At 62.5% G+C, this 57671-nt stretch carries 49 protein-coding genes (2 of these 49 cut by a window edge); 30 read left to right on the top strand and 19 right to left on the bottom strand.

Features of this window, described 5'->3' with window-relative positions; translation table 11 throughout:
- Together mfd and AC1D10_RS27050 are read left to right on the top strand one after the other, a co-directional pair.
- Positions 1–2182 carry the 3' portion of a transcription-repair coupling factor gene (gene mfd / locus AC1D10_RS27055; protein ID WP_477277305.1) on the top strand. Its footprint begins 1310 nt before the window's first position, so the window shows 2182 of its 3492 coding nt (coding positions 1311–3492); its start codon lies off the left edge, out of view; its stop codon occupies positions 2180–2182.
- A gap of 216 nt (positions 2183–2398) precedes the next feature.
- Positions 2399–3772 carry a class II 3-deoxy-7-phosphoheptulonate synthase gene (locus AC1D10_RS27050; RefSeq protein WP_477277304.1) on the top strand — a complete coding sequence of 458 codons (1374 nt, stop codon included), beginning with the start codon at positions 2399–2401 and terminating at the stop codon, positions 3770–3772.
- Between the two features lie 188 nt (positions 3773–3960).
- Here the strand turns inward: AC1D10_RS27050 and AC1D10_RS27045 are convergent, their stop codons facing one another.
- Complete coding sequence (locus AC1D10_RS27045; RefSeq protein ID WP_477277302.1) at positions 3961–5031, bottom strand: GGDEF domain-containing protein; 1071 nt, start codon at positions 5029–5031, stop codon at positions 3961–3963.
- A 443-nt stretch (positions 5032–5474) separates the two neighbouring features.
- Here AC1D10_RS27045 and AC1D10_RS27040 point away from each other — a divergent pair, with 443 nt between their 5' ends.
- The 3 genes from AC1D10_RS27040 (at position 5475) to AC1D10_RS27030 (ending at position 6988) form a co-directional block, all read left to right on the top strand.
- Positions 5475–5891 (top strand): GFA family protein, encoded by a 417-nt coding sequence (locus tag AC1D10_RS27040; RefSeq protein ID WP_477277300.1) that lies wholly within the window; start codon positions 5475–5477, stop codon positions 5889–5891.
- 81 nt (positions 5892–5972) lie between these two features.
- A complete protein-coding gene (locus tag AC1D10_RS27035; protein ID WP_095085124.1) occupies positions 5973–6332 on the top strand; it encodes a diacylglycerol kinase in 360 nt (119 codons plus the stop codon).
- A gap of 68 nt (positions 6333–6400) precedes the next feature.
- The gene (locus AC1D10_RS27030; RefSeq protein WP_477277298.1) at positions 6401–6988 is read left to right on the top strand and encodes a hemerythrin domain-containing protein; all 588 of its coding nucleotides are present in this window, start codon (positions 6401–6403) and stop codon (positions 6986–6988) included.
- A gap of 60 nt (positions 6989–7048) precedes the next feature.
- On the opposite strand, the gene AC1D10_RS27025 is transcribed toward AC1D10_RS27030, so the two are convergent.
- The gene (locus AC1D10_RS27025) at positions 7049–7636 is read right to left on the bottom strand and encodes a DedA family protein (RefSeq protein WP_477277296.1); all 588 of its coding nucleotides are present in this window, start codon (positions 7634–7636) and stop codon (positions 7049–7051) included.
- Positions 7636–8196, bottom strand: coding sequence for a DUF1003 domain-containing protein (locus AC1D10_RS27020; protein ID WP_477277294.1), 561 nt, complete (start codon positions 8194–8196; stop codon positions 7636–7638). The genes AC1D10_RS27025 and AC1D10_RS27020 overlap by 1 nt, the downstream gene beginning before the upstream one ends.
- Positions 8197–8291: 95 nt before the next feature.
- Here AC1D10_RS27020 and AC1D10_RS27015 point away from each other — a divergent pair, with 95 nt between their 5' ends.
- The 4 genes from AC1D10_RS27015 to gltX all read left to right on the top strand — a co-directional run bounded on the left by AC1D10_RS27015 (position 8292) and on the right by gltX (position 14648).
- Positions 8292–9008, top strand: a complete 717-nt coding sequence (locus AC1D10_RS27015; RefSeq protein WP_477277292.1) for a DNA-3-methyladenine glycosylase I — start codon at positions 8292–8294, stop codon at positions 9006–9008.
- Between the two features lie 116 nt (positions 9009–9124).
- Positions 9125–10801, top strand: coding sequence for an NAD+ synthase (locus AC1D10_RS27010; protein WP_477277290.1), 1677 nt, complete (start codon positions 9125–9127; stop codon positions 10799–10801).
- A 504-nt stretch (positions 10802–11305) separates the two neighbouring features.
- Positions 11306–13111: an ABC transporter ATP-binding protein gene (locus AC1D10_RS27005; RefSeq protein ID WP_477277288.1), complete on the top strand. Its 1806-nt coding sequence runs from the start codon at positions 11306–11308 to the stop codon at positions 13109–13111.
- Positions 13112–13274: 163 nt separating this feature from the next.
- Complete coding sequence (gene gltX, locus AC1D10_RS27000; protein WP_477277286.1) at positions 13275–14648, top strand: glutamate--tRNA ligase; 1374 nt, start codon at positions 13275–13277, stop codon at positions 14646–14648.
- Here gltX and AC1D10_RS26995 read toward each other — a convergent pair.
- Positions 14566–15777, bottom strand: coding sequence for a DUF2865 domain-containing protein (locus AC1D10_RS26995; protein WP_477277284.1), 1212 nt, complete (start codon positions 15775–15777; stop codon positions 14566–14568). The two genes, gltX and AC1D10_RS26995, sit on opposite strands and share 83 nt — an antisense overlap.
- 209 nt (positions 15778–15986) lie before the next feature.
- Here AC1D10_RS26995 and AC1D10_RS26990 point away from each other — a divergent pair, with 209 nt between their 5' ends.
- Complete coding sequence (locus AC1D10_RS26990; RefSeq protein WP_477277282.1) at positions 15987–16607, top strand: DUF1287 domain-containing protein; 621 nt, start codon at positions 15987–15989, stop codon at positions 16605–16607.
- Positions 16608–16613: 6 nt separating this feature from the next.
- Here AC1D10_RS26990 and AC1D10_RS26985 read toward each other — a convergent pair whose 3' ends face one another.
- Together AC1D10_RS26985 and AC1D10_RS26980 are read right to left on the bottom strand one after the other, a co-directional pair.
- Positions 16614–18938 carry an NADP-dependent malic enzyme gene (locus AC1D10_RS26985; protein ID WP_477277280.1) on the bottom strand — a complete coding sequence of 775 codons (2325 nt, stop codon included), beginning with the start codon at positions 18936–18938 and terminating at the stop codon, positions 16614–16616.
- Between the two features lie 175 nt (positions 18939–19113).
- Positions 19114–19893: an SDR family oxidoreductase gene (locus tag AC1D10_RS26980; RefSeq protein ID WP_477277278.1), complete on the bottom strand. Its 780-nt coding sequence runs from the start codon at positions 19891–19893 to the stop codon at positions 19114–19116.
- 152 nt (positions 19894–20045) lie between these two features.
- On the opposite strand from AC1D10_RS26980, the gene AC1D10_RS26975 reads away from it, so the two are divergent.
- Positions 20046–20828 (top strand): UDP-2,3-diacylglucosamine diphosphatase, encoded by a 783-nt coding sequence (locus tag AC1D10_RS26975; RefSeq protein ID WP_477277394.1) that lies wholly within the window; start codon positions 20046–20048, stop codon positions 20826–20828.
- 123 nt (positions 20829–20951) lie between these two features.
- A complete protein-coding gene (locus tag AC1D10_RS26970) occupies positions 20952–22166 on the top strand; it encodes an MFS transporter (RefSeq protein WP_477277276.1) in 1215 nt (404 codons plus the stop codon).
- On the opposite strand, the gene dgcA is transcribed toward AC1D10_RS26970, so the two are convergent.
- Positions 22137–23120, bottom strand: coding sequence for an N-acetyl-D-Glu racemase DgcA (dgcA, locus tag AC1D10_RS26965; RefSeq protein ID WP_477277274.1), 984 nt, complete (start codon positions 23118–23120; stop codon positions 22137–22139). The two genes, AC1D10_RS26970 and dgcA, sit on opposite strands and share 30 nt — an antisense overlap.
- A 78-nt stretch (positions 23121–23198) precedes the next feature.
- On the opposite strand from dgcA, the gene AC1D10_RS26960 reads away from it, so the two are divergent.
- From AC1D10_RS26960 to AC1D10_RS26945, 4 genes are read left to right on the top strand one after another with little or no spacing between them, the layout of a single operon-like run.
- Positions 23199–24386 (top strand): MlaE family ABC transporter permease, encoded by a 1188-nt coding sequence (locus AC1D10_RS26960; protein ID WP_477277273.1) that lies wholly within the window; start codon positions 23199–23201, stop codon positions 24384–24386.
- A gap of 1 nt (position 24387) precedes the next feature.
- Positions 24388–25209 carry an ABC transporter ATP-binding protein gene (locus AC1D10_RS26955; protein WP_477277272.1) on the top strand — a complete coding sequence of 274 codons (822 nt, stop codon included), beginning with the start codon at positions 24388–24390 and terminating at the stop codon, positions 25207–25209.
- A 14-nt stretch (positions 25210–25223) separates the two neighbouring features.
- Positions 25224–26597: an MlaD family protein gene (locus tag AC1D10_RS26950; protein WP_477277270.1), complete on the top strand. Its 1374-nt coding sequence runs from the start codon at positions 25224–25226 to the stop codon at positions 26595–26597.
- A 37-nt stretch (positions 26598–26634) separates the two neighbouring features.
- The gene (locus AC1D10_RS26945; RefSeq protein ID WP_477277268.1) at positions 26635–27273 is read left to right on the top strand and encodes an ABC-type transport auxiliary lipoprotein family protein; all 639 of its coding nucleotides are present in this window, start codon (positions 26635–26637) and stop codon (positions 27271–27273) included.
- Positions 27274–27424: 151 nt separating this feature from the next.
- Here AC1D10_RS26945 and AC1D10_RS26940 read toward each other — a convergent pair whose 3' ends face one another.
- Positions 27425–33889, bottom strand: a complete 6465-nt coding sequence (locus AC1D10_RS26940; RefSeq protein ID WP_477277266.1) for a kinesin — start codon at positions 33887–33889, stop codon at positions 27425–27427.
- A gap of 270 nt (positions 33890–34159) precedes the next feature.
- On the opposite strand from AC1D10_RS26940, the gene AC1D10_RS26935 reads away from it, so the two are divergent.
- The 3 genes from AC1D10_RS26935 (at position 34160) to AC1D10_RS26925 (ending at position 36167) form a co-directional block, all read left to right on the top strand.
- Positions 34160–34528, top strand: coding sequence for an Hpt domain-containing protein (locus AC1D10_RS26935; RefSeq protein ID WP_477277264.1), 369 nt, complete (start codon positions 34160–34162; stop codon positions 34526–34528).
- Between the two features lie 100 nt (positions 34529–34628).
- The gene (locus AC1D10_RS26930; RefSeq protein WP_477277262.1) at positions 34629–34949 is read left to right on the top strand and encodes a 2Fe-2S iron-sulfur cluster-binding protein; all 321 of its coding nucleotides are present in this window, start codon (positions 34629–34631) and stop codon (positions 34947–34949) included.
- A gap of 189 nt (positions 34950–35138) precedes the next feature.
- Complete coding sequence (locus AC1D10_RS26925; RefSeq protein WP_477277260.1) at positions 35139–36167, top strand: NAD(P)/FAD-dependent oxidoreductase; 1029 nt, start codon at positions 35139–35141, stop codon at positions 36165–36167.
- Positions 36168–36198: 31 nt separating this feature from the next.
- Here AC1D10_RS26925 and AC1D10_RS26920 read toward each other — a convergent pair whose 3' ends face one another.
- Together AC1D10_RS26920 and AC1D10_RS26915 are read right to left on the bottom strand one after the other, a co-directional pair.
- Positions 36199–37677 (bottom strand): MDR family MFS transporter, encoded by a 1479-nt coding sequence (locus AC1D10_RS26920; RefSeq protein WP_477277259.1) that lies wholly within the window; start codon positions 37675–37677, stop codon positions 36199–36201.
- 214 nt (positions 37678–37891) lie between these two features.
- Complete coding sequence (locus AC1D10_RS26915) at positions 37892–38533, bottom strand: DUF922 domain-containing Zn-dependent protease (protein ID WP_477277257.1); 642 nt, start codon at positions 38531–38533, stop codon at positions 37892–37894.
- A gap of 116 nt (positions 38534–38649) precedes the next feature.
- Between AC1D10_RS26915 and folP the strand changes: the two genes are divergently transcribed.
- From folP to folK, 3 genes are read left to right on the top strand one after another with little or no spacing between them, the layout of a single operon-like run.
- Positions 38650–39501, top strand: a complete 852-nt coding sequence (gene folP / locus AC1D10_RS26910) for a dihydropteroate synthase (protein ID WP_477277255.1) — start codon at positions 38650–38652, stop codon at positions 39499–39501.
- Positions 39502–39504: 3 nt separating this feature from the next.
- Positions 39505–39864: a dihydroneopterin aldolase gene (gene folB / locus AC1D10_RS26905; protein ID WP_056582260.1), complete on the top strand. Its 360-nt coding sequence runs from the start codon at positions 39505–39507 to the stop codon at positions 39862–39864.
- Entirely contained in the window at positions 39848–40360 is a 513-nt protein-coding gene (folK, locus tag AC1D10_RS26900; RefSeq protein ID WP_477277253.1) for a 2-amino-4-hydroxy-6-hydroxymethyldihydropteridine diphosphokinase, read from the top strand. The genes folB and folK overlap by 17 nt, the downstream gene beginning before the upstream one ends.
- 74 nt (positions 40361–40434) lie before the next feature.
- Here folK and AC1D10_RS26895 read toward each other — a convergent pair whose 3' ends face one another.
- Together AC1D10_RS26895 and AC1D10_RS26890 are read right to left on the bottom strand one after the other, a co-directional pair.
- Positions 40435–40980: a DUF924 family protein gene (locus AC1D10_RS26895; RefSeq protein WP_477277251.1), complete on the bottom strand. Its 546-nt coding sequence runs from the start codon at positions 40978–40980 to the stop codon at positions 40435–40437.
- Between the two features lie 15 nt (positions 40981–40995).
- Positions 40996–42831, bottom strand: coding sequence for a monovalent cation:proton antiporter-2 (CPA2) family protein (locus AC1D10_RS26890; RefSeq protein WP_477277249.1), 1836 nt, complete (start codon positions 42829–42831; stop codon positions 40996–40998).
- A gap of 245 nt (positions 42832–43076) precedes the next feature.
- Here AC1D10_RS26890 and AC1D10_RS26885 point away from each other — a divergent pair, with 245 nt between their 5' ends.
- Positions 43077–43343 carry a hypothetical protein gene (locus AC1D10_RS26885; protein WP_379104174.1) on the top strand — a complete coding sequence of 89 codons (267 nt, stop codon included), beginning with the start codon at positions 43077–43079 and terminating at the stop codon, positions 43341–43343.
- Between the two features lie 180 nt (positions 43344–43523).
- Here AC1D10_RS26885 and AC1D10_RS26880 read toward each other — a convergent pair whose 3' ends face one another.
- The 4 genes from AC1D10_RS26880 to AC1D10_RS26865 all read right to left on the bottom strand — a co-directional run bounded on the left by AC1D10_RS26880 (position 43524) and on the right by AC1D10_RS26865 (position 47365).
- Positions 43524–44078, bottom strand: coding sequence for a hypothetical protein (locus AC1D10_RS26880; RefSeq protein WP_477277247.1), 555 nt, complete (start codon positions 44076–44078; stop codon positions 43524–43526).
- A gap of 135 nt (positions 44079–44213) precedes the next feature.
- Positions 44214–45323, bottom strand: coding sequence for a YcjF family protein (locus tag AC1D10_RS26875; protein ID WP_477277245.1), 1110 nt, complete (start codon positions 45321–45323; stop codon positions 44214–44216).
- Positions 45320–46798, bottom strand: coding sequence for a YcjX family GTP-binding protein (locus AC1D10_RS26870; protein WP_477277243.1), 1479 nt, complete (start codon positions 46796–46798; stop codon positions 45320–45322). The genes AC1D10_RS26875 and AC1D10_RS26870 overlap by 4 nt, the downstream gene beginning before the upstream one ends.
- 63 nt (positions 46799–46861) lie before the next feature.
- Complete coding sequence (locus AC1D10_RS26865) at positions 46862–47365, bottom strand: SixA phosphatase family protein (protein WP_477277241.1); 504 nt, start codon at positions 47363–47365, stop codon at positions 46862–46864.
- Positions 47366–47707: 342 nt separating this feature from the next.
- On the opposite strand from AC1D10_RS26865, the gene dksA reads away from it, so the two are divergent.
- Complete coding sequence (gene dksA / locus AC1D10_RS26860) at positions 47708–48124, top strand: RNA polymerase-binding protein DksA (RefSeq protein ID WP_006202025.1); 417 nt, start codon at positions 47708–47710, stop codon at positions 48122–48124.
- 172 nt (positions 48125–48296) lie between these two features.
- Here dksA and AC1D10_RS26855 read toward each other — a convergent pair whose 3' ends face one another.
- Entirely contained in the window at positions 48297–49040 is a 744-nt protein-coding gene (locus AC1D10_RS26855; protein WP_477277239.1) for a hypothetical protein, read from the bottom strand.
- 223 nt (positions 49041–49263) lie between these two features.
- Between AC1D10_RS26855 and cckA the strand changes: the two genes are divergently transcribed.
- Both cckA and AC1D10_RS26845 read left to right on the top strand, forming a co-directional pair.
- Positions 49264–51837: a cell cycle histidine kinase CckA gene (cckA, locus tag AC1D10_RS26850; RefSeq protein ID WP_477277237.1), complete on the top strand. Its 2574-nt coding sequence runs from the start codon at positions 49264–49266 to the stop codon at positions 51835–51837.
- An 86-nt stretch (positions 51838–51923) separates the two neighbouring features.
- Positions 51924–52637, top strand: a complete 714-nt coding sequence (locus AC1D10_RS26845) for a purine-nucleoside phosphorylase (RefSeq protein WP_477277235.1) — start codon at positions 51924–51926, stop codon at positions 52635–52637.
- 120 nt (positions 52638–52757) lie between these two features.
- On the opposite strand, the gene AC1D10_RS26840 is transcribed toward AC1D10_RS26845, so the two are convergent.
- Complete coding sequence (locus AC1D10_RS26840) at positions 52758–53063, bottom strand: ribbon-helix-helix domain-containing protein (protein WP_477277233.1); 306 nt, start codon at positions 53061–53063, stop codon at positions 52758–52760.
- Between the two features lie 226 nt (positions 53064–53289).
- Here AC1D10_RS26840 and AC1D10_RS26835 point away from each other — a divergent pair, with 226 nt between their 5' ends.
- The 3 genes from AC1D10_RS26835 (at position 53290) to AC1D10_RS26825 (ending at position 55984) form a co-directional block, all read left to right on the top strand.
- Positions 53290–53685 (top strand): VOC family protein, encoded by a 396-nt coding sequence (locus tag AC1D10_RS26835; protein ID WP_379104191.1) that lies wholly within the window; start codon positions 53290–53292, stop codon positions 53683–53685.
- Positions 53686–53834: 149 nt separating this feature from the next.
- A complete protein-coding gene (locus tag AC1D10_RS26830; protein WP_477277231.1) occupies positions 53835–54365 on the top strand; it encodes a gluconate 2-dehydrogenase subunit 3 family protein in 531 nt (176 codons plus the stop codon).
- 47 nt (positions 54366–54412) lie between these two features.
- Positions 54413–55984 (top strand): GMC family oxidoreductase, encoded by a 1572-nt coding sequence (locus AC1D10_RS26825; RefSeq protein WP_477277229.1) that lies wholly within the window; start codon positions 54413–54415, stop codon positions 55982–55984.
- A 202-nt stretch (positions 55985–56186) separates the two neighbouring features.
- Here AC1D10_RS26825 and AC1D10_RS26820 read toward each other — a convergent pair whose 3' ends face one another.
- Positions 56187–56594, bottom strand: coding sequence for a hypothetical protein (locus tag AC1D10_RS26820; protein WP_477277227.1), 408 nt, complete (start codon positions 56592–56594; stop codon positions 56187–56189).
- Between the two features lie 354 nt (positions 56595–56948).
- On the opposite strand from AC1D10_RS26820, the gene urtA reads away from it, so the two are divergent.
- Positions 56949–57671 carry the 5' portion of an urea ABC transporter substrate-binding protein gene (gene urtA / locus AC1D10_RS26815; protein ID WP_477277392.1) on the top strand. It continues 558 nt past the right edge of the window, so the window shows 723 of its 1281 coding nt (coding positions 1–723); its start codon is at positions 56949–56951; its stop codon lies off the right edge, out of view.

The following is a 57671-nucleotide window of genomic DNA, read 5'->3' as shown; positions in this document are numbered from 1 at the left end:
GGAAGCCGAACAGCTCGAGCCGGGGCAGGCGGCTCTTGCCGTGCTGCCGCTGGAATCCGGTTTCGAGACCGAAGGACTGGTCGTCGTCGCCGAACAGGACATTCTCGGTGACCGGCTGATCCGGCGTTCGAAGCGCAAGAAACGGGCTTCCGACTTCATTGCCGAAGCTTCCGCACTGTCGGCCGGCGACATTGTCGTCCACGCCGACCACGGCATCGGCCGATTCATTGGCCTGCGCACCATCGAAGCGGTTGGCGCACCGCATGACTGCCTCGAAATCCACTATGCCGGCGATGACCGACTGTTCCTGCCGGTCGAGAACATCGAGCTCCTGTCGCGCTACGGCTCGGATTCGGCAGAGGCGACGCTGGACAAGCTTGGCGGCGGCGCCTGGCAGTCGCGCAAGGCGCGGCTGAAGAAACGCCTGCTCGACATGGCCGGGCAATTGATCCGCATCGCCGCCGAACGGCAGATGCGCGCCGCACCGGCGCTGGTGCCGGCGGAAGGTCTCTATGGCGAGTTCGCGGCCCGCTTCCCCTATGAGGAGACCGACGACCAGCAGACGGCGATCGACTCGGTTCGGGACGACCTTGCCGCCGGCAAGCCGATGGACCGGCTGATCTGCGGCGATGTCGGCTTCGGCAAGACCGAAGTGGCGCTGCGGGCGGCCTTCATCGCGGCTATGGAAGGCTTTCAGGTGGCGGTGGTGGTGCCGACAACATTGTTGTCGCGCCAGCATTTTAAGACCTTTTCGCAACGCTTTTCCGGCCTGCCGATCCGGGTTGCCCAGGCGTCGCGGCTGGTCGGTGCCAAGGAACTGGCCGAGACCAAGAAAGGCATCGCCGCGGGGCATGTCGATATCGTCGTCGGCACCCATGCGCTGCTTGGTGCCTCGATCTCGTTCAAGAGCCTTGGTCTTTTGATCATCGACGAGGAACAGCACTTTGGCGTCAAGCACAAGGAGCGGCTGAAGGATCTGAAGACCGATGTGCACGTGCTGACGCTGTCGGCGACGCCGATCCCGCGCACGCTGCAACTGGCGCTGACCGGGGTGCGCGAGCTGTCGCTGATTGCCACGCCGCCGGTCGACCGCATGGCGGTGCGCACCTTTATCTCGCCCTTCGATCCGCTGGTGATTCGTGAAACGCTGCTCAGGGAACGCTATCGCGGCGGTCACTCCTTCTACGTCGTTCCGCGTATCAGCGATCTGGCGGAAATCCAGGATTTCCTGAGAGAATCCGTGCCGGAGCTGAAAGTAGCCGTGGCCCATGGCCAGATGCCGCCGGGCGAACTCGATGACATCATGAATGCGTTCTACGACGGCCAGTACGATGTGCTTCTGTCGACAACCATCGTCGAATCCGGCCTCGACATCCCGACCGCCAACACGCTGATCATCCATCGCGCCGACATGTTCGGCCTGTCGCAACTCTACCAGCTGCGCGGCCGCGTCGGCCGCTCGAAGGTGCGCGCCTACGCGCTGTTCACGCTTCCGGCCAACCGCAAGCTGACCGACACAGCCGAGCGCCGGCTGAAGGTGCTGCAGTCGCTCGACACGCTGGGCGCCGGCTTCCAGCTGGCCAGCCACGACCTCGATATCAGAGGCGCCGGCAATCTTCTCGGTGAAGAGCAGTCCGGCCACATCAAGGAGGTCGGTTTCGAGCTTTACCAGCAGATGCTGGAAGAGGCCGTCGCCGAGGTGAAGGATTCCGGCGACGTGCAGGATGGCGGCTGGTCGCCGCAGATCGCCGTCGGCACGGCGGTGATGATCCCGGAAAGCTATGTTCCGGACCTGCAGCTCAGGCTGGCGCTCTATCGCCGCCTCGGCGACCTCGAAAACACCGAGGAAATCGACGCTTTCGGAGCCGAGCTGATCGACCGCTTCGGCCCGCTGCCGGACGAGGTGAAGCATCTCTTGAAGATCGTCTTCATCAAAGCGCTCTGCCGCAGGGCCAATGTGGAGAAACTCGACGCCGGGCCGAAGGGCGTCGTCATCCATTTCCGCAAACGCGAATTCTCCAACCCGGTCGGCCTGGTCCAGTTCATCGGCGAGCAGGGTTCGCTGGCCAAGATCCGACCCGACCACAGCGTCGTGTTCGTGCGCGACTGGCCGACGGCCGAGAAGCGGCTGGCGGGTTCGGCGGTCGTCATGACGCAGTTGGCGCGGCTGGTGGCGGCTTAGGGCGGGGATAGGGACACCGGCTGGCCCGGCTCCGCCATTCGCCACGCGGACAAATCCGGTCTAGAATAGGAAATCGGCTTCGTGTATGGAGCCGCGATCCCCATTTGGGGCGGATTGGCGGGCGATGGCGCGCGCCTGATTTATTGACGCGATTCCGGACGGAAAACCGTTTCACACTTTTCCTGGGATTGCTCGGAAAGAGCGTTGGGTGCAGCGATGACAAAATGGTCGCCGAATTCGTGGAGAGCAAAGCCGATCAAGCAGGTTCCTGCATATCCGGACCTTGCCGCGCTGAAGAACACGGAAGCCCAGCTCGCAACCTTTCCGCCGCTGGTTTTTGCAGGTGAGGCGCGCAAGCTGAAGAAGCAGCTTGCAGCGGTCGCTGCCGGTGACGCATTCCTTCTGCAGGGCGGCGATTGCGCAGAAAGTTTTGCCGAACATGGCGCGGACAACATCCGCGACTTCTTCCGCGTCTTCCTTCAGATGTCGGTGGTGCTGACCTTCGCCGGCGCGCAGCCGGTGGTGAAGGTCGGCCGCGTTGCTGGCCAGTTCGCCAAGCCGCGCTCGTCCGACAACGAGACCAAGGGCGATGTGACGCTGCCCAGCTATCGCGGCGACATCATCAACGGCATCGAGTTCGATGCCAAGTCGCGCATTCCGGATCCTGCCCGCCAGGAAATGGCGTACCGCCAGTCGGCGGCGACGCTCAACCTGCTGCGCGCCTTCGCACAGGGCGGCTATGCCAGTCTGGAGAATGTGCATAGCTGGATGCTCGGCTTCGTGTCCGACAGCCCGCAAGGCGAGAAGTACGGTGAGCTCGCCAACCGCATCACCGAGACGATGGACTTCATGAAGGCCGTCGGCATCACCTCGGAAACCAATTACGCGCTGCGCGAGACCGATTTCTACACCAGCCACGAGGCGCTGCTGCTCGGCTACGAGGAGGCGTTGACCCGCGTCGATTCGACCTCTGGCGACTGGTACGCCACGTCAGGTCATATGATCTGGATCGGCGACCGCACCCGCCAACCCGACCATGCGCATGTCGAATATTGCCGCGGCATCAAGAACCCGCTTGGCCTGAAATGCGGCCCGTCGCTGACGCCGGATGGGTTGCTGGAACTGATCGACCTGCTCAACCCCGAAAACGAACCCGGCCGGCTGACGCTGATCGCACGCTTCGGCTCCGACAAGGTCGCCGACCATCTGCCGAAGCTGGTGCGCGCGGTGCAGAAGGAAGGCCGCAGCGTGGTGTGGTCGTCCGACCCGATGCACGGCAACACGATCGAAGCCGCCGGCTACAAGACTCGGCCGTTCGACCGCATCCTGAAGGAAGTGCAGACCTTCTTCGAGGTGCACCGTGCCGAAGGCACGCATCCGGGCGGCATCCATGTCGAGATGACCGGCAAGAACGTGACAGAATGCACCGGTGGCGCGCGCGCCATCACCGCCGAGGAGTTGCAGGACCGCTACCACACCCATTGCGACCCACGCCTCAACGCCGACCAGGCGATCGAACTGGCCTTCCTGGTCTCGGACCTGTTGAAGAAGAGCCACCCGGTGCAGCACAAGCAGGCCGTTAACGGCTGAGCTTGATTTCGGCCTGACGTCGACAGAAAAAGCGCTGGAGAGATCCGGCGCTTTTTTTCAGCCTGTTGAGTGACCGCGTTCCCGGCGCAGGCCAACGAGACGGGGATCGGCAAACGCCGTCCTCGAAAGCTCGATGCGCTTTTCCGTGGGTGCAAAACAATCCGTGGCGGAGATGGACGAGGGGACGCTCAGTCCTTCTTGTAGAGCAGCCAGCTCTTGCCGGCGCGGCCGGCCATCGTCGAATGCTTGGTCACCCGGTTGCGCCCGCTGACCTTGGAGCGATAGAGCGCCCGGTCGGCCTTGGTGTAGAGGTCCTCGGGGCCCTCCGCCTCGGATGCCATGCAGATGCCCATCGAGACGGTGACTGTGCCGTAGTTCGCGCCGGTCTGGCTGCTGGTGAACGGCGTCTGCTCGATCAGGGCGCGAATACGCTCGGCAATCTCGTAGGTTGCGTCCTCGCTGGCGCCCTCGATGATCAGTGCGAACTCTTCGCCGCCGGTGCGGGCGACAAACATGTCGCCGCGAATGCTGGTCTGGAAAATGTCGGCAATGATCTGGATGATCTTGTCGCCGACCGGGTGACCGTAGCGATCGTTGATGTCCTTGAAGCGATCGATGTCAGCAAGGATCAGGGCGTTGAACAGGATGCCCTTGTTGCTGTTGTAGATCCGGGTGATTTCCTTGTCGAAAGCGCGGCGATTCCAGATATGGGTCAACGGATCGGTGTCGGCCAGCCGCTTGTATTCCTCGAGCTTCGACTTGACGCTCTCGAGCTCGGCCGTCTTGTCGCTCAGCGTCGAGGCCACCTGCCGGCCGTGATCGATCGTCGAATTGGTGGCAGTCGCCATGGCGTTGGCGATCTTCTGCAAAAGATCCTGCGAGAGCAGGCTGCGGTTGCTGAGGCCATTCGATGTCTCATCGAGGATCCTGCCGTATTTTTCGATGTGGCTGCGCTCACTCCTCAACAGCGAAGCGACCTCTTCGAGCTCCCTGGCAATGACGTCTCTGGCATGCTCGACGATGCCGGGACCGTGGTTATGGGCAAAGAAGGCGCGGCCGATCTGGTCCAGTTCATCCTGTGTCGGCCGGTTGCTCAGCGAAACGACGGCGAGGCTGAGTTCGCGATTGGTGCCGCTCAGTGCCTCGTAGAAAATCTCGTAGTTGCGCGGCAGGCCGAGCAGGCCCAACTGGCGCATTGTGGCGACAACAGTGGCAGCTATATCGGCGCTTCGTTCGGTCGGGACGGCTGCGGGCTGCATGTCGTGATCACTCTTCCCCTCGGATCCCCGCAGCAGAACTTGCAGGTTCCATTTGTCGCCGGCCGGGGGAAGGCAACCCGATGATCCAGAACATCTTGCGAACAGACGTGTCCCCACCTGCGACGTTCGCTCGCCATGACCATAAATGCGGGAGCGCTAAAGTTTCCTTAATTCCCTGAGGTCCCACAGTTTTTTCTCTCTCTGAGGCTGTAGAAGCATCAATCTACGCACCAACAATCCGGGATGAACGCCAGTTCAACCGAGATGACGCCGGTTTGGTGGCTTTGAATGCGGAACTCGCGCATCATGCTGCTAACAATGAAACTGAATTTCGGTTTCGCCACACCAGCAAATGTCGCATTTGCTTGCGTGCGGCCGTTGCAAAGCTGGAATCCTGACAAAGATGCTCGATGCCAGGCAGAGTTTCTTCAAGGAGGGCCGAAGTGAGTGACAGTCACCTGGGATCGTGTCTGTGCGGAGCGGTCCGCTTCAGAACACGAGGAGCGCTGCGCGGCGTCGTCTATTGTCATTGCTCGCAATGCAGGAAGCAGAGCGGACATTTCTACGCCGCGACCAATGTTGCAAACGCCGACATCGCGATCGAGGGCGGGGAAAGCATTACCTGGTACGAAGCGTCTTCCTTCGCGAGGCGCGGTTTTTGCAAGGCATGCGGGTCGGTGCTGTTCTGGAAGCCACGAGACCAGGACTACATTTCGGTCATGGCCGGATCGTTCGACAGTCCGACGGGCCTTGAGGGCGAATGCCATATCTTCGTCATTGACAAGGGCGATTATTATTCGATCGACGACGGGCTGCCGCAGTTTGAAAAGTCGACACCGTCCATACCTGTCGCTGAATGAATCTTGGACAAGTCACCTTATTTCATTGATCTGGCCAGCCATTGCATTATCCCGTCCCGGTGATTCGGAAAGGGGTTTGGCATGCAGCGGCTGATCGACGCTTTTTTCAATTCGGTGCGGGCTTTTCGCAAGCTGGCCGTCAGCGAGAAGGCTTTCCAGCAGGAGCTGATGCTGCTCGCGCTCGCCTTGCCGCTCGGCTGGTTCGTTTCGATCTCGTGGCGCGGCTATGCCTTGCTGATCGGCGCGGTGCTGCTGCTGATCATGGTCGAGGTGCTGAATACCGGCATCGAGGCGGCCTGCGATGCCTTCAGCCGTGAGTTCAATGTCGATATCCAGCTGGCCAAGGACTGCGGTTCGCTGGCGGTGCTGATTTCGGTGATCATCGTCGCCGGCGTCTGGGGTATCGCCATCATCGAGCGGATCACTGGACTACCTATCTAGAATCCGAGCACCTACATGACGGTCACCACGACCTGATCCCGATGGGATCATGGGCTGAGGAGAATTTCATGTCGGATGCCGCCGATTTTCCCCTGCTTGAGCGAGCCGGCCTGCCAGACGATCTGCGCTGGCTGGCCGAGAAATACCCGCGTGAAAACTGGCAGGGCCACGCCAACATCCATGGCGTTGCCAACATGTGGCTGCAGCGGCACGACATGTTTCGAGAACTCGGCGGCATGCTGACCAACGGCATTGGCAACTACCGCGAGGGCAGGCTGACGGCGCCCGACTTCGCGCGCTGGTTCGCGCCGCGTCTCAACCATCTTCTCGGCAATCTCGATGGCCACCACAATGTCGAGGATTACCAATATTTCCCGGTCTTCGCCGAAGCCGAGCCCCGGCTGAAGCGCGGGTTCGAGATTCTCGATGCCGACCATCACACCATTCATGAAGGACTGGAGCGCAATGCCGAGGCTGCCAACGCCTTCATCAAGACGCTCCAGAAGAGCGAGGACAGACAGCGCTTCGCCGCCGACGCCTATGCCGACGAAAACAGCCGGCTGATCGCCATGCTGACCCGGCATCTTGCCGACGAGGAAGACCTGATCATCCCGCTGATCCTCGATCGGGGTGATCAGGCGCTCGGCATCGACTGATGCATGTCGCCCAAAAGTGCGTGGCAGTTTGGGGCAACGACATGCATGAAACTAAAGACCTCAGCTTTCCCTAGCCCGTTCTTTTTTCGCGACATGCCGGGCGACGAACCAGGCAAGGATTGCCACCGTCAAGCCAATGGCAAGCGCGATCAGGAACCGCTCATGGTGAGCCAGTGCCTGTCCGATGATGTGTTCGGCGCCCAACCCGAAGACGTAACCGATGGTGCCGAACAGCACCGCCCAGATCACCGATGAAATGGCGTTGAGGATGACGAAACGCTGCACCGTGATGCGCGAGAGGCCGGCCGCGATGCCTCCGACGAGGCGCATGCCGTAGACGTAGCGGTTGGACAGCACAAAAATGTTGGGATGGGTGTTGAGCAGGCGATAGGCGCGGCGAAAACCGGGCCGCTTGCGCAACCTGACGACGTAGGGATGGTCGGCAAAGCTTCGTCCAAGAATGAAGAAGAAGGTGTCACCGACGAAGGCGCCAAGCGCGGCCGCGAGGAAGGCATGCCACAGCACGAAGACTTGCTGGTGCGCGAAGAAGCCACCGAGGATGGCGGCACTTTCGCCCTCGGCGACACAGCCGAGAAAGACGGCAAGCAGGCCGTATTGTTCGATGAGGTGATGGATCGCATTCGTCATCAGGGCGCGGTCTGCGAAGCGAGCCGTTCATCGATCCGCTTCAGCTGTTCGGCCAACTGCGCGATCTCATCGCGCATGCCAATGATCTGGCTGTGGCGCAGTTCGTCCAGTTTTTCATGCAAGGCCATGATCTCGATCTCGGCCTTGAGGTTGACCTCGTAGTCGTGCGTAGCGTCGATGCGGTCGCGCGCGGCCTGGCGATTCTGAGACATCATGATCACCGGCGCCTGCAGGGCGGCGATCATCGACAGCACGAGGTTGAGGAAGATGAAGGGGTAGGGATCGAACGACTCTTGCCCCAGCAGCCACCAGTTGGCGCCGATCCAGAGGATCAGGAAAGCGATGAAGGACAGGATGAACGTCCACGAACCGCCGACGCGCGCAATGGCATCGGCGATACGATCGCCCGCGCCCTGAAGGCCGGCAAGTCTCTCATTGATGTTCTGCGATACCGGCTTGCGATCGACAGCGCTTTGCAGCACCCGCCTTTCGAGTTCGGTCAGATTGTCCGGCGTTCGCCTTAGCCAGCGGTTGGCCAGTTCCGGCACTGTCTTGTTCATGGATGTCTCCATACCAAAAGCCTCGGCTTGGCAGCCTCGTCTCCATATAGGAAGATGCCGTTCCGTCAAAAGCGCGGCACGGAGATGAAAGCAAAATGCCAAGCTTCGCGAAAATCCGCGCCCGAGCCGCCAAACGCAAGGGCGGCGAGGCGGAGCTTTCGTCGCTTTTGGGGCCGGCGCCAGACAATGCCGCCGTGGCTGACATCGCCGACGATCGTATTCTGTCTGTCATGGCCGAGCGCGTCTTTGCCGCCGGTTTCGTCTGGCGCGTCATCGAACAGAAATGGCCAGGCTTCGAGGAAGCTTTCCTCCACTTCGAGCCGAAGCGGCTGCTGTTCCAACCCGACGATTTCTGGCACGATCTGACGGCCGACAAGCGCATCGTGCGCAATCCGCAGAAGATCAAATCGGTGCGCGACAATGCTGCCTTCGTCGACCGCGTGTCGAAGGAACACAGCAGCTTCGGCAAATTTCTTGCGGGCTGGCCGGCGGACGACCAAGTCGGCCTGATGGCCTATCTCGGCAAGCACGGCAGCCGGCTCGGCGGCAACACCGGCCAGTATTTCCTGCGCTGGCTGGGCTGGGATGCTTTCGTCATTTCGGGTGATATGGCGGCCGCACTGCGCGAGGCCGGCCTCGACATCGCCGAAAGCCCGATCTCGAAGAAGGATCTCGACAAGATCCAGAAGCAGATCAATCAATGGGCGGCGGAGACCGGCCTGCCGCGCCGGCATATCTCGCGCATCCTGGCGATGTCGATTGGCGAGAACAACTCGCCGGAAGCGTTGCGCCAATATATGGGCGACGACTGATCGTCGGTCGCCCAGCCACGATCTGATATCTTCACGAATGAGGTATGTCATTCGGTCTGGATTGGTCCAAACGAACGCCATTGCCCGGCGAATTTTGCCGCGCTAAACCCGCAGGCATGACCAAGAAACTCGATATCCTGCGCATCGCCGTCGCCCAGCTCAATCCGACTGTCGGCGACATTGCCGGCAACCTCGCCAAGGCGCGCGAGGCGAGGGCGGATGCCACCCGCCAGGGCGCCGATCTCGTGCTCTACACCGAGCTTTTCCTCGCCGGCTATCCGCCGGAAGATCTGGTCCTGAAGCCGGCGTTCCTGAAGGCCTGCGAAAAGGCGGCGCAGGATTTTGCCGCCGACACCGCCGATGGCGGCCCGGGCGTCATCATCGGCACGCCGCTGAAGCGCAAGAGCGGCACGCATAATTCGATCATCTTCGCCGATGGCGGCAAGATCATCGCCGAGCGCTACAAGCTCGATTTGCCGAATTACGGCGAGTTCGACGAGAAGCGCGTCTTCCAGGCCGGACCAGAGATCCAGGGGCCGGTTAATTTCCGCGGCGTGCGGATTGGGATTCCGATCTGCGAGGACATCTGGGGCGATGTCGGCGTCTGCGAGACGCTGGCGGAAAGCGGAGCGGAAATCCTGCTGGTGCCGAACGGCTCGCCCTATTATCGCGCCAAGATCGATGTCCGCCACCAGGTCGTCATCCGCCAGGTCATCGAATGCGGACTGCCGATGATCTATGCCAACCAACTCGGCGGCCAGGACGAGCTGATCTTCGACGGCGCGTCGTTTGCCATAGGTTACGACAAGACGCTGGCCTTCCAGATGAGCCAGTTCGAGGACGCGGTCGACGTCACCACCTGGAAGCGAACGGATGGCGGCTGGATCTGCTCGGAAGGGCCGATGTCGAAGATCCCGGACAGGGAGGAGGCCGACTACCGCGCCTGCATGCTTGGCTTGCGCGACTACGTCAACAAGAACGGTTTCAAGAACGTCGTGCTTGGCCTTTCCGGTGGCATCGACTCGGCGATCTGCGCGGCGCTTGCCGTCGATGCGCTTGGCGAGGAACGCCTGCGCGCGGTGATGATGCCCTACCGCTACACCTCGAAGGACTCGCTGAAGGATGCTGAGGACTGCGCCCGTGCGCTCGGCTGCCGCTATGACATCGTGCCGATCTTCGAGCCTGTCGAAGGTTTTCTGCACACGCTGACGCAGCTTTTCGAGGGCACCAAGGAAGGCATTACCGAAGAGAATTTGCAGAGCCGAGCGCGCGGCACCATCCTGATGGCGATCTCGAACAAATTTGGCTCGATGGTCGTCACGACGGGCAACAAGAGCGAGATGTCGGTCGGCTACGCCACGCTCTACGGTGACATGAACGGCGGCTTCAATCCGATCAAAGACCTCTACAAGATGCAGGTCTACGCGCTGTCGCGTTGGCGCAACAGCCATGTGCCATCGGGCGCGCTCGGGCCCTCGGGCGAGGTGATCCCGAAGAACATCATCGACAAGGCGCCGTCGGCGGAGTTGCGTGAGAACCAGACCGACCAGGATTCGCTGCCGCCCTATCCGGTGCTGGACGACATCCTCGAATGCCTGGTCGAGAACGAGATGGGGGTCGACGACATCGTCGCTCGTGGTCACGACCGGGCGACGGTGACACGCATCGAGCACCTGCTCTACATAGCCGAATACAAGCGCCGGCAGGCTGCACCCGGGGTGAAGATCACCAAAAAGAACTTCGGTCGCGACCGTCGCTATCCCATCACCAACCGTTTCAGGGATCGCGGTTAACGGGCTGATTTTATTTATGAATCTTGGGGCGTGGAGGTTTGTCAGCCATTTCAAGGGAACGTCAAGTTCAAGTCCGCACCGACGTGACGATCGTGATTGCCGACCAGACGGCCTCTCTCGTGGCGCGGCTCCTGGAGCCCGTTGTTGCAAAATAACCTCAGTTCCTAGACCAGATAGACTTTTGGCGAGAGCTCGCCTTGGCGATGCGCCGAGGCGTCTCTATAACAACCGTTCCGCGATTCATTTGCGGGAGGTCCGAATGGCAGTATTTCAAATGGTAATGCGAGGCCGCGAAGCCTAGGTCTCATCTTGTGTCCTGCGAGGGGTTTGTCCTCGCACTGACGCCGGATTGAGCACAGGCTTACGCCGATGCCGGTCGCCGCCCGATTACGGGCGAGACGCCAAATATGCCACCTCCGCATTCTGGGCAATCATTGGCCCTTACGCGGCTTCTTCAATCTTCGACCTTACTGGGATCGGGCTCGTTTGCGCCCGAATGACATCATGGCTCGTTTTCGAATCGATTTGCGCGCGAGCGCCTTTCGCAGCGTTCTTGGCTTCACGCTCACCCATTGGCGGCGCCAGCCGTGGCGGCTTTCCCTCATCATGGGCGGCTTCCTGCTGTCGACGCTGGCCGACGTTTTGACGCCGCTCTATTCCGGCCGGCTGGTCGATGCCGTCGCCAGCAGCGCCGGCGCCGACGCGATTGCCTGGAATGCCGCAATGACGGCGTTTTCGATACTGATGGCCCTGGCGCTGACCGGCGTCGTGCTGCGCAATCTTGCCTTCATGGCGATCGTCGAGCTGACGCTGAAGATGATGGCTGATATCGCCGCCGACGCCTTCCATCGCGTCCAGCGTTTTTCCACCGACTGGCATGCCAACAGCTTTGCCGGCTCGACGGTGCGCAAGGTGACGCGCGGCATGTGGGCGCTCGACCTGCTCAACGACACGATCCTCATCGCGCTGCTGCCGTCCGTCGTCATGCTGGTCGGCTCGACCCTGCTGCTTGGCTGGTTCTGGCCGCTCATGGGCGCGGTCGTTGCCGTCGGTTCGGTGCTTTTCATCACGGTGACGGCGATGCTGTCGCTTGGCTATGTCGCGCCGGCGGCACGGCTCGCCAACACCTGGGACACGCGCCTGGGTGGCTCGCTGGCCGACGCGGTGAGCTGCAATGCCGTGGTCAAAGGCTTTGGCGCCGAGGAGCGCGAGGAGCGCCGCCTCGCCAGGGTCGTGGCCAAATGGCGTGCGCGCACGCGGCGCACCTGGGTGCGCGGCACCATCAACGGCACCACGCAAGGGGCGCTGCTGCTGGTCATGAGAGCTGCTGTGATCGGTCTGGCGCTGATGCTGTGGTCTTGGGGGCAAGCAAGCGCCGGCGACGTCGCCTTCGTGCTGACCTCGTTTTTCGTGCTGCAGGGTTATCTCAGGGATATCGGCACGCATATCCGCAACCTGCAGCGCTCGATCAACGACATGGAGGAACTGGTCGATTTCCAGTCCGAACCGCTTGGCATAGAGGACAGTCCTGGCGCGAAGCCGATCCGGATCACGCAGGGGGCTATCCGCTTCGACAACGTCACTTTCCACTACGGCAACCACCGATCGCCGCTCTACCGCGACTTTTCGGTCGATATCGCGCCCGGTGAACGCGTCGGGCTCGTCGGCCATTCGGGTTCGGGAAAGACGACCTTCGTCAAGCTGATCCAGCGGCTTTATGACGTGAATGCGGGAAAAATCCTGGTCGACCGCCAGGACATCTCGAAGGTGGCGCAAGCGTCGCTGCGTGGGCAGATCGCGATCGTCCAGCAGGAGCCGATCCTGTTCCACCGGTCGCTGGCCGAGAACATTGCCTACGCCCGGCCAACAGCGACGCAAGATGAGATCGAGCACGCGGCGCGGCTGGCGAGCGCGCACGACTTCATCGCCAACCTGCCGAAGGGTTACGGCACACTGGTCGGCGAACGCGGCGTAAAGCTGTCGGGCGGCGAACGTCAGCGGGTGGCGATCGCGCGCGCTTTCCTTGCCGATGCGCGCATCCTGATCCTCGACGAGGCGACGTCGAGCCTCGATTCGGAATCGGAGGTGCTGATCCAGCAGGCGATGGAACGGCTGATGGTCGGCCGCACGACGCTGATCATCGCACACCGGCTTTCGACGGTACGGGCGCTTGACCGGCTGCTGGTCTTCGATCGTGGCAAAATCGTCGAGGAAGGCTCGCATGACGAACTGATCCGGCTGAAGGGCGGTATCTACCGCCGCCTGTTCGAACGCCAGGCACTGGAACTGACCAAGGGCCCGGTGATCTGACCGAACTCCATTGCCGGGCCGCGTCCATTTGGGCGCGGCCCGGCATGCCCCGAATGAAGGGGCGCCGCCCCGGTCTTTTCATTGCGCGCATCCTGTTCTATGTCTGCCGCACAGCGCGGGGGCGCGTCTTGTCAATCACAAAAGCATCCGGTACGCCCCGTTCATGACAGTTACCGTTCGTTTCGCCCCGTCGCCAACCGGCCGCATACATATCGGCAATGCGCGCACCGCTTTGTTCAACTGGCTGTTCGCCATGAACAACAAGGGCCGCTTCATCCAGCGTTTCGACGACACCGACATTGCCCGCTCGAAGCAGGAATTCTCCGACGCCATCCTCTACGACCTGCATTGGCTCGGCATCTTTCCGGACGCCACCGAGTACCAGTCGAGGCGCTTCGAGATTTATGACGCGGCGGTCGAGAGGCTGAAGGCGGCCGGCGTTGTCTACGCCTGTTACGAAACGCCGGAGGAACTCGATCTCAGGCGCAAGGTGCGCCGCACGCGCGGCCTGCCGCCGGTCTATGGCCGCGAGGCGCTGGCGCTTTCGCCGGAGCAGATCGCCGAATACCAGGCCGATGGCCGCCGGCCGCACTGGCGCTTCCTGTTACCCAATTTCTCCAGTGATCCGCTGCAGCCCGAACGCACCGAGATCCACTGGAACGATCTGGTGCGCGGCGAGGAAACCGTCGATCTTGCCTCGCTTTCCGACCCGGTTCTGGTGCGCGAGGACGGCACCTATCTCTATACGCTGCCTTCGGTGGTCGACGACATCGAGATGGGCGTCAGCCATGTCATCCGCGGCGACGACCATGTCACCAACACCGGTGTGCAGATCGCCCTGTTCCAGGCGCTGGCTGCCGAGCCGCCAGTGTTCGGCCACCACAATCTGTTGACCACGGCATCGGGCGAGGGGCTGTCGAAGCGCACCGGCGCGCTCTCCATCGAAAGCCTGCGCGAGGACGGCATCGAGCCGATGGCGGTCGCTTCGCTTGCCGTGCTGGTCGGCACCTCGGAGAATGTAGCGGCGGTGCCGACAATGGGCGAACTCGCCGAACGGTTCGATCCGGCGGCGACCTCGAAATCCGCGGCCAAGTTCGATCCAGACGAACTGTTCGTGCTTAACCGGACGCTGCTGCACCATATGCCCTTCACCGAGGCGCAGGACCGGCTGATCGTGCTTGGTGTCTCGGGTGAGCAGGCCGAACCGTTCTGGCTGGCGGTGCGTGGCAATCTCGACAGGCTGGCCGATGCGGTGAACTGGTGGCGTATCCTGCGCGAAGGTCCGCAGGAGAAGGCGGAATTTTCCGATGGCGATCGCGATTTCCTTGGTCAGGCCTTCGACCTGCTGCCGGATGAACCCTGGAGCGGGACAATCTGGAAGGACTGGACTGGTAAGGTCAGGGAAGCGACGGGCCGCAAGGGCAAGGCGTTGTTCATGCCGCTCAGGCTCGCCCTTACCGGACTGCCTTCGGGGCCGGAGCTTGCAGATCTATTGCCGCTGATGGGTCGGGAAGGAACGATGGCCCGACGACCCTGACCTTGCGCTGCTCCGGCGGCAAGGCGGAGACCGGCGACGTCACCGGCTTGATGGAAAGCCGTTTGATCGCCTCGCGGTTGAGACCGCCTTCCATATTGGCCAGGGTTTCCGGATCGGTACCCGGATCGGGCTTCGAAACCGGCACCGGAATGAGCGGTGCCGCATCCGTTTCGGGCTGCGACTGCTCGGGATTTGGCGGGTTGCCGGCAATGACCTGGAAATTCTGCGCTGCGTTGCAGCCGCAAGCCGGCGGCCGCGACATGTTGGACTGCTTGTAGAGATAGGCGGTCGGCAATTCACTGTAGGGCCTGCCGGTGACCGACGATGTCATGGCGGCCGAATCGTCGTCCATGCCGCGTGAGTAGAAAACCTGCATCTCGGTGCCGGGGCAGCTCGATTCGCAATTCTTCTGATCGCGTTCGAAATCGCTCGTGGAAGCCGAGTTCGACATCGGGAAGAAGTAGCCGTCGCAGGTGCGCACGCATGTGGTGTGGAACTCACCGCCGACGCTCGGAAAATCCGGCACGCCGGGCTGGTTGAGCACCCGGCTGACGTTGCGCTCCTCGCCGGAATCATCGGGCTGGTCCAGCGTGTCGACCGTATCAGGCTGCCGGCTGTTGCCGCCGAAAAGCTGGTCGAACAGGTTCGTGTTGCCTTCTTCGCGGTTCGCTTCCTGCAGAGGCGCGCGGCGTGGAGCAACCGCATTGTCACGGCAGCCCTTGGCGTCGAGCGCCGCCAGGATGCGGCCACGGTCGCGTCGTGATCCGCCCTCGGCCAGCCGCTCGCGTTTCCTTTGCAAGGCGTCGAGGTTGGCATTCATTCGATCGATGGTGGCATTGAGCCCAGCGCATTCCCTGACCTTGCGGCTGAACAATGAAAAGCCGCAACCGGCACTGCTGGACTGGCTACGGGCCTTCGAGATTTGCCCTCGCTGTCTTTCGATCGCGGCGTCGTATTTCCGGATCAATGCCGGGCCACCGCCGCCCCCATTGGACGCAGCCGCAAGATCGGCTTCCAATTGCCGGCAGACACGCGAAGCGGCTTGTGGCTCGGTAACGGCGATGGCTGAAAGCACGAGCGCGCCAAGTAGGCCAGCCAGGTGCGTCAGCTTCGACCTTCCGCCCGTCATTGCCCGAAACCCCGCTTGCGTGCCTGCCGCGATGCTATCGGATTCGCGGTTAACCGTCCCTCAATCTACAACCAAAGATGGTCTTCGCCCAAAGATGCGTCGGTGCGGCTGTTCACAGATCCCGCGGCCGCGGGATCCTGACGCTGCATGAAAAAGGCGTATTCGCTCGGAAAAAGTGCCTGGAATCCAGCAATGCCCGGAGGCTTGGCATGACCGCGATGACTCGTCGAACCGCATTGCAATTTGGTCTCTCGTGCCTGGCGATGCAGGTTGCCATGGCGCAGGAGAAGCCCATCGCACTGGATTGGCGTACCGGATTGGTCGGGGCCGCCCTGGAGCAGATCGGCGTCACCACCCACTACGATCCGGCCTATACACGCCTGGCCTATCCAGGTGGCGATGTCGCGCCGGAGCGGGGGGTGTGCACGGATGTCGTGGTCCGCGCCTATCGCCGGGCCTTCGATCTCGACCTGCAAAGGCTGGTGCATGAGGATATGCTGGCCAATTTCGGAGCCTATCCGAAGACTTGGGGCCTGAAAGCGCCCGACCGCAACATCGACCACCGTCGGGTGCAGAACCTTGCTGTCTTTTTCGAGCGCCGGGGTGGTTCCCTGCCGGTCAGCCAGGATCCCGCCGACTATCAACCAGGCGCCCTCGTCACCCAGATGCTGCCCGGCAACCTACCGCACATCGCCATCGTCTCTTCCAACCGTTCAGCGGAAGTGCCGGAAAGGGCGCTGGTCATTCACAACATCGGGGCGGGCGCCCGGGAGGAGGATACCTTGTTCGCCTTCAGGCAGACGGGACATTTCTCCTTTGCGCCGACCTGAGAACCCCTAGCCCAGATTGACGACCGCCTGCGCCTTGTGGGCGGCTTCGACGACGGCAAGCGCCGTCATGTTGACGACACCACGCGACGTGACCGACGGCGTCAATATGTGCGCCGGCTTGTCGGTGCCGAGCAGGATCGGCCCGACATGCAGAGCGTCCATCATGGTCCTGAGCGCGGTCAGCGTGATGTTGGCGGAATCGAGGTTGGGGAACACCAGCAGATTGGCTTCGCCCTTCAGCCGCGAATGCGGATAGACGCGCTGGCGCAGGTGCTCCGACAGGGCAGTATCCGCATGCATCTCGCCGTCGCACTCCAGATCGGGCGCGATGCGCGCGAGGATCGCCGCCGCCTGCCGCATCTTGAGCGCGCTTGGCGAATCGCGTGAGCCGAAATCCGAATGCGACAGCAGTGCTGCCTTCGGTTCGATGCCGAAGCGCTGGATTTCTTCCGCCGCCAGCACCGTCATCTCGGCGATCTCCTCCGCCGTCGGGTCGACGGTGACGTGCGTGTCGGTCAGGAAGACGATGCCGCGCTGCGAGATCAGCATGGAGAGCGTCGACAGGTCATGATCCTTGATGCCGGCGCGCGGCCCAATGATCAAAGTGACGTTGCGCAGATGCCGCTCGAAGCGGCCTTCGAGACCGCAGACCATGGCGTCGGCATCGCCGCGCTTCAGGGCTAGGGCGGCGATGACCGTATTGTCGGTTCGCACCATGGTGCGCGCGGCTTCCGTCGTCACGCCGCGCCGGCCGGCAAGTTCGATCAGCAGGTCGACATAGTTGCGATAGCGCGGATCGTCCTCGGGATTGATCAGACCGAAATCGACGCCGGGCTTGATGCGCAAGCCGTAGCGCTTCAGGCGCACTTCGATGACGTGCGGGCGGCCGATCAGGATCGGTTCGGCGATGCCTTCCTCGAGCACCACCTGGGCGGCGCGCAGCACGCGCTCGTCTTCGCCGTCGGCATAGATGACGCGCTTGGCGCTCGACGCCTTGGCAGACGAGAACACCGGCTTCATCACCAGTCCAGAGCGGAAGACGAAGCGGTTCAGCTTGTCGATATAGGCGGCGAAGTCGGTGATCGGCCGTGTCGCGACACCAGTGTCGCAGGCCGCCTTGGCGACCGCCGGGGCGATGCGCAGGATCAGGCGGGGATCGAACGGCGAGGGGATCAGGAACTCGGGGCCGAAGATCGGCGTCTCACCGGAATAGGCGCGGGCCGCGACATCGGAGGGTTCCTCGCGGGCAAGCGCTGCGATCGCCCGCACCGCCGCCATCTTCATCTCCTCGTTGATGGCGCTGGCGCCGCAGTCGAGCGCGCCGCGAAAGATGTAAGGAAAGCACAGTACGTTGTTGACCTGATTGGGAAAATCGGACCTGCCTGTGCAGATCATCGCATCGGGACGCGCGGCACGCGCGGTTTCCGGCATGATCTCGGGATTGGGGTTGGCCAGCGCCAGGATCAGTGGTTTCGGCGCCATGTGCTGGAGCAGTTCGGGCTTCAGCACGCCTGCCGCCGAGAGGCCGAGGAAGACGTCGGCGCCCGGGATGACATCGGCCAGCGTGCGCGCTTCGGTGTCCTTCACATAGGGGTCTTTCCACCGGTCCATCTCATCGGTGCGGCCCTTGTAGGCGACGCCGAAACGGTCGGTGACCCAGATGTTTTCCACCCGCGCGCCAAGCGAGACCAGCAGATTGAGGCAGGCAAGGGCGGCCGCACCGGCGCCCGAGGTGACGATCTTGATGTTCGAGATGGTCTTGCCGGCGAATTCCAGCCCGTTGAGTACGGCGGCGGCGACGATGATGGCGGTGCCGTGCTGGTCGTCATGGAAGACTGGGATGCCCATGCGGGCTTTCAACTGTTCCTCGACTTCGAAGCATTCGGGCGCCTTGATGTCTTCGAGGTTGATGCCGCCGAAGGTCGGCTCCAATGCCGAGATCGTCTCGACCATGCGCTCGATGCCCGGCGCATCGATCTCGATGTCGAAGACGTCAATGCCGGCGAACTTCTTGAACAGGACAGCCTTGCCTTCCATGACCGGCTTGGAGGCCAGCGGGCCGATATTGCCGAGACCGAGCACGGCCGATCCGTTGGAGACGACGCCGACCAGATTGGCGCGCGCCGTGTAATCGGCGGCGGTCGCCGGATCGTCGCGGATTTCGAGACAAGGGGCTGCGACGCCTGGCGAATAGGCGAGCGCGAGGTCGCGCTGGTTGCCGAGCGGCTTGGTCGCCTGGATCTCGAGCTTTCCAGGCCTTGGATGCTTGTGGAAGTAGAGGGCGGCTTCGTCGAGGTCCGAACGTGCCGTCTTTTTGATCTCGCCTTCCATGCGGCCGCTCCCTCGAAATCTGCCTGGAAAGTCCTTTTAGCATGCGGCCAAGGTTTTTCGCGACGCTAAATGACGCGCCGGCAGCTTTACCCGTCGACGCGTCTAAAATGTCAATTTATCAAATGCTTATGCCGATTTCATCGCATATGAATCTTACTGCTCGCAGGCATGCCGATCAAAAGGCGCTGACGTAGAGACCGCCATCGACCGGTATGTTCTGTCCAGTCAGATACCCGGCATGGACCGAACACAGGAAGGCGCAGATCTGGCCGAATTCCTCCGGCGTGCCGAGCCGCTTGGCCGGCACATCGGCGCTGATGCGGGTCTTGCGCGCCGCTGCGGCGGCGGGATCCTCGGCGGTACCGGCCTCATGCGGGCCGCGCAGCCGGTCGGTGTCGAGCTTGCCCGGCAGCATGTTGTTGATGGTCACGTTGCGGTCGATCACCGTCCGCGCCACACCGGCGAGGAACGAGGTCAGACCGGCGCGCGCGCCCGACGACAGGTCGAGGCCGGGGATGGGGACGTAGACCGACAGCGAGGTGATGTTGACGATGCGGCCGAAGCCGCGCGCCGCCATGCCGTCGATGACGGCCTGCACCAGCTCGACCGGCGTCACCATGTTCTGGGTGACGCCTTCAAGGATCTTCGCCCGATCGAGTTCACGGAAATCACGCAATGGCGGGCCGCCATTGTTGTTGACGAGGATGTCCGGTTCGGGACATGCGGCGAGCAACGCCTTCTGCACCTCCGGCTTCGAAACATCGCCGACGACTTCGGTCACCGTCACGCCATAGCGCTCACGCAGCTCGGCGGCGGTCTTGGCCACCAGTTCAGCATTGCGCCCGTTGACGACGATGTCGCAGCCGGCCTCGGCCAGCGCCATGGCGCAACCACGCCCAAGGCCCTTGCTCGAAGCGCAGACGATGGCCTTTTTTCCGCGAATGCCGAGATCCATGATGATTTTCTCCTTTGAGCCGGCGGCAAGCTAGTCCTTCGGCTGGACCAATCGCAACCGTCATACGGTTGTTGCATGAATCGGGGCATAGCCTGCGCGAAAGCAAGGGTGAAATCGCGATGTCCGGCCAAGAGCCCCGCACTTTCCGCAGCATGTTCATTTCCGACGTCCATCTCGGCTCGAAGGCTGCCAAGGCCGAGTTCCTGATCGATTTCCTTAGATACCACGACGCCGACATCATCTATCTCGTCGGCGATATCGTCGATGGCTGGCGGCTGCGGCGGAGCTGGCACTGGCCGCAAAGCCACAATGACGTCGTGCAGAAATTGCTGCGCAAGGCCCGCAAGGGCGCCACCATCACCTACATCGCCGGCAATCATGACGAATTCGCACGCCAGTTCCAGGGCGTGCATTTCGGCGGCATCGTCGTTGCCGACCGTGCCGTCCACGAAACCGCCGACGGCAAGCGTCTGCTCGTCATCCATGGCGACCAGTTCGACACCGTCGTCCACAATGCACGCTGGCTCGCCTATCTCGGCGATCACGCCTACGACGCGGCCATGCTGGTCAACCGTGTGGTGACGCGGTTGCGTCAACTGCTCGGCCTGCCTTACTGGTCGTTCTCGTCCTGGGCCAAGGCCAACGTCAAGAAAGCGGTGAATTTCATCGGCTCGTTCCAGAAAATGCTTGCGGAAGAGGCGCGCCGCTCGCATGTCGACGGCATCATCTGCGGCCATATCCACCACGCTGCCATCGAGAGTTTTGGGGATGTCCAGTACATCAACACCGGCGACTGGGTGGAAAGCTGCACGGCGGTGGTCGAACATTTTGACGGCCGGATGGAAATCCTGACCTGGGCGCAGGTGCTTCCCGAGGCGCCGGACGAACCATTTGTCCCGTTGCTCCTCGAAGACCGGGTAGGGCAGGCGGCCTGACGCCGTTCTCGCTACGGATTCCGGATTAATCGATTAGGCCAGCCGGTTTCGTCCGGTTTTCGCCCATGTTAAGGGTCGATACACGTTGCCGTCCGGTCGAGTGCAGCGTTATTGGATCGATTCATGTCGCTGCCGCCGCTTTCGCCCGAACAACTCGTCAAGCCGCGCCATTTCGAACTGCGCATGAGCCTGATCTTCGCGACGCTGTTCGTGTCGCTCGGGACCCATCTGCCCTATTTCCCGCTGTGGCTGCAGGCAAAGGGTTTCCATGCCGAACAGATAGCAGTCATTCTGGCGGCCCCGATGTTCCTGCGCGTGGTGACGACGCCGTTGCTGACAGCACTTGCCGACAGGGCCAGGGACCGCGCCGATGTCTATGTCGCGCTGGTGGCGGCGTCGCTGCTGCTGTCAGCCGGTTATTTCCTGACACCGACCTACGCCATGGTGCTGGCGGTGTCGCTGGCGCTGACCATTGTCTGGACGCCGCATTCGCCAATCGCCGATTCGCTGGCGCTGTCGGGTGTGCGCCGCTTTGGCTCGAACTATACGAGCATGCGCAAATGGGGCTCGATCTCCTATCTGTTCGCCAATGTCGCCGGTGGTTTCATCCTGTCGGCAACCGGCGCCCGGGCGGTTCCGGTGATCATTTTCGCAGCCCTTGCCGCCGCTCTTGCGGCCGGCTTGCTGGCGCCACGTCTTGGCCGTCCGCGACGCGCCTCGCCGTTGTCAGCCACCGACATCCAGCAGGCGGCGCCAAAACTTCTCAACCCGTATTTTTTGTATTTTTCCATTGGCGTCGGCGTCATCACCGCCAGCCACGCATTCCTCTACGGTTTCGTCTCCATCTACTGGAAATCGATCGGCCTCAGCGATTCGGTTGTCGGCCTGTTGTGGGCCTGGGGCGTAGTGTCGGAGGTCTGCATGTTCATGATGTTCACCCGCTTTTTCGGCTCGTTCTCCGTCGTCTCGATCATGATGATGGCGGGGATCGGAGCCATCGTGCGCTGGATCGCCTTCCCGCTGGTCTGGCCGCTCGGCCTCGGCGTTGCTGGATTTTTCGGCGTCCAGACGCTGCACTCGGTCTCGGTAGCGCTGGTGCTGATCGGCCTGCAGAAGATGATCGGCGAAACGGTCTCCGAGGAGCGGACAGGTGCTGCGCAAGGCATCGCCTATTTCTCCAACGGCTTTTTCATGGCTGTGGTGACACTGGCGTCCGGCCCACTGTACGACCGTTTCGGCGTCGACGGCTTCTTTGCCATGATTCCGATCGCCTTGATCGGACTGGTGCTGATCGGGCTTGCCGCGCGCTCAGCCCCAAAGCGCCGTTTCAGGCGGTGACACCAGCGATCCGTTGTAGGCAAGGCCGGGCACACGGTCGCGGGCAAGCAGCAGCGGACCGTCGAGGTCGACGAAATCTGCGCCTTGGGCCAGCAAGACCGCCGGCGCCATCGCCAGCGACGTGCCGACCATGCATCCGACCATCACGCCGAAACCGAGTTCGCGGGCGCGATCGCGCAGCAGCAATGCCGCCGTCAGCCCGCCCGACTTGTCGAGCTTGATGTTGACGGCGTCGTAGAGGCCGACGAGCCCTTCGAGATTCTCAGCCTCATGCACGCTTTCATCGGCGCAGATCGGCACGGGGTGCGCGATGTGGCGCAGGATCTCGTCATGGCCGGCCGGCAGCGGCTGTTCGATCAGCGAAACGCCTTGCTCTGCGGCAAAGGCGAGGTTGCCAACGATGTTGTCGTCGGTCCAGCCCTCATTGGCGTCGAGGATGATGCGGCTGTCGGGGGCGGCTTGCCTGACGGCGCGAATACGGGCGATGTCGTTGTCGCCGCCGATCTTGACCTTGAGCAGGGGCCGCGCCGTATTGGCGCGAGCCTGTGCTGCCATCGCCTCCGGTTCGCCCAACGACAGCGTGTAGGCCGTCTCAATCGTCCCCAACCGTATGGCGCCAATTGCAGTGGCCACAGGTATTCCGCGGATCTTTGCTTCCAGATCCCAAAGGGCGCAGTCAATGGCGTTGCGGGCAGCTCCGGCCGGCATGGCGTCAAGCAAGGCGCTCCGGCTGATGCCGCCGGCGATCCGCTCGCGCATCGCCTCGATCGCCTCGCTCACGCCGTCCATGGTCTCGCCATAGCGCTTGTAGGGAACGCACTCGCCGCGACCCGTGTGGCCGTTCTCGCTGATCGCGCAAGTGATGACCTCGGCCTCGGTCTTGGAACCACGCGAAATGGTGAAGCTTCCGGCGATCGGAAAACGCTCGGCCTCAACCGAAATGACACGCGCCATATTTTTCTGCTCCGGCTATGCAACAACGGGCGAGTCGGCAAATCGACAGCTTGGTTCCGTCAGGCTAAACAGGACGCCATGTTGACCATCGGCAAGCGCGACGCAAGCGGTACGACCGCAGGGGAGGCTGACCACGAACCGCGCGTGGCGACCGGCGAGAAGGACGGCGTTCTCGGCTGCGCCTTCTCGGGAATCTGGACGACACGGACCGTCGCGCTGATCGACGCGGAGATGCGCAAGATCGAGAAACGAAGCGGTTTCAATACTTTGGCGCTCGATCTCTCCAAGATCGAGAAGATGGACACCGCCGGCGCCTGGCTGATCGACCGGCTGGTCAGCGTCTTCGAGAAGAAGGGCGTCAATATCAGCCTCCAGGGCCAGAGCGAGATCGCTTCCATCCTGCTGGACGCTGTGGGCGAGGCCGTCCGGCGCGAACCCGAATCCGGTCCAGCGCGGCCACCCAATATCGTCATTCGCGCGCTCGAGGCGGTCGGCCGGCGCGTCTACGAGATGCGCGACGATTTCCTCGCCTCGATGAACATTCTTGGCGCCACCATCCGCGGCGCGCAGATGAAGCTCGGCCGCGGCCATGCCGTCAACCCGGCGGCGATCTTCAACCAGATCGACCGCATGGGCGTCGGCGCCATTCCCGTGGTGGTGCTGATGTCGGCGATCGTCGGCGCGATCGTTGCCCAGCAAGGCGCCTACCAGCTCAGCTATTTCGGCGCCGATATCTTCGTCGTCGACCTGGTCGGCGTGCTGATCCTGCGCGAGCTCGGGGTGCTGATGACAGCGATCATGATCGCCGGCCGATCCGGCAGCGCGATCACCGCCGAAATCGGCTCGATGAAGATGCGCGAGGAGGTCGACGCGCTGAAGGTCATCGGCCTCAATCCGATCGGCGTCCTGGTCTTTCCACGGCTGGTGGCGCTGGTCATCGCCTTGCCGTGCCTGACCATCATCGCCAATTTCGCAGCGCTCGGCGGCGGCATACTGGCTGCCTGGCTCTATTCCGACATCGCGCCAGCCGCCTTCATCGATCGGCTGCGCGTCGCCATCGATCTCAGCACCATTTTCGCGGGGCTGATCAAGGCGCCGTTCATGGCGATGATCATCGGCACGATTGCCTCGGTCGAAGGCATGAAGGTCGGGGGCAGCGCGGAATCGCTCGGCCAGCACGTGACCGCCTCGGTGGTGAAATCCATTTTCGTCGTCATCATCCTCGACGGGCTTTTCGCCATCTTCTACGCAGCGATCGAGTTCTGAAATGAAGCTGCGGGGCAGGACAAAGGCGATTGCGGTGGCGGAGGATACAGGCGAGGGCGATATCGTGCTTTCCGCGCACGACATCACCGTGTCCTTCGCCGACAAGCTCATCCTCGACAAGCTGTCGCTCGATATCCGGCGCGGCGAGATCCTCGGCTTCGTCGGTGCCTCGGGTGCCGGCAAATCCGTTCTGTTGCGAACCATTCTCAGTCTGACGCGCAAGCAGTCTGGCACGATCAAGCTGTTCGGCGTCGATGTCGAGAAGGCGAGCGATGTGGAGCGCCTGCGCATCGACATGCGGCTTGGCGTGCTGTTCCAGCACGGCGCCTTGTTTTCGGCGCTGACGGTGCTGGAAAACGTCCAGGTGCCGATGCGCGAATATCTCGATCTGCCGCGAAAGCTGATGGACGAGCTGGCGATGCTCAAGGTCGAACTGGTCGGGCTGCCGCCGGATGCGGCGCAGAAATTCCCGTCCGAACTTTCTGGGGGCATGATCAAGCGGGCGGCGCTGGCACGGGCGCTGGCGCTCGACCCTGACATCGTCTTCCTTGACGAGCCGACATCCGGTCTCGATCCGATCAGCGCGGCGGAGTTCGACGAACTGGTCGTCAAGCTGCGCGATACGATGGATTTGACCGTCTATATGGTGACGCACGATCTCGACACGCTTTTCACCGCTTGCGACCGCGTGGCCGTGCTCGGCAACAAAAAAGTGCTGGTCGAAGGCACCATCGACGACATGCTGAAGAGTGAGGAGCCGTGGGTAAAATCCTATTTCCGCGGAAAACGCGCCCGGCAACTTGATCTTGCGGCGCGCGCATAGCCATAAGTGGGACAATGGAAACCAGAGCCAACTACGTCATTGTCGGCATTTTCACGCTGGCCGCGATCCTGGCGGCCTTCGCCTTCGTCTACTGGACCGCGGCGATTGGCGACAAGGGCGAGACCACGTTGCTGCGCGTGCGCATTCCGGGCTCGGCTTCCGGGCTCGGCCGCGGCAGTTTCGTTCTGTTCAACGGCGTCAAGGTCGGTGATGTCAGGCGCGTCTATATCGACGTCGACAATCCAACCGTCGCCATCGCCGACACCGAGATCGATCGCATGACGCCGATCACCAAGTCGACGCAGGCCGATATCGGTCTCGCCGGCCTCACCGGACAGGCCAATATCGAACTCAAGGGCGCCGACCCCAAGGAAGTAAAACTTCTCGACCAGGCCGAGAAGGAAGGCAAGGTCGCCGAGATCGTCGCCAACCCCTCTGCCGTGACCAACTTGCTGCAGACGGCGCAGAACATCTTCACCCGCGCCGACAAGGTGCTCACGGAGCTTGAAGGCTTCACCAAGGACGTTCGCGGGCCGCTGACGCAGACCGTGCAGAATGCGCAGACCTTCTCCGATGCGCTGGCTAAGAATGCCGACGGCATCGACAAGTTCCTGTCCAGCGTCAGCGCGCTCTCCGACGAGCTGAAAGGCGTTTCCGGCAAGCTCGACGGCACGCTGAAAGCAGCGGAAGGCCTGCTCAACGCTGTCGACAAGGACAAGATCAAGAGCATCGTCGCCAATGTCGATACGGTGACCGCGAATCTCAAGGAAACGTCCACGCAGCTCGACGGCGTGATCAAGAATGTCGACACCGCGGTCGGGTCCGTCAACGATTTCGCCAAGCAGACGCAAGGCACCCTGGCCAAGGTCGACGGCGTGCTCGACGGCATCGATCCGGCGCAGGTACGCGCCGCACTGGCCAACATCCAGAAGGCCAGCGAAAACGCCGACAAGGCTGCCGCCGACATCGCCAAAGTGACCGACAAGTTCGCCGACCGGGCTGACGACATAGACCAGACGATCAAGGACGCCCGCCAGCTCACGCAACGGCTCAACGACGCCTCGGTGCGCGTCGACGGCATCCTAGCCAAGGTCGACACCTTGCTTGGCTCGGGCCAAGCCGATGGTGTGATGGCCGACGCCAGGGATACACTGAAGTCGTTCAAGCAGGTTGCAGACACGCTGAACGCGCGCCTCGGCGTCATTACCGACAATCTGGCGCGCTTCTCGGGCCAGGGGCTTTCGAATGTCGAGGCGCTGGTGCAGGACAGCCGCCGTTCGATCAGCCGCATCGAGGAGGCCGTAACGGACCTCAGCCGCAATCCGCAGCGCATCCTTTCGGGTGGCGACGGCGAGGTTCGGCAGTTTGATGGCAGGGCACGGCGTTGACTTCGGTCTCCGTGCGCCCCAGAAACAGTCGTTGCAGGTGCGGGTTGTATTTACGATCCGGGGACAACAGGGATCGCGCGTGAAGTCGATCGTCGTTAAATCGGGTGTGGCATTGCTTGCCTTGGCCCTCGCCAGCTGTGCGGCCCTGCCGGGTGGCGGGCCTGCTCCGCTCGACACCTTCGAGTTGTCGGCGCCTTCGGTTGACGCGCAGGGCCACAGCCGCCGTCAGATCCTGATTGCCCAGCCGTCGGCACTCAAGGCGCTGGACAGTCAGAACATCGTCATCAAGCCATCGGATCGCTCGATCCAGTATCTCAAGGGCGCGCAATGGGCCGATCGGCTGCCGTTGATCGTGCAGGCGCGGCTGGCCGAGACGTTCCAGCGTTCGGGCAGCTTTGCCGGCGTCGGCAAGCCGGGCGAGGGACTGGCGATCGATTATCAGGTGATCGTCGAGATCCGTTCGTTCGAAGTGCGCGTCGATGGCGGCGAACATGCCGAGGTCGACCTGTTCGTGCGTATCCTCAATGACCGCAATGGCGAGGTGCGTGCCTCCAAGAGCTTCACCGCATCCGCACCGGTTTCGGGGAGCGGCAATGCCGCGTATGTCAGCGCGCTCGACAGTGCTTTCGGCGATGCCGCCAAGCAGATCGTGCGCTGGACGGATTCGGTGATCTGATCTGCGTAAAGGCTTGATCACGCAACGCTTCTGACAGCGCCGGTACCGGTTCTGCAAGGGCGCGGCGCAGCAGACGAGCCAACGGCACAAAATCGGCAGAAAGAAAAAAGGCGGGAAATTGCCCGCCTTTTGTTTGTTGCAGGGGCGCGCCTTAGTGCAGGCGGCCGCTGGCGTGGGCCAGCATGGTGTAGACCTTGCCGGTATCAGACGTGAGATAGGTCTGGGCCATGATGTTGTCGCGGTCGTTGCGAGAGACATCCTTGAGCAGCTTCTCGAAATCGTCGCAGTAGCGGTCGACGGCGGTGCGGAACTCGGCCTCCGCCTGATACTTGCGACGGATCTCATCGAACGTCTGCTGGCCCTTTAGCGTGTATAGCCGCCGTGTGAAGACGTCACGCTCGCCGCGCCGATAACGGTTCCACAGCTCGATCGAAGCGTCGTGGTCGATGGCCCGCGCGATGTCGACGGAGAGCGAGTTCAACGATTCCACGACATGCAGCGGCGAGCGCTGGGCAGGAGCCGCGCGCGGTGCATCCGCGGGCGCTGCCGGCCTGGCGTCCTCCTCGCGCGATGCCCCGGTCAGGAGATCGCGGACCCAGCCTCCCTGAGGTGTGCGGGCGCCGGCATCGGGACGCTGGCGCGGTGCCGTCTCGGCCGGACGCTCCAGGTCGAGCGTGCCGCGCAGTGCCGCGCCGCCCAACGGCGCCTGAGGTGTGCGCAGCTCCGGCTGCGGTGCCGGTGCGCGGCGCGGTGGCTCGGCAGGGCGTGCGGCCGGCGCTTGTGGCGCTGGGCGCAGATTGCGTTGCTCGGAGGCATCGCCACCACCGCGACCGGACTTCGCAACGATGTCCGAAAGCTCTTTGAGGGCGTTGATCTGCTCGGAAACGGCGCGGCGGATCGCCGAGGTCGATTCCTTTGCCTCTTCCGGCATCTCGATGACGCCCTTCTTGAGCTCGGCGCGGGTAAGGTCGAGCTCGCTCTTGATCGAGCCCGCGGTGCGCCGGATCTCCTCGGTCGCATCGGCGAAGCGCTTGGTTGCCGAATCGACGACATCGGTGATGGCGTTGCGGATCTTGTCGGCCGACTCCATCGTCTTGCCCTCGGCGTTCTGCAGCGTCTGGCCGACGAGGTTTTCGAACGAGCGCATGACCCTTTCGAGATCTTCCGACTTCTTGACCAGGCCGACGGCGAGATCCTCAAGCGACGACTGCCTTTCGAGCGTGTGCTCGAGGTTGCTCTGGGCCGAGCTCAGCAGGTCCGAGGCGCTGGCCAGCAGGCGGCTGTGTTCGTCGAACTTGGTGGCGATCGAAGCAACCTCGCGCAAGGTGGACGACGACAGTTCCGTCAGCCTTGTCGTGTTCGAATCGACCAGCCGTGCCGAACTGGCGAAGGTCTGCGCGGCTTTCTCCGTGGTGGCGGCGAAGCTTTGTGTGCTGCCGCTCAGGCGTTCGTCGACGTGGCCGAGATTGACCGCGGCCTGCTCGATCAACTGACCGAGCTGCGAGCTGGAGTTGGTCATGCGGCCAATGAGGTCGGCGACACTGTCGGACAGCGACGAGCGGGCGCCTTCGACCGCCGACAAGGTCTCGGCGGTGCGGCTGGCGAGTGCGTTGACAAGTGCGGCATTCTCGCTGCGCAGCTTCTCGGTGGCACGTTCGGTGACCTCTTCCATGCTCTTTTGCAGTTCCGAGCCGCCCTGGGCGAAGCGCTCGACCAGCGGCCGCGCGGTTTCGTCGAGGATCTTGGACATTTCGGCCGAACGCGCCGCGAGCATGGTGTTGAGTTCGCGGGTGTTGGCGCCGATCGTCTTGGCGGCATCGTTGGTGCTCTGGCCGATATGCTGGCCAACCGCGGTGAAGGTCTCCGCGATCACATTGGCGCGCGAGACGAGCTGCGCCTCGGCATTCGACACCTGTTCGCTGATCTTCTGGCCCATCGCCGCGGCAGTGTAGGCGAGGCGATTCTCGACGCCTGAGACCTGCTCTTCGACACGCGCGGCCGCGGCCGCCGCGCTCGATGCGAACCGCTCGTCGGCGCCGGCAAGCGCCTGTTCGATTTCGCGGGCATGCACGGCCATTTCCTGGCCGGTCTGCCTTGCGCGTTCGGCGACCCTCTGCTCGGTATCGGCAAAGGTGCCGACGATGGTCTCGGCATGCTCGCCGATCGTCGATGTGCTGCTGGCAATGCGCGTCACCAGACGCTGATCGGCGTCGTCGAAGATGCGGCCGATTTCCGAGGCACGGCTCGACAGTGCTTCGGAACCTTCCGCGATGCGCGAGACCAATTGCTGGTCGGCGGCATCGAAGATGCGGCCAAGGTCCGATGCGCGTGCGGCAAGTGCTTCGGCGGATTCGCCGATACGCATGCCGAGCCGCTGGTCGGCACTTTCGAAGTTGCGCAGGATGTCGCCGGCGCGGGCGGCCAGCGACTGTGCCGTTTCGACAGCGCGGGCGACCAGCTTCTGGTCTGCCGCATCGAATGCGCCGGCAATCTCGTTGGCACGGGCGACCATATGGTTGGCGGTGTCCTGGGCCCGGGCGGTAAGCTGATCGGCGGTTTCCTTGGCGCGGGCGGCGATCTTCTGGTCCGCCACGTCGAAGGTGCCGGCGATCTCGCTTGCACGAGCGGCCAGCTGGTCAGCGGTTTCATGGGCGCGGGCCAGCAGGGAGGTGGACGTGTCATCCGCGCGGGCAAGCAAGGTGTTCGACGTATCTTCCGCACGGGCGTGGAGGCGACGATCGGCTTCCTCGAAGGTGCGGGCAATGTCTTCGGCTCTCGCCAGCAGGGCGGCGGAGGTCTGCTCGGCGCGCTCGGCGATCTTGCGGTCGGCGTCACTGAACGCGGCACCAGCCTGCTCATGCAGCGTGCTGGTGACCTCCAGGACCTTCTGGCGCAGTGCGCCGGCAACGAACACCGCACTCTTCTCGAGCACGGCGCGGACGTTTTCGACGCCTGTCGAGAGCGCACGCTCCATGGTGCCGGCACGCTCCTCGATGACCCCGGTCTGGCGGCTGAACGCCTGCTCGATCTTCTCGACATCGGCGGCGATAGCCGCGGAGATATCAGTGCTTCTTGCCGCGATCTGGTCGATATGACCCGACAGCGAGCGGTCGACGTCCTGGCGGGTCTCGGCGAGCTTGCCGAGATCGTCTTCCAGCGCGCGGGCCAGCATATTGCGGCCCTCCGATAGCTTGCCGACATGTCCGGCGATGACCTCGTCGATATCGCTGCGGCTTGCGGAGAGCTTCTGCAGGTCGGCTTCCAAAGCGCGCTTGAGGATATCGCGCCCTTCGGCGAGCTTCTCCACCTGACCGGCGACCAGTCCGTCGATGCTGGAACGGCTTTCCGCCAGCTTGGCGATATCGTCTTCGAGCGCCTTCGACAGGGCCGAACGCTCCCCGACAAGTCTTTCCGCGTGGCTGTTGACCATGCCGCTGACGTTTTCGAGATCAGCCTCGAGTGCCCGGGCGAGTTGTGCCCGGTCATCGACCAGTTTCTGCGATTGGTCGGCAACGGTGCTCTTGATCGCATTGAGGTCTGCTTCCAGCGCGCGCCGCAGGATGTCGCGGCCTTGCGACAACTTCTCGACCTGACCGGCAACCAGCCCGTCGATGCTGGAACGGCTTTCAGCCAGCTTGGCAAGATCGTCTTCGAGCGCCTTCGAGAGGGTCGAGCGCTCCCCGACAAGCCGTTCCGCGTGGGTGTTGACCAGACCGTTGACGTTTTCGAGGTCGGCCTCAAGCGCCTTCGACAGCGTCGAGCGGTCCTGTACCAGCCGCTCGGAATGGCTGTTGACCAGCCCGTTGACGCTTTCGAGATCAGCTTCGAGCGCACGGGCGAATTGTGCCCGATCCTCGACCAGTTTCTGCGACTGGTCGGCAATGGTGTTCTTGACCGCGTTGAGGTCGGCTTCCAGCGCACGGCGCAGGATATCGCGGCCTTCCGACAACTTCTCGACCTGGCCAGCGACCAGCCCGTCGATGCTGGAACGGCTCTCGGCCAGTTTGGCGAGGTCGTCTTCGAGCGCCTTCGACAGGGTCGAACGATCCTGAACAAGCTTGTTCATGTGGTCGGCGATGACGCTGTTCACATTCTGCAGGTCGGTTTCCAAGACACGCGAAAGCTGCCCGCGGTCCTCGGCCAGCCTTTCCGACTGGCTGGCGATGACGCCCTTGATCGTGTTCAGATCGGATTCCAGCGCGCGCTTGAGAATGTCGCGGCCCTCGGCGAGCTTCTCGACCTGTCCGGCTACCAGCCCATCGATGCTGGACCGGCTGTCGGCCAATTTGGCAAGGTCAGCTTCGAGGGTTTGCGACAGCAGGCTGCGATCCTCGGCCAACCGTCCTGAATGGCTGTCGATCAGGCCGCGTATGCTGGACAGATCGTTGTCGAGCGAATGGGAAAGCTGCGTGCGGTCGTCCGCCAGCTTGGCGGAATGGGCTTCGATGAGGCTATTGATGCCGGCGATATCGTTTTCCAGCGCCTTGGCGAGTACCGCGCGGCCCTCGGCGATCTTCTCGACCTGGCCGGCGACGAGACCGTCGATGCTGGCGCGGCTATCGGACAGTTTGCCGAGATCGGCTTCCAAAGCGCGCGACAGGATGTTGCGGCCCTCGGCGAGCTTGCCGACATGACCGGCAACCATTTCATCAATGATTGTACGAGCTTGTACCAATTTCCCGGAGTCTTCGTTCAAGGCACTGGAGAGCCTGTTGCGACCTTCTTCCAGCCTTTCAAGATGGCTGCCGAGCGACGCATCGATGGCTGCCCGTGATTCATTGACCTTGCGCAGATCCTCTTCGAGAGCGCGCGAGATCAGGCTGCGGCCTTCGGCCAGTTTCTCGACCTGGTTGGTCACCGCCGCATCGATGTCGGCGCGGCTTTCGTCGAACTTCGCCAGGTCTGCCTGCATGGCCTCGGCCATGCGCTCGCGGCTTTCGGTAAGCTTGCGGCTGTGGTTTTCGATGGCTTCCTCGATGCCGACGCGGGCGTCGGCGAGCCGCTGAATGTCGCCATCGAACGAACGCGAGACGACATGACGCGCGGCTTCCATGCGGCCGGCGAAGTCGCTGGCGCGGGCTTCGAGCATGGAGGAGGTCGAAGTGACGATGTCGGCCATGTCGGCGCCGATCTGGGTCTTGCCCTGATCGATCATCGCCGACAGCGCGTCCTTGCTCTCGGCAAAGGTGTGGGCGATTTCGCGCGCGCGCTCGACCAGCGTCTCGTTGATCTGGCGGGCGCGGGCCTCGAGTGCCGCATTGAGCTTCTGCGTTCCGGTGTCCAGCGCTTCGGCGCGGGTCTGGAATTCGCTGATCAGCGTCTGGCCGCGTTCGGCCAGCGTCCGCTCGATGCCGTTCAGGCTTGCTTCGAATTCGGAATTGAGGGTGCGCGCGGCACCGCCAAGCAGAGACACCATGCCGTTGGTGCGATCGTCGAGCAGATCGGTCAACGACCGTGTCAGCCCGTCCGTGGTGTCCGTCAGTTTGGCGATGCGGGTGTCGAGAAGGCTCGCGAAGGCCTCGCCCGAGGTCGATAGCTTGTCGGTGATCGTATCGAGCCGGCCTTCCACCGAATCGAAGATCGACATCGAGCTTTCGTTGATGCGGTCAATGAGCGTATCGCCGGAATTGGTGATCGTCATCGACAGCTTGGTCGACGCATTGAGGATGCTGTCGCGGATGATGTCCGAGGCAGCGCCGATCTCATCCTTCAGCGTCTCATGCGCGCCGGTGATCGAGGCGCGGACGCGCTCGGCGTGGCTGACGACGGCTTCGCGCTCGCTGCCGAGCCCGTCGACCAGCGAACGGATGCGAGATTCGTTCTCCGAATAGGAGCGCTCGATCTGGTTGACCTCGCTGTGGACCAGCGTTTCCAGTTCGACGGCGCGGGCAAGCGTCCGCTCGATGCCTTCGCCCATGGCGGCCACCTCGCGACGAACGGCCTGGCCGATCATCATGACGCGATCCTGGGCAAGGTTTTCCGGCTCGGTCAGGCGGAAGGCCACTTCGGTCATCGACTGGGCGGCAATGCGCATTTCCTGGGCGCGGCGGATCATTGCCGCGAAGGCCCAGAATAGGATGACGGGCACGATCGCCGCAACGACCAGGCCGATCAGTTCGGGACGGGCAAGAAATTGGTCGAGGGTGCGGATTCTCCAGATGCTCGGTCCGAAAAGGAGGTTGGCCAGACCGCCTGCGCCGGCGAACCAGGCGAGCGAGACAAAGGCAACGACCCAGTAAATGGTGTTCGAGGCACGCCTGTTGAGCCCGTGCAGGAGCGTCTTGTAGTCCTTCTGGCGATCGTCGTTGGCCGGCGCGAAACCAGCCGGCTGGGCGCCGTTGCGTGTTTCCACGGGGCGCAACTCGGCTGGTTTGGCCTTTGGCGCTGGGTTCTCGGCCTGGCTCTGATTGACCGCGGGTGCCGGCTTCTCGTTGCGTCCCTCGCGCGCCAGTTCGTCGGCGGCCTGGGATATCTGCGCTTCCAGGTCTTCCATCGAGGCCGCGATGTCGAGGTCGCCGTCGCCGGTGTCGCCGCTGAGGTCGAAATCAAGCGCCTTTTCCAGTTCCCTGGCCACGTCGTTGTCGAGAGTTCTCGTCGTCGTTGGTTTCTTCGCCATGCCTTCTACCCTGTACTAGCTGCCGCGGGCTTATAATTTTGTTTGTCGTACCCCGCGCAGGAGGCTGAAAATGGACCCCTCGTATCGTAATGACACAGGGGGGTAAAGAAAACATGCATTCCGCGAGATACGTAAAACTTTAAATATAAGGTTAACGGAACCGTGATTTGGGCGCCGCTTTCGCAACATTTTTCCCGGCCATTCATTAACCCGTTGTCCATTGGAATCGCCTAGGTTTTTGGGCGATCGAAGAAAACGGAGTTCGAGTTCATGCGTGGCGAAAGCGGCATTGCCTTCTCAATGCCCGGGGGCGACGTATCCGGACCCAGGCGGTCACGGCCGGTCGATTTGGCACATCTTGCCCGCCAGACCATGGGCGATCGCAGCCTCGAGCAAGAGGTACTGGCGCTTTTTGTACAACAGGCGCTGTCGGTGCGCGACAAAATAGTCGATGCCGACATCAAGGACCGGCTTATGCTGGCACATGGGCTGAAGGGTTCGGCACGGGGTGTCGGCGCCTTTGCCATTGCCGATTGCGCCACCGAGATCGAGCACCAGCCGGAAGACAACCAGACGCTCAGGCGGCTTGGCACGCTGATCGACGAAGTGCGTGATTTCATCGCCGCCATCAATCGCTGAACCCGGTTTGTGGAAAAACGTCACCGAGCGGCGCTTTCGCGCGGCAGTTGACTTGTCTGCCGGAGTGATTATCTCGGGCGAGACTCCCTTCAGGTGACAAATGACCAAGCTGACTTTCATCACCCATGACGGCACACAATTCGACATGGACGCCGAAAACGGCTCGACGGTCATGGAGAACGCGATCCGCAACGCCGTCCCTGGGATCGAGGCGGAATGCGGCGGCGCCTGCGCCTGCGCGACCTGCCATGTCTATGTCGACGAGGCATGGACGGCGCAGGTCGGCGAGCCGGAAGCGATGGAAGAGGACATGCTGGACTTCGCCTATGACGTCCAGCCGAACTCGCGGCTCTCCTGCCAGATCAAGGTGCGCGACGCACTCGACGGTTTGGTCGTGCGGGTGCCGGCCCGCCAGGGCTGAGACTCCGCTTTTTTTGCCGGCTGCTGCTTGGCAGCGGGGGATTGCTCATGCAGTGTCACGCGGTTTCCGCTACAGCGCCGCGCGTCCTCTTGGACGTGCAAAGGACGCTGTAGCACTTGTTATTTGGCGCATGATCCTTTCCGAAAATCGATTCCGATTTTCGGGGTCATGCGCAGCGAGGCGCATCGCATGACCAACATCACCAAGACAGACGTCCTCATTGTCGGGGCAGGGCCGGTCGGCCTGTTTGCCGTGTTCGAACTCGGTCTGTTCGACATGAAGTGCCACCTGATCGACATCCTCGACCGGCCGGGCGGCCAATGCGCCGAGCTTTATCCGGAAAAGCCGATCTACGACATTCCCGGCTGGCCTGCGATTTCGGCGCAGGGTCTGGTCGACAAGCTGCTCGAGCAGATCGCTCCGTTCAAGCCTGAGTTCATCCATAACCGCATGGTCTCCAGTCTTGAAAAACTGGAGGACAGCAGCTTTCGCGTCACCACCGACGAGAATGAGGTGTTCGAGGCCAAGGTTGTGGTGATTGCTGCCGGCGGCGGCTCTTTCCAGCCCAAGCGGCCGCCGATCCCGGGCATCGAACCCTATGAAGGCAAGAGCGTCTTCTATTCGGTGCGCAGGATGGAGGATTTTCGCGGCCACGACCTTGTCATTGTCGGCGGCGGCGACTCCGCGTTGGATTGGACGCTGAACCTGCAGCCGGTGGCGAAGAGCGTGACGCTGGTGCACAGGCGGCCCGAATTCCGCGCCGCGCCCGACAGCGTCAACAAGATGTATGCCATGCAGGAGATGAAGCAGCTGGAGTTCCAGGTCGGGCAAGTGACGGGACTGACCGGCGCCGACGGCCAACTCACATCGGCTGTCATCAAGGGCCCGGACGGCGATGTCGAGGTGCCCTGCACGCGTATGCTGCCGTTCTTCGGCCTGACCATGAAGCTAGGTCCGATCGCCGAGTGGGGGCTCAATCTTCACGAGAACCTCATTCCGGTCGATACCGAGAAGTTCCAGACGTCGGTGCCCGGCATCTTCGCGGTCGGCGACATCAACTGGTATCCCGGCAAACTGAAGCTGATCCTGTCGGGCTTCCACGAGGTGGCGCTGATGGCGCAGGCCGCCAAGCGCATCATCAGTCCCGGCGAGCGCATCGTGTTCCAGTACACAACCTCGTCGACCAGCCTGCAGAAGAAGCTTGGCGTCGTCGACTGAGCCGCCGGATGGCTCAGTGTCGCCTTGACAGCTATTCCGCCATCACCGGCGCATGCTCGGCGTGGCCGCGAAGCGGTATTTCCGGCATCAGGCCGAGTGCGACCAGCGCCATGATGAGCGTCGCGGCGGCGACAAGGAAGATCATGACGAATGGCGCAGCCGAAATAGCCTGTCCGACGGCCAGCGTGCCTTCACCGGCAAGCGGCAGGCCGTAGCCGAGGGCGACAGCGCCGAGCATGGCGACGCCCAGCGCGCCGCCCAGTGAGCGCAGGAAGGTGAGCACGCCGGTTGCAACACCAAGGTGCGAGCGGTCGACGGCGTTCTGGACCGATACGGTGGCAACCGGGAAGGTCGTCCCGCTGCCCAGACCGATGCAGATCGTCAGGATCTCGACGACCAGCAGCGAGGCGTGGCCGGCGACAAGAGCGAGCAGGCCGAGGCATATTGTGGAGAAGAGCACGCCCACCATGGCGATCCGCTTGTAGTGGGTGAAATGCTGTAGCAAGCGTCCGCTGAGTGTCGCGCCGGCCACGGTGCCAAGCAGCAGGCCTAGCATCGCCAGACCCGACGAGCTGACGGAGAGACCGACGATCGACTGCAGATAGACAGGCAGGTAGACCGCCAGACCTATGTTGGCAGCCTGCAAAAGGAACACTGACAAGGTGCCGGCGAGAACGACTGGGTTGCTGAGCACCTCGAGCGAGATGAGCGGTTCAACGGCGCGCAGCAGACGCAGTGCGAAAGCAGCCCAGAAAACCGCCGACACGGCCAGCAGCCCGAGAATTTCGCGCGAAAGCCACGGATATTCGCTGCCGCCCCAGTTGAGCGCCAGCAGCAGCAATGCCGTAGCCGCGACAAGCAGCAGCGCGCCGAGGCCGTCGATGCGATGCTGCTTTGCGGCGATCGGCAGCTTCTTGAGCGGCTTGTTGATGATCGCCATGGCCAGCAGGCCGAGCGGAATGTTGATCCAGAAAATCAGCGACCAGTGGAGATGTTCGGCAAAAGTGCCGCCGAGCAGCGGCCCGGCGATGCTGGCGACAGCCCAGGTGCCGGAGATCCAGGCAGTGTAGCGCGCACGCTCGCGTGGCGGAACGAGGTCGCCGATGACGGTCTGCGTCAGGGTGAACAGGCCGCCACCACCAGCGCCCTGGATCGCCCGTCCGACAACCAGCACAAACATATTGGGGGCCAACGCGCTGACCAGCGATCCCAGGAGAAAGATCAGGATCGCTGCATATACGGTTGGCCGGCGGCCATAGACGTCAGAAATCTTGCCATAGAGCGGCGCCATGGCGGTCGCGGTCAAGAGGTATCCGGTGACGATCCATGGCAGATATTGTGCATGGCCGAGCGCATGCCCGATGGTCGGCATGGCAGGTGCTACGATGGTCTGATCGAGTGCCGCCAACAGCATCGACAAGAGCACGCCGGCGATGATGGCGTTCTTTTCGGCTTCGGTCAGCGGCGTGCCGGTTTCCACCATCGTTTGCTTGTCGACAGCCTGGTCCATGATCGTTCATCCGTAAAGTTGCGATTGACCGGCCTTGCTCGGCCGTTCCGGTCTTTTGACCATTTCGATCGCTTGGCGTTTTGAAGCCCGCCCCTGGCGAGCCTGATATATGTCGTCCCGTATAGGCCGATTTCGACAGGCGCTCGAAAGTTTTTCGAGGCTGGCATTACGCTTCGGCGAATTTGGCTTTCGCCGGCGCCGCTTGGCTTTCGTGTCAGGTGGGCGGCAGCTGACCGCTCTCGATTCGTTCGATGCGATAGCGCAGCAGCCTCAGGATGCGGCTTTCGAAATTGACGCTTTCGACACGATCGAACTGCAGCTGAGCCTGGTCATGCCTGGCAAGAACGGCCGCGGTGATTTCGGCGGCCTTGGCCTTGGCGGCATCGCAATTCTTTTGCGGGTAGGTGGCTTTCAGGGTTTCTTCGAGTTCGCGGCCATGGTTCTTGGCAATCTCGACATGGCGCTCCTCATGGCGCTTGATGTCGGCGGACAGCGTATCCCAGAACAACCTGACATCGGCGTCGGCCTTGCGTGGGCGGCGCCACTCGGGAAGGATCACCTTCACCTTGACGGTCACCACGGCGTCGGCGATCCGGCAGGAGTTCGGTGTCTGGGCATAGCTGATGCGGGTCGTGAAGGCCATCTGCGTGGCGCCCGGGTGCCGCCCGCCCGTGCTTTTCACCTCCGGCCCGCGTTTGGAGAGCTGTGCCTCGATGTCGTCGAGCGTGCTCCCGCCAATGGCGAAATAGCTGTACGTCTTGACGAGATTGGCCGCACCGGCCGGGATCGCGGTCACGGCAAGCAGCTGCGCACAGAGCAGGGCTGGTTTCACGCCAAGCATGGATCGTTTCATCATGTTGCCTCTTCGACCACCTTGCTTTACGGCCGTTGCCGGCGCAACGGAATTGATCCGCTGCGGATCACACATCGTTGATGAGCCTCTTGGTTGATGAGCCCCATGGTTGCTGAACAATGACGGCCAGGCGATGGCAGTTGGCGCATGGACGCCATCTCGACCTTGGCGGCAAAGCCGTGGTCGTCGGCATCCTCAATGTCACGCCCGACAGTTTTTCCGACGGCGGTCTGTTCGACGCCCCCGAAAAGGCGCTGGCCCAGGCACGGCGCATGATGGCGGAAGGGGCACGGGTCGTCGATGTCGGCGGAGAATCGACCCGTCCCGGTGCCGCCGCGATATCGGCGAGCGAAGAACAGGCCCGCATCCTGCCGGTGATCGAAGCGCTCGCGAGCGCCGGCGAGGTGCTGATTTCGGTCGATACCTATCGCGCGGACACCGCCCGGCTCGCGGTGGCCGCCGGCGCGCATATCGTCAACGATGTCTGGGGTTTGCAGCGTGAGCCTGACATAGCCCGCGTCGCCGCCGACACCGGCGCCGGGCTTGTCATCATGCATACCGGGCGAGATCGCGCGAAGCTGGCGGACGTGATTGCCGATCAACTGGCGTTCCTGCGGAAGTCGCTGGAGATTGCCCACCAGAATGGCGTTGCCGACGACCGTATCGTGCTTGATCCCGGCTTCGGCTTCGCCAAGGAGACGGCGGAGGAAAATCTCGACCTGATGGCTCGCTTTTCCGAACTCAAGGCACTCGGCTTGCCGCTTATGGCCGGTACTTCGCGCAAGCGCTTCATCGGCACAGTCACCGGCCGCGATGCGGCTGACAGAGGTGTTGGAACAGCGGCGACCAGCGTCATCCTGAGGCTGAAGGGCGCCAATCTGTTTCGCGTCCATGATGTCGCATTCAACGTGGACGCATTGGCGCTCGCAGATGCTATGCTGGCGCGTCAAACCGACTGGGCGAAAGACTGAGCGATGTATGTCATCCGCATGAAGAATTGCGCCTTCTTTGCCCGGCACGGCGTGCTGGACGAGGAGGAAAGGCTCGGCCAGCGCTTCTATGTGGATGCCGCTCTTACCGTCGATCCGGGCCGGGCGCTTGTCGAGGATTCGATCGAGGACACGGTCAATTACGGTATCGCTTTCACGGTGATCGAAAAGATCATCACGGGGCAGCGCCGCTTTCTGATCGAGTCCCTGGCGCTCGAGGTGGCCCGAGCACTGACGGCGCGTTTTCCACAGATCAAGAAGGCCGAGATCACGGTGCGCAAGCCAAACGCTCCGGTGCCCGGCGTGCTCGATTACGTCGAGGTGACCGTTGTCTGGCCCGAATAGCACGGTCTATCTCAGCCTCGGCGGCAATCTTGGCGACCCGGCAAAGTCGATGGGCGCGGCGTTGCGCATGCTGGATGGCGACGCGGATACGCGTGTCACCGGCGTTTCGTCGCTCTATCGCACGCCGCCCTGGGGCAAGCTCGATCAGCCGGACTTTCTCAATGCGGCTGCCGAAATTTCCACCGGACTTCAGCCACGCGCCTTGCTCGACCTCTGCCTCGATGCCGAGCGCAGGCTGAAGCGGGTGCGTGAGGAGCGCTGGGGACCGCGGCTGATCGACATCGACATTCTGGTGTTCGGCGAACGCGTCATCCATGAGACCGGACTGGAAGTGCCGCATCCACGCATGCTGGAGCGGGCCTTCGTGCTGGCGCCACTGGCCGAGATCGCGCCCAGCCTGGTTGTCGGTGGCCGCAGCATCACCGACCGGCTGGTCGCCGTCGACACTTCTGGCATCGAACGATTGCCATCCGGCCGGGACTGGTGGCTGGTCTAGGTGCGTTGATATTCAGGTGATGCCTGCAACGGTGAGTTCCTGCGCTGCTTGGAGCGAGGCAGCAACGGGATCTTTTAACCGGAGAAGCCGCCGCCATCCAGGAACGTCTGCTCTTCCGGTGTGGTCTCGCGGCCAAGCATCCTGTTTCGGTGCGGAAAACGGCCGAAATTCTCGATGATGTCGCGGTGCTCGAGAGCGTATTTCAGATAGGGCTCCGCCCTGGCCTGCGTCAGCCCAACCGACAAATGCTGGTCGGCGAGCAGTTCGGAATGCTCATACGGCAGATAGAGGAAGACGCGGAGGTCTTCGTCGAGCGCCAGATCATGGCCAGCCGCGATCGCCTTTGCGGCGAAATATCTGGCGAGCGGATCGGTCGCGTACATATGGCCGGTGCCGCGAAAGCAGTTCCGCGGAAACTGGTCGAGCAGGATCATCAGCGCCAGCGAGCCTTCGGCGTGTGCCGACCAGTCGTCGCATTCACGCCGCGCGGCGGCGTAGTGCAGGTCGAGAAAGCGGTTCCGGAAGTCGGCATCGAATGCCTCGTTCTTCTCGAACCATGCATCCTCGCCGGCATCGCGCCAGAATTTGGTGACCGAGAGGGCTCTGCTGTCCAATTCCATGCATGGTTCCTTTGTTCAATCCGCGGGTTCGGATTTGTGCAGAACACCAGCCGTCTCTTCATTGAGTGCCTGGCCGGTACGGCGCGGCGGGGTGAGGGGTGTGGGAATGGGCGTTCCGATATTGCCCCTCAAGAATCGCTGTCCAGCGCGAACGCCTTCGGCGAGCTGGGTTTCGAAACGGGCGGTATCGCGGCGCCGCACATCCTCGATCACCTCGGCGACGTCTTCGGGATCCACGCCGAGCGATTCCAGCGCCGAACCTCCGAAAACCAGCGCCGATTCGAAGGTTTCGCGCAGCTGGAAGTCGACGCCGGCACGAATGAGCTGCAGCGCCGTTCCGCGGTCGAAAGCCCGGGCAAGCACGGTGAGCAGTGGGAATTCGGCCTTGATCAACTGGGCAATGCGAACGGCCACATCTGGCTTGTCGACGCAGATCAGCACGGCGCGCGCCCGGCCAGCACCCGCTGCGCGCAGGATGTCCAGCCGCGTGCCGTCGCCATAGTAGACCTTGAAGCCGAAATCGGCGGCCGCCTGGATCATCTCGACATCATTGTCGATGATCGACACATCGATGCCGCGCAGCAGCAGCGGCTGGCTGGCGATCTGACCGAAGCGGCCGAAGCCGATGATCAGCACGCTGCCGGTCAGGCCATCGGCGACGTCGACGCCGTCGAGCGACTGCTCGTCGCGCGGCGTGAGATACCGCAGCGCGATGATCGCCAGCGGCGTCAGCACCATCGAGATGATGACGATGGCCGTCAGGGTCGCGTTGGCCTGGTTGTCGATGATGCCGACCGCAGCGGCCGCCGAATAGAGGACGAAGGCGAATTCGCCGCCTTGCGCCATGAAGACCGCACGTTGCAGCGCTTCTCGATGGCCGGTTTTCAGGAGGCGGGCGACGATGTAGATGCCGAACGCCTTCATCACCATGTAGGCGACGACATAGATGGCAATCAGCCGCCAGTTCGCGACCACCACATGCAGGTCGAGCGACATGCCGACGGCAAGGAAGAACAGGCCGAGCAGGATGCCGCGGAAGGGTTCGATGTCGGCTTCGAGCTGATGACGGAAGGTCGATTCCGACAGCAGCACGCCGGCCAGGAAGGCGCCCATCGCCATCGACAGGCCGCTGAGCTGCATGGCGAGCGCCGATCCGAGAACGACCAGCAGGGCCGCGGCGGTCATCACCTCGCGGGCACGGGCATCCGCCAGGATGCGGAAGAACGGATTGAGCAGGTAGCGTCCGGCTAGCACCAGCCCGACGATCGCGGCAAGGCCGATGCCGACTTCGGTGAACCGCTCCGTCAGGCTGGTATCTGCCCCGCCGGGCGCCAGAAACGCGATCAGGGCCAGCAGCGGCACGATGGCCAGGTCCTCGAGCAGCAGGACCGATACGATGCGCTGGCCTTTCGGCTCGGCGATTTCACCGCGTTCCTCGAGAAGTTGCATGACGATCGCCGTCGAGGTCAGCACGAAGCCGGCGCCGGCGACGAAGGATTGCGAGATTGGAAACCCGCCCGCCACGCCAACAGCGGTCAGCAAGACCGCGCAGACGCCAACCTGCAGCGCGCCGAGGCCAAAGATCTCGCGGCGCAGGCCCCACAGCCGTGACGGCTGCATCTCCAGCCCAATGATGAACAGGAACATCACCACGCCGAGCTCGGCGACGTGAAGAATGGCTTCCGATTCGGAAAAGACGCCGAGGCCGAACGGACCGATCACCACACCGGCAGCCAGATAGCCGAGAATCGAGCCGAGGCCCATGCGCTTGAAGATGGGAACGGCGACAACGCCGGCTGCAAGCAGTGCCACCACCTGGACCAGATCGCTGCTCGATGCCTCTACCGCCATGCCGCCATTCCGCTCGTTTGAGGACCGATTCCGATTTCGGAGGTCTGTGACAAGCGGCGAAGATAGGGGCTTCGGCGGGGATCGAACAGCCCGAATCAGGATCACCGGCGATGTTGCAGGCGCGTTACACAAGTTGACGCCGGGACCGCGTTGCATCTTGCCACAATCGAAGGCTAAGGACGCTCGGCTTCGGCCATGGAGGGTGAGCGACGATCAAGTCGAGCCCTTTTGAGGAGATGACTGACATGAAGAAGTTTTTGTTTGTTGCCGTCGGCCTGGCGGTGCTTGCCGGTTCGGCTTGCTCGAAGGCACCTGAGTGTACGGCCGAGATCGCGACCAAGAAGGCGCAGGACATGGCTGCCGCGCTGCAGGAAGCCATCACCAAGGACCCGTCCAAGGCAGCTGATCTGACGGCCAAGGTGCAGGCCGTGACAACCAAGTATCAGGGCGCCACGACGGTGGCCGACGCCTGCAAGGCCTATGACGAGGTGACGGCCGCGATCAAGGGCTGAGCACCTGATTTCGACCGATTTGAACGAGGCGGCGACCGGTGGGTCGCCGCCTTTCTTGTCTCCAGAGGGGTTCATCGTTTCCTGGAAACGCCGTCCCGCTCTATCTTTTTATCGGGCGCAATTTTGGACGGAAAACCGTTTCACACTTTTCCCGGATTTGCTTCAGGGATCGATGATTGTTCAGTTCGGTGCGATGGAGCCGACTTCGACGGCGTCGACGCGCTTCAGACTCATGCCGATCACCGGTACCAACTGATCGTCGACGCGCACCGCAATGGTCACCGTCATTGAATTGTCGTCGGGGATGCGGGCCTGCATGACGCCGCGCAACTGGTTGCGGTTGATGGTGAAGACCACCTTGCGGGCGTCGACGACATTGCCGCCAATGATGTCGAGGCCGGAGCCGGTCGCGCCGCCCATGAAGCTGCCCTTGTAACCTTCGCGGCCCTGGCGCTCTATCTTGGCCGACATCGGCTGGGTGAACATGCCGACCCGGCAGCCACCGTCGAGCGACATGCCGACCTTGCCGTCCGGTGTCGAGCCGGTGAAACTGCAGTTGAATTTGGTGCCCTTGTACTTGCCGGCGACGATTTCGCCGGGACCGATCCATTTGCCTTCGGCCGACTGGAAAAACTGCTTGTCCGGTTCCGCCGCGGAAGCCGCTCCGGCAATACCGACGACTGACGTGATCACGGTTGCCAGGGGCAAGACGCTGGACAGAATTACGCTTTTCATCGACGACACCCGGCAACAAAGAGGCTGTTTGGAACCCGTCTGACCATGAACAAGATTGGTTAATGCTTCGTCACTACGGGGCCGCCACAAAGCAGGCCGGCAACAATTCCGAAGGTCCAAACATTGCCGCCCGGCTTACTTGCCGGATGGGGTCGTTTCAACATCTTTCCTGGTTGCAAACGAGGTCAGCGCCGAGAGGAAATCGCCCAGTCCCGGACGTTTCGCGGCGCTGAAGGGCAGGGGGCGTGCCGTCTCCATCGCCGCGATCCCGATGCGCGCCGTCATCATGCCATTGACGACGCCCTCGCCAAGCTTGGCCGAGAGGCGTGCCGCCAGGCCGTGACCGACAATCTGCTGGACGAAACTGTCGCCGACGGCGATCGAACCGGTGACCGCCAGATGCGCCAGCACGCTGCGCGCCAGGCGGAAGAACCCCAGCGTCCCCGGTCGTCCGCCATAGAGCTCCGATAGGCGGCGAATGAGGCGTCCGGCCTCGAACACGACATAAGCGACATCGACGAGCGCGCGCGGGCTGACCGCCGTTACCAGCGAGACGCGCTTGGCGGCTTCGAGAATCATCACCTTTGCCCTGGCATCGAGGGGGCCGAGAATTTCGGCTTCGGCCAGGCGCACCAGATTGCCGCCGTCGATGATTTCGCCGCGCAGTTCGGCCAGTGCGCGCCGGCCGGCTGCGGTCTCGGGCTTGGCCGCGACAAAGGCCGACAACTCGTCGACCACCGATCGTGCCACCTTGGGGTCGTCGCGTGCAATGGCATCGAGCGCCCGTTTCTGCAGCTTTTCGACTTCGGCGAGGCGGGCGATTGCCAGGAACTCACGGATCAGGATGACCAGAAGTGCCAGCATAGCGATGGCCGCCATGCCGGCGGCCAGCCAGCCCAGCCATTCAGCGCGTACAAAGAGGTCACGGATGAGCTCATCGGTCCACAGGCCGACTGCCAGCGAAACCAGCACACCAAAGGCACCGAAGAAGATGCTGCCGAGCAGTGACCGCCTTCTGGGCGCGATTGCCGGCGGCGGCTCGGCCGCGACGATGTCAGGCTCGTCGAAGACATCGACTTCCGCCGGAATGACCATCGCGACATCGCTCTTCATCGCCCGGGGCTTCCGCTGGGCGTCCGCCTGGGCACGGATGCCGGCCTGGGCTGGGCGCGCCTCTGGCGCCTTTTGTCTTGATGCGACTTCCGGCTCGATGCGAAATGCGGCCGGCTTGCGGGGCGCGGTCATGCCAGATGATCTCCAATCAGGAACTGCAAGGCACGGTCGAGCCGGATATGCGGCAGCGACAGCGTGACACCTTCGGCCGTGCGTTCGAGCTTTGGTGGACGGAAACGAACGAAGCGGATTGCCGGATCCACGGAGTCCTGCTTGTGATCGGGTCCGGAAATATCGAACACAGCATCAATATTCTCCGGTAAGTCGCCGGGAAATATGGCCGTTTCCGACTTTCCATCGAATGTTTCGCCATTGATCTTCTCGCCGGCGATCGGCGTGCCGATGATGACGGGAAGCACCTCTCGACCCTGCTTGACGGTGCCTTCGCGCGTCGCGCGCACCGCCGCCATGGCGACCACATCGACATCGGCGCCGGTGAAATTCGCCCGTGCCACGGCGCGGTCGGCAAGCCGCCGCACGATCGCCTGCAGGCGATCGTGGCTTTCGTGGTGCAGATGGTCGGCCTTGGTCGCGCCAACCAGTATGCGGTCGATGCGCCGCGAAAACAGGTCGGTGAGGAAGCTGCCGCGGCCGGGACGAAAACAGCTGAGGATCTCGGTCACCGCCCGCTCCAGGTCGGCCATGGCACCGGGGCCGGCGTTCAGCGCCTGCATGGCGTCGATCAGCACGATCTGGCGATCCAGGCGTGTGATGTGTTCGCGGAAGAACGGTTTGACGACATGCGTCTTGTAGGCCTCGTAACGCCTGTCCATCATGGCGTGTAGCGACCCTGGACGCGGACGCTTGTCGCCGAGCCCAGCGAGGGGCGCGAAAGTCAGCGCGGGCGAGCCTTCGAGATCGCCAGGCATCAGGAAGCGGCCGGGCGGCAAGGTCGAAAGCGCCCGCTCGTCCAGCTTGCACGCCTTCAGATAGGCAGCGAAGCTTTCGGCCAGGCGGCGCGCCGTCATCTCGTCGGCATCGGCGTTCGTGTCGATCTGCGCCGACAACGCCCGCCAGGCCTGCGACAGGTCCTCGCGCACCGGCAGAACTGCCATTTCGAAGGCTTCGCGGGAAAAATCGGCGAAGGATTTGCCGAGCAGCGGCAGGTCGAGCAGCCATTCGCCGGGATAGTCGACGATATCGACCGACAGTTTGCCGGAGGAAAACATGCGGCTCCAGCCGGAGGCCGATTCATATTCGATGGTCAGCCGCAATTCCGAAATGGCGCGCGTCGAATCAGGCCAGGCGCGGTCGTTGACCAGGGCGGCGATGTGATCCTCGTACTGGAAGCGCGGCACGGCGTCGTCGGGCTGCTGTTCGAGGAAGGCGCGCGCGATGCGTCCGGATTTCTGCGCCTTGAACAGCGGCAATCGCCCGCCATGGATCAGATTGTGGACAAAGGCCGATATGAACACCGTCTTGCCGGCGCGAGACAGGCCCGTGACACCCAATCGCAGCGAGGGAGAGAAAAGCCCGGTGGCGCGGCCCGAGAGCGTGTCGAGGGCAATCCTCGCCTCGTCGGTGAAGGTGGTCAGCGATGATGCCAAAATATGATCTCTCGGGCCTCGGTTCGTCCGATATAGGCTCTGGACCCCGGCTTTGAAATGCCTTCAGAGATCGGCCGGCGTCAGGAACGCTTCGAGATAGCCGGCGCCCTGGGCGGCTTTTGTCAGATCGCCGTCGAAGTGGACGACCGCCAGGCCGGTCGTCGGGAACCCATGATTGAGTGTTGCCCGCGCCGTCTCGTCGCCATTGCCCGAAACCGCCATGGCGAGATCTTCCGTCATCGGGTTGTGGCCGATAACCAGTAACGAACCGGATCCGCCATTGTCCCGGATCAGCCTGAGGTAACCGGCGGCGTCCTCGCTGTAGAGCGAATCGAAGAACAGGACCCGGCCTGTGTCGGTCTGACCGGCCAGGCCTTCCAGCGTCTCTTTCGCGCGTTTGGCGTTGGAGCAGAGGGTCAGGTCCGGAACATAGAAGCGGGACCGCATGGCGGCGCCCATCATCTCTGCATCCGCGCGGCCGGATGCGTCGAGCGGGCGATCGAAATCGCGCATGCCGGGCAATGCCCAGCCGGCCTTGGCATGTCGTAACAGATAAAGCGTACTCACCCAACCTCCGCTCACGCCGAATGCCGAAGCTTCCAGGATTAGCCACGAGAAGGGCGCTGCGCACAATGGCCGTGTTCATCGAATACAGCGAATCACCCATGGTGCGGTGCCGGAAGAGGGGTTTGTGCATCGGCCCGAAGATCACAGCCGATCTTCGGGAAGCATGTTGCCCGGGATTCAAAGTGTCGCAGCGTAGTTTGGTATCAAAACGACTGTGCGCCGTTGCAAAGGCGCCCGCCACCGCACATTAACAATTGCGTGAGACAGCCGCCGATTGCGCTTGTGCAGGCGCCGGACCGCGAATATATAGGCGCCAAATTTGGGGCTGTTTGGGTGAGTCGAATGAACGACATCGTTACCGCCGATTACGTACCCTCCGAGGACGAGCCGTTCATGAACGAGCGGCAGAAATCTTACTTCCGCCTAAAGCTCGTCACCTGGAAGAATGACATATTGCGCGAAGCGCGCGAAACACTCGAAATTCTGCAGCAGGAAAACGCCAACCACCCCGATCTTGCCGATCGCGCCTCTTCGGAAACCGACCGCGCCATCGAGCTCCGGGCTCGCGACCGTCAGCGAAAGCTCATTTCCAAGATCGATTCCGCCCTGCAGCGCATCGACGAAGGCACCTACGGCTATTGCGAGGAGACCGGCGAGCCGATCGCGCTGAAGCGGCTCGATGCGCGTCCGATCGCGACATTGTCCATCGAAGCGCAGGAGCGGCATGAGCGCCGCGAAAAGGTCTATCGCGACGACTAACGCATCGCCCATGGGCTGCGCTCAAGGCAGTTTGCGGCGATGTTGATGTTGAAATGGCCGGTTTTCCGGCCATTTTTGTTTGGTGCGCCATGCCTCCGTCTGAACAAACCAAGGCACGCGCAAGACCCCTGACCGGTCGAATTTCCCGGCTGGCGGGCAGATCAGAATCCAATCATCTCTTCTGGCTGGAGAGTTCGCCCAGAAGCTTTGTCATTTCATCGTCGAGCGACGGCGGTGCCTTCGCCTCTGGTTTGCCGGCCGGGGCGCTCGAACGGGGCTGGTCAAGCGACACTTCGAGTTCCTTCATCAGTGTATCGTCGACGGTGTCCTGCCTTGGCTGCGGCGGTGGCGCGTGCCTGACGGCATTGGCATTTGCGGATCCATAGGCGGGCAGCGGCGTGACATTGGTCGGCTGGTAACTTTGCGACTTCGGTGCTGGTGGTGGCGCCGGCGTTGTTTGGCGCGGGCGGGCGGGCTGCGCCGTGTTCACCGGCTGCGGAGCGGGTGCCTGCCTCGCCGTCTGCGCAGCGGGTTGAGATGCACGTGGCTTCGCCACCGGGGCCGCGGTGGCCGGGGCCGGCTGCAAGCCGCCGTCGCCGGTCAGCGCCGGTCGGCGTAGCGCCGAAAGCCGGATGTCACGTTCGACAACAACGTCGGTCGGGCCGCCGATCAGAAGCAGATGTTCGATATCATCGCGGCGTATCAGCACCAGCCGTCGATGGCTGTCGACGGCGGTGGCGTCCATGACGGCCAGCCGCGTCTTGCGATTCCTGCCGCCTGCAACAAAGGTTCCGAACGTCAGATTGCGCACGAGCTTGATGATGACGAGAACGATGACCAGCAGGACGAGCGCCGCAAACGTCCACAACAGTGCTGCGGCATAACCGGGGCCCGCCACGCTATCCAGCCATTGCATTGGTTTTACCTGATTGCCCTTGGAAGTGACGCGACACTAGACCGTTGCGGCAGGCCACCGCAAGTTGCGTTTCGCGCTTGATGAACAGCTTGAAAACTCCGAAGGCCGGAAGACATCATTTTTATCTGACATTTGCCGCCCAGGCCTTTTCCGGACTAGGAGAATGTGATTCAACCCGATAGGGGCGGGTGTCGGAACACCGGAATTCACGAGCAGGGGGCACATGGCCAAGGAAGCGCGCGGCGATTTCTATCCGGTACCGATCGTCGACCAGAATACGCGACCGGGCGCGGTTACCCGGCTCATTATTTTCATCGTCGTTCTGACCGGCGCCGCCATCGTCTTCGGCCTTTTCCGCGAGCGCCTCGGCGACCCGTTCCTGCTCGGCATGCTCGGTGTGCTGGCGATGATCGGTGTCGGCTTCCTGTTCGCCACGGCGATCGGCTTCGTGCAGATCACGCCACGCTCGACGGGTGACGAATTGTCGAAGGCGTTCGTTGATTCGATGTCGCAAGGCCTTCTCGTCACGGACACCAAGGGTCGCGTCGTCTACGCCAATCGGGCCTATGCCGATATGACCGGTGCGACGTCGGCGGCCGACCTGAAGACGGTCGAGGGATTGCTCTCGGATGTCCCCGAAGCCTCGGTGACGATCTATCGGCTGGCGTCGGGCTTGCGCGACGGCCAGCCGGGCGACGGCGAGTTTCGGCTGGCGCAGTCCATTCGGCCGGGCGCCGAGCCCGGCGCCCGCTGGTACCGGGCGCGTGCCCGCGCCTTCAGCGTTCCGGGCCAGCGGCTGCCGATGCTGGCCTGGCAGCTTGCCGACATCTCGCAGGAGCGGGCCGAGCAGGAACGTTTCTTCCTCGACCTGCAGAAGGCGATCGATCACCTCGACCACGCGCCAGCCGGCTTCTTTTCGGCCGACCAGGACGGCCGCGTCACCTACATCAACGCCACGCTTGCCGAATGGCTAGGCATCGACCTTACCAGCTTCACGCCCGGCTCCGTCACCTTGCCGGAGATCGTCGCCGGCGACGGCATGGCACTGGTCCGCTCGGTCAAGGCCGACCCCGGAACGACACGCAACGCGGTCATCGATCTCGACCTGACGACGATGACGGGAGAAGCGCTGCCGGTGCGCTTCATGCATCGCGTTTCGGCCAGCCGTGAAGGCCTCAACGGCCCGACGCGCACGATCGTGCTCAACCGCACGCAGGGCGAGGACGCCTCGGCCGATCTGCGTGCGTCGGAAGTGCGCTTCACCCGCTTCTTCAACTCGACACCGATGGCGATAGCCGGCGTCGACCACAGCGGGCGCATCCTGCGCACCAACGCGCCTTTCCTGTCGCTGTTTTCGTCCGTCGTCGACCGCGACGCCGTCGATCGTCGCGTGCGGCTCGACACGGTCATCCATGAGCGGGACCGGCCGGCCTTCGCCGCGGCTTTCGAAAAGGCGCAACAGCGGCAGGCCGACATCGAGCCGATCGATACCTTGCTGCCCGGCAACGACGACCGGCACATCCGTTTCTACGTCAACGCGGTCGCCGACGGCACCGGCGGCGAGGGCGCCGAGGAGTCGGCCATCGTCTATGCCGTCGAGACGACCGAGCAGAAAGCGCTCGAAGGGCAGATGGCGCAAAGCCAGAAGATGCAGGCGGTCGGCCAGCTTGCCGGCGGCATCGCGCATGATTTCAACAATGTGCTGACCGCCATCATCATGGCGTCGGACCTGCTGTTGACCAACCACCGCCCGTCGGACCCGTCCTTCCCCGACATCATGAACATCAAGCAGAACGCCAACCGGGCGGCCTCGCTGGTGCGGCAATTGCTGGCCTTCTCGCGCAAACAGACGCTGCGGCCGGAAGTGCTCAACCTGACCGACGTGCTGGCCGATCTCAGGATGCTGCTGGCCCGCCTGGTCGGCAACGACATCAAGCTGAAGGTCGACCATGGCCGCGACCTGTGGCCGGTCAAGGTCGATATTGGGCAGTTCGAACAGGTGGTGGTCAACCTTGCAGTCAATGCGCGAGACGCGATGCCGGCGGGCGGCGACCTCACCGTGCGCACCCGCAACGTGGCCGCCGAGGAGTGCAAAGCCTTTTCGTATCGCGAACTCACCCCGGCCGACTATGTCGTGGTTGAGGTCGAGGATACCGGCAGCGGCATAGCGCCCGACGTGCTGAAGAAGATTTTCGAGCCCTTCTTCACCACCAAGGAGGTTGGCAAGGGTACCGGGCTTGGCCTGTCGATGGTCTACGGCATCATCAAGCAGACCGGCGGCTTCATTTTCTGCGATTCCGAGGTCGGCAAGGGCTCGACTTTCCGCATTTTCCTGCCGCGTCATATTGCGGAAGCGAAAAAAGAGGGCGAGCCCGGCGATGTGCCGGCGGCACCGGCGAAGGTCGCGGATGCGGCCAAGGATCTGTCGGGCTCGGCCACGGTGCTGCTCGTCGAGGACGAGGACGCCGTGCGCATGGGCGGCATGCGGGCGCTGGTGTCGCGGGGCTACACCGTGCACGAGGCATCCTCGGGCGTCGAGGCGCTGGAAGTGTTCGAGGCGTTGGGCGGCAAGGTCGACATCGTCGTTTCGGACGTGGTGATGCCGGAAATGGATGGGCCGACGCTGCTTGGTGAATTGCGCAAGCGCCAACCTGACATCAAATTCGTTTTCGTGTCCGGCTATGCCGAGGATGCATTCGCCAGAAATCTGCCCGCAGATGCGCATTTCGGCTTCCTGCCAAAGCCATTTTCGCTCAAGCAACTGGCGACGATCGTCAAGGATGTGCTGGAGTCTTAGAACCGCCTGACGTTCTTTCCTTGCACAATGCCGCGACAACGCCATGATTGCGGGTGAAACGGCAGACGGGCTTGGGGGAGCAGCGGTTGACGCCACACAACGAAGCAGACAAGGGTGCCTACGCCGACACGGTGTTGTTGCCGGGCGACCCGCAGCGCGCCGAATGGATGGCGCAGACTTTTCTGGAAGCGCCGCGTTGCATCAATCGCCGACGCGGTGCCCTTGGCTATACCGGACTGTTTCGCGGCAAACCCGTCAGCATTCAGGCGACGGGCATCGGTGTCTCGTCGTTTCTGATCTATGTGCATGAATTGCTTGACTATTATGGCGTCCGGACGTTGATCCGCACAGGCACCTGCGGCAGCCTGACCGCCAAGGCCAAGTTGCGCGGCCTTGTCATCTCGCAATCGGCGCAGCCGGAAAGCGCTCGAAGCGGTCAGGTCTTCGGCCTCTACAAAGCCGTCGCCGGTCCGGATCCGGCACTTCTCGCATGCGCGCTGGCCAAGGCAGCCGAACTTGGCGTCGATCACTGTGCCGGCCTGACGGTCTGCAGCGATATCTTCTATCACCCGGATGGACGCGGCCGCTTTGCCGATGCGCAGGCAGAAGGAGCCCTGGCTGTGGATATGGAAACCAGCGCGCTTTATCGCATCGCCGGGCATTTCGGCGCCCGGGCGCTGTCGATCTGCACCGTGGTCGACAACATCGAGACCGGTGAACTGACCGACTACTCCGAACGCCAGGAACTGTTCGCCGATATGACCCGGCTGGCGCTCGCGGTCGCCGTGGAAGGACGCTAGGTTCACCGTTTCACGGAAACCGCCGAGCCGCTCTATCTCTTTGTCTGACGCAAATTCCCTAGGGAAAAGCGCTACTCGCTTTTCCCGAGAACACCGTTTCACACTTTTCGTGGAATTGCTCTAGGCGGCTTGCCGCTTCGGCAGCATCTGCTCATCCATGCCTGGCCGATGGCCGCGCAAATAGAGCGCGCAGGTGGTGCGCAGCATCGATGCAAAGTTCGGAATGGCACCATTGATCTCGATGGCTTCGTCATAAAGCTTCGAGATGAATTTGGGCGTCGTCAGGTTCTGGTTTTCGGCGATTTCATCAAGCAACGCCCAGAATGTCGCTTCCAGCTGGATGCTGGTCGAGTGGCCGTCAATGCGAATCGACCGGTTGATCTGGCGATAGCCTTCGGGATCCTGGCCCGCAAATACCCTGCACATCCGACAAACCTCCCATGCTTATTGGTCTTGGGCGGGCAGGCGTGCAGTCTGATACTGCTTGACCTGTCCCCGTTCGCATTGTCGGGCAAAATTGCCGGAACGGCAATCGGACTTTCGTCCCTGTCGCCGATGCCAGTCATTTCACAGTTTTGGACGTGGTAACCGGCTGCCACCACCTTTTCCCCGCTCTGCCCATAATCGGTTCCACACTAGGGCGGAGACTGATTTGGCCAAGGCGATCCATTCCATGATCCGGGTTCTCGACGAGGCCCGATCCGTCGACTTCTACAGAAATGCTTTCGGGCTCGATGTCGCCGACAGGCTGGACTTCGAGACGTTCACACTCATTTACCTCAGCAATGCCGAAACGGGGTTCGAGCTCGAACTGACCGTGAACAAGGGCCGGACCGAGCCTTACGGGCTCGGCGATGGATACGGCCACCTCGCGGTCTCGATCGCCGACCTCGACAGCGAACATGACCGCCTCGGCGCGCTCGGCCTCAATCCCAAGAAGATCGTCGAGTTCAACAGCGACGGGTCGCTGATCGCCCGCTTCTTCTTCATCGAGGATCCGGACGGCTACAAGATCGAGGTTCTGCAACGCGCAGGCCGCTTCCAATAGGAGACGGTGCAGCCGCACCGGCGGGTGCGGCGCCAGCAACGGCGCTCTCAAGCATGTCGTTTTGGGATAACGACATGCAAAAACAAGAACTTGAGGCTCGTCAATTGTGACTCGCTTCAAGAGGGCGAATAGCAAGCAGGGAGGAATACATGGTCACGATCTATGACGGGAAGCCTGGACTTTCACGTCGCGAGCTTCTCAGACGCGGTGGGATCGGCGCGTTGCTCGTCATCTCCGGCAGTGCGGTCATCAGCCCCGAACACGCCTGGGGGCTCGAGACATCGGCGCTCAAGCCCGAAACGATGGCGACGCTGATCCAGTTGGCGCGCGACATCTATCCGCACGATCAGGTTCCCGACAAATATTACGCCATCGCCGTGAAAGGCCATGACGAACAGGCCGGCAAGGACGCCGCCTACAAGACGATGATCGAAGACGGCATCGCTGACCTCGACAAGAAGTCGGGGGACAGTGGCTACCGGGGCCTTGGCTGGGAGGACCAGCGTGTCGCGGTGCTGAAGCAGATCGAGGCGACGCCGTTCTTCCAGGCCATCCGTGGTGGCCTCGTCGTCAGCCTCTACAACCAAAAAGAGGTCTGGCCGATCTTCGGTTACGAGGGCGAGTCCTTTTCCAAGGGCGGCTACATCGCGCGTGGTTTCAACGACATCGAGTGGCTCTGAGCCCGTCGTCCCGACACCCCGCAAACAGAAAATCATGGGAGGAAACCATGGCTGCAGCATTTGATCTGAACAACGACGGTGTGGTCGTCATCATCGGCTCGGGCGCCGGCGGCGGCACGCTCGGCAACGAACTTGCCCAGAAGGGGGTCGACGTCGTCATCCTGGAAGCCGGCGCGCGTCACGAATATGAGGACTTCATCAACGACGAGTGGGATTCGTTCACCCAACTCGCCTGGAAGGACAAGCGCACCACCTCCGGCGACTGGCGTGTGGCCAAGGATTTTCCGAATCTGCCGGCCTGGATCGTCAAGTCGGTCGGCGGTTCGACGACCCACTGGGCGGGAGCGTCGCTGCGTTTCCAGGAACACGAGTTCAAGACGCTTTCGACCTACGGCAAACTGGAAGGCGCCAATCTCCTCGACTGGCCGATCACGCTGGCCGAGATGGAGCCCTACTATGCCAAGGCCGAAGCCAAGATGGGCGTCACCGGCACCAATGACTGGCCGAGATTGCCGGGCAACAACAATTTCAAGGTGTTGAAGGCCGGCGCCGACAAGCTCGGCTACAAGGAATGCCACACCGGCAACATGGCCATCAACTCGGTCGAGCGCGACGACCGCATGTCCTGCCAGCAAACCGGCTTCTGCTTCCAGGGCTGCAAATGGGGCGCCAAATGGTCGACGCTCTACACCGAGATCCCCAAGGGTGAGGCGACAGGCCATCTCGAGGTCAGGCCGAACGCCATGGCGATCAAGATCAACCACGATGCCTCGGGCAAGGTGACCGGCGTCGTCTACGCCGACAAGGACGGCAAGCTGCAGGAACAGAAGGCCCGCATCGTCGCCGTCGCCGGCAACTCGATCGAAAGCCCGCGGCTGCTGCTCAATTCGGCATCTGGCAAATTCCCCGACGGCCTTGCCAACTCGTCGGGGCAGGTGGGCAAGAACTACATGCGACACACCACGGGCTCGGTCTATGCCATCTTCGACAAGCCGGTGCACATGTATCGCGGCACCACCATGGCCGGCATCATCCGCGACGAGGCGCGCCATGATCCGTCACGCGGTTTTGTCGGTGGCTACGAGTTCGAGACGCTGTCGCTGGGCCTGCCGTTCATGGCGGCCTTCCTCGATCCGGGGGCCTGGGGACGTTCGTTCACCACGGCGCTGGACCACTACGACCATATGGCCGGCCTGTGGATCGTCGGCGAGGACATGCCGCGTGCGGAGAACCGCGTCACGCTGCATGCCGACATGAAGGACGAGCACGGCATGCCGATCGCCGATGTGCATTTCGACGATCATCCGAACGACAGCGCGATGCGCAACCATGCCTACAAGCAGGCCGTGGCGCTTTACGCGGCGGTCGGCGCCACGCGCACCTTCCCGACGCCGCCCTATCCGTCGACCCACAATCTCGGCACCAACCGGATGAGCGGGAAGGCGGCCGACGGCGTCGTCAACAAACACGGCCAGACGCACGACATCAAGAACCTGTTCGTGTCGGACGGCAGCCAGTTCACGACGGGTGCCGCGGAAAACCCGACCCTGACGATCGTGTCGCTGGCGATCCGCCAGGCCGACTACATCGCTACGCAAATGTCGGCCAAGACGATCTGAGCCGTCAAGACATTGCCCCGGTCAGCGGGGCGGTGCCAAGCTTCAGTCCTCCCGGACCGTCAAGCGGAACGCGTAACGCGTTCCGCTTTTTTGTGGACCGGAATGACCAGGCGCTGAACGGCTGCCCGTCCTTGCGGCAACATCCAGATGACATGGAAAGACTGGCAGACTGCCGAGGCGGCTTCTGTTGCCCCGGGATGGCCTACTGGCCGGCTCCCTTTGTGCAGGTCGAGGCGGTGAAGGCGCCGTCGGGCTGCTTCATGATGATGTCAAAGGAGGGCGCGGTTTCGCCGTCCAGCGTTGCCTGGGTCAGCGACAGCGAGTTGCCGCCGGCGGTATAGCCGCCGAGCGGCCCCAGCCAGGAGATCACGCCATTTGCATCCATCTGATAATTGTAGCCCTGCTGGGCGGTCCCGAAGGTGACCGGGCCGCTGTAGACATTTCCCTTGATGGTGATGTCGCCGAGGTTGAGAAACATGCCAAGCAGGTACACTTCGCAGTGGTAGATGCCGTCGGGCATCTTGCCGTCGCTGAAGTCGGCTCGCCCGGCACCGGTGGCTGCCGCCAGAACCAATATGCCGACAAAAATGCGTGAAATGCCTGATGCCATGACGTCGCTCTGTTGAGGGGCGAGCTTGCCCTATTTTTGCGCCGAGCCGCAACATTTGTCGTATGCGATCCTCCGGCGAAGGTCAAAAACTAGGCATTTTGCCAATTTGGGCGAAAATTAGGCAAAAGCCTTGTGCACTGCGCAAATTTCTCTCAATCAATTTTTAACCGACCCTCGTTGTTTCCATAAGGCCAATATAATAAGCGACTGATAATGTGTCGTTATTCCCCTTTTACCGGCATCATCTCGGCGATTGGCATGGCGGTTGCATCGTAGTGTTGCGGTGCAATCAACCAGCTTGGAGTGTTAGGCATGAGGGGTAATTTCTCGACAATAACAAAAATGTTTACAAAAATGTTTTCGGCAAGCGTCGTCGCTGCCGGCCTGTTGATGTCGGCACCCGCCAGGGCGGCTGACGACACGATCAAGGTCGGCATTCTCCATTCGCTGTCGGGGACCATGGCGATTTCGGAGACGACGCTGAAGGACGCCATGCTGATGCTCATCGACGAGCAGAATGCCAAGGGCGGCCTGCTCGGCAAGAAGCTCGAAGCCGTGGTCGTCGATCCGGCTTCCAACTGGCCGCTGTTCGCCGAGAAGGCGCGCGAGCTGATCTCCAAGGACAAGGTCGCCGCGGTGTTCGGCTGCTGGACCTCGGTGTCGCGCAAATCGGTGCTGCCGGTCTTCAGCGAGCTCGACAATATCCTGTTCTACCCGGTCCAGTATGAGGGCGAGGAAAGCGAGCGGAACGTATTCTATACGGGTGCCGCGCCAAACCAGCAGGCCATTCCGGCCGTCGACTATCTGATGAGCGAAGACGGCGGTTCGGTGAAGCGCTGGGTGCTCGAAGGTACCGACTACGTCTATCCGCGCACCACCAACAAGATCCTCGAGGCCTATCTGAAGGCCAAGGGCGTCGCGGCGGAAGACATCATGGTCAACTACACGCCGTTCGGCTTCTCCGACTGGCAGACCGAAGTTTCCGCAATCAAGAAGTTCGGTTCGGCCGGCAAGAAGACCGCCGTTGTGTCGACCGTCAACGGCGACGCCAACGTGCCGTTCTACAAGGAACTCGGC

This window comes from Mesorhizobium sp. P2_A8 (assembly GCF_056404935.1).
The sequence above is the reverse complement of the archived record's forward strand: the minus strand, read 5'-3'. Positions and strand labels throughout refer to the sequence as shown.

Bases quoted from the DNA above. Each gene is read 5' to 3' on its own strand.
- AC1D10_RS27050 (WP_477277304.1), top strand. From the start codon at position 2,399: ATGACAAAATGGTCGCCGAATTCGTGGAGAGCAAAGCCGATCAAGCAG.
- AC1D10_RS27045 (WP_477277302.1), bottom strand. From the start codon at position 5,031: ATGCAGCCCGCAGCCGTCCCGACCGAACGAAGCGCCGATATAGCTGCC.
- AC1D10_RS27035 (WP_095085124.1), top strand. From the start codon at position 5,973: ATGCAGCGGCTGATCGACGCTTTTTTCAATTCGGTGCGGGCTTTTCGC.
- AC1D10_RS27030 (WP_477277298.1), top strand. From the start codon at position 6,401: ATGTCGGATGCCGCCGATTTTCCCCTGCTTGAGCGAGCCGGCCTGCCA.
- AC1D10_RS27025 (WP_477277296.1), bottom strand. From the start codon at position 7,636: ATGACGAATGCGATCCATCACCTCATCGAACAATACGGCCTGCTTGCC.
- AC1D10_RS27020 (WP_477277294.1), bottom strand. From the start codon at position 8,196: ATGAACAAGACAGTGCCGGAACTGGCCAACCGCTGGCTAAGGCGAACG.
- AC1D10_RS27015 (WP_477277292.1), top strand. From the start codon at position 8,292: ATGCCAAGCTTCGCGAAAATCCGCGCCCGAGCCGCCAAACGCAAGGGC.
- AC1D10_RS27010 (WP_477277290.1), top strand. From the start codon at position 9,125: ATGACCAAGAAACTCGATATCCTGCGCATCGCCGTCGCCCAGCTCAAT.
- AC1D10_RS27005 (WP_477277288.1), top strand. From the start codon at position 11,306: ATGGCTCGTTTTCGAATCGATTTGCGCGCGAGCGCCTTTCGCAGCGTT.
- gltX (WP_477277286.1), top strand. From the start codon at position 13,275: ATGACAGTTACCGTTCGTTTCGCCCCGTCGCCAACCGGCCGCATACAT.
- AC1D10_RS26995 (WP_477277284.1), bottom strand. From the start codon at position 15,777: ATGACGGGCGGAAGGTCGAAGCTGACGCACCTGGCTGGCCTACTTGGC.
- AC1D10_RS26990 (WP_477277282.1), top strand. From the start codon at position 15,987: ATGACCGCGATGACTCGTCGAACCGCATTGCAATTTGGTCTCTCGTGC.
- AC1D10_RS26985 (WP_477277280.1), bottom strand. From the start codon at position 18,938: ATGGAAGGCGAGATCAAAAAGACGGCACGTTCGGACCTCGACGAAGCC.
- AC1D10_RS26980 (WP_477277278.1), bottom strand. From the start codon at position 19,893: ATGGATCTCGGCATTCGCGGAAAAAAGGCCATCGTCTGCGCTTCGAGC.
- AC1D10_RS26975 (WP_477277394.1), top strand. From the start codon at position 20,046: ATGTTCATTTCCGACGTCCATCTCGGCTCGAAGGCTGCCAAGGCCGAG.
- AC1D10_RS26970 (WP_477277276.1), top strand. From the start codon at position 20,952: ATGTCGCTGCCGCCGCTTTCGCCCGAACAACTCGTCAAGCCGCGCCAT.
- dgcA (WP_477277274.1), bottom strand. From the start codon at position 23,120: ATGGCGCGTGTCATTTCGGTTGAGGCCGAGCGTTTTCCGATCGCCGGA.
- AC1D10_RS26960 (WP_477277273.1), top strand. From the start codon at position 23,199: ATGTTGACCATCGGCAAGCGCGACGCAAGCGGTACGACCGCAGGGGAG.
- AC1D10_RS26955 (WP_477277272.1), top strand. From the start codon at position 24,388: ATGAAGCTGCGGGGCAGGACAAAGGCGATTGCGGTGGCGGAGGATACA.
- AC1D10_RS26950 (WP_477277270.1), top strand. From the start codon at position 25,224: ATGGAAACCAGAGCCAACTACGTCATTGTCGGCATTTTCACGCTGGCC.
- AC1D10_RS26940 (WP_477277266.1), bottom strand. From the start codon at position 33,889: ATGGCGAAGAAACCAACGACGACGAGAACTCTCGACAACGACGTGGCC.
- AC1D10_RS26935 (WP_477277264.1), top strand. From the start codon at position 34,160: ATGCGTGGCGAAAGCGGCATTGCCTTCTCAATGCCCGGGGGCGACGTA.
- AC1D10_RS26930 (WP_477277262.1), top strand. From the start codon at position 34,629: ATGACCAAGCTGACTTTCATCACCCATGACGGCACACAATTCGACATG.
- AC1D10_RS26925 (WP_477277260.1), top strand. From the start codon at position 35,139: ATGACCAACATCACCAAGACAGACGTCCTCATTGTCGGGGCAGGGCCG.
- AC1D10_RS26920 (WP_477277259.1), bottom strand. From the start codon at position 37,677: ATGGACCAGGCTGTCGACAAGCAAACGATGGTGGAAACCGGCACGCCG.
- AC1D10_RS26915 (WP_477277257.1), bottom strand. From the start codon at position 38,533: ATGATGAAACGATCCATGCTTGGCGTGAAACCAGCCCTGCTCTGTGCG.
- folP (WP_477277255.1), top strand. From the start codon at position 38,650: ATGACGGCCAGGCGATGGCAGTTGGCGCATGGACGCCATCTCGACCTT.
- folB (WP_056582260.1), top strand. From the start codon at position 39,505: ATGTATGTCATCCGCATGAAGAATTGCGCCTTCTTTGCCCGGCACGGC.
- AC1D10_RS26895 (WP_477277251.1), bottom strand. From the start codon at position 40,980: ATGGAATTGGACAGCAGAGCCCTCTCGGTCACCAAATTCTGGCGCGAT.
- AC1D10_RS26890 (WP_477277249.1), bottom strand. From the start codon at position 42,831: ATGGCGGTAGAGGCATCGAGCAGCGATCTGGTCCAGGTGGTGGCACTG.
- AC1D10_RS26885 (WP_379104174.1), top strand. From the start codon at position 43,077: ATGAAGAAGTTTTTGTTTGTTGCCGTCGGCCTGGCGGTGCTTGCCGGT.
- AC1D10_RS26880 (WP_477277247.1), bottom strand. From the start codon at position 44,078: ATGAAAAGCGTAATTCTGTCCAGCGTCTTGCCCCTGGCAACCGTGATC.
- AC1D10_RS26875 (WP_477277245.1), bottom strand. From the start codon at position 45,323: ATGACCGCGCCCCGCAAGCCGGCCGCATTTCGCATCGAGCCGGAAGTC.
- dksA (WP_006202025.1), top strand. From the start codon at position 47,708: ATGAACGACATCGTTACCGCCGATTACGTACCCTCCGAGGACGAGCCG.
- AC1D10_RS26855 (WP_477277239.1), bottom strand. From the start codon at position 49,040: ATGCAATGGCTGGATAGCGTGGCGGGCCCCGGTTATGCCGCAGCACTG.
- cckA (WP_477277237.1), top strand. From the start codon at position 49,264: ATGGCCAAGGAAGCGCGCGGCGATTTCTATCCGGTACCGATCGTCGAC.
- AC1D10_RS26840 (WP_477277233.1), bottom strand. From the start codon at position 53,063: ATGTGCAGGGTATTTGCGGGCCAGGATCCCGAAGGCTATCGCCAGATC.
- AC1D10_RS26830 (WP_477277231.1), top strand. From the start codon at position 53,835: ATGGTCACGATCTATGACGGGAAGCCTGGACTTTCACGTCGCGAGCTT.
- AC1D10_RS26825 (WP_477277229.1), top strand. From the start codon at position 54,413: ATGGCTGCAGCATTTGATCTGAACAACGACGGTGTGGTCGTCATCATC.
- AC1D10_RS26820 (WP_477277227.1), bottom strand. From the start codon at position 56,594: ATGGCATCAGGCATTTCACGCATTTTTGTCGGCATATTGGTTCTGGCG.